Below are 43452 nucleotides of genomic sequence, written 5' to 3' on the forward strand. Positions count from 1 at the left end.
ATCGATCCCGACATAAATCGTTGACTGTTCTTCGGTCATGCCTTTCTCCTCGCATAGCGACGGCTCCTGCCGCCATGCGATCAGATTACAGGCTGATCCTTCATGTGCGGGCCGATAGAAAAAGACATGCGGTCTTACGAACCTACAATATACTCTGGGAAAGCATGCTATATAGCTGCCCAATCGCGCAGATGGCTGGTCGCTGCAGGCCGTATGAACGACTGCTCTCGAAGGATTGCTGCGCCAGCTATGCCGCGCTGCCGTCAGACAGCTTTCCGCCGAGGCTGTGTAAAAACTTCAATTTATGCTATGCTTACGCGGTGTTGGGGGACTTTGCATGGCGGGTTTCATCGATGGTATTAGCCGAGATCAGACGACGCTTTTTCCCGAGCGATTGGATGACTGGATCGGGGAAGATCACCTTGCGCGCGTGGTTGATCTGTTTGTTGACCAACTCGATCTGGGCACACTTGGGTTTCAGCGCTATGCCGCCGCACGCACCGGGCGACCGGGCTATCATCCGGCTGTGCTGCTCAAGCTTTTCATCTACGGTTATCTAAACTGGATCCCCTCCAGTCGCCGTTTGGAATGCGAAGCCGGTCGCAATGTCGAGTTGATGTGGCTGACCGGTCGACTGGTTCCTGATCACAAGACCATTGCGGATTTCCGGCGGCTCAATGGTCTGGCCATCCGCAAGACCTGTGCGAAGTTTGTGGAGCTGTGCCGTTGGATTGGCGTGCTGAGGGGCGAGGTTGTCGCGGTTGATGGCAGCAAATTCAAGGCGGTCAACAATGTCAACAATGTCAACAATAGATACAGGAACTTCACCAAAGGCAAGATCGCCAGTCGCCTCGTGCACTTGGAAGCCGAGGTCGGGCGCTACATCAAGGAGGCCGACCGGATTGACCGTCAGGAAACGGGCGCAGCACGGGCTGAGCGGTCGGCGCATCTAGCCGGCAGATATCACCGCATCAAGCAGGAGATTGAACGCCTGCTGGCAATGGACGAAGAGCTGTCCGATGCGCCGGATGGGCAGATCTCGCTCACAGATCCCGATGCGAGGGCAATGGCGACACGCGCGCAGCACAGCGGGCATGTCGGTTATAACGTTCAAAGTGTTGTCGACGCCGAAACTCATTTTATCGTGACGCACGAGGTCACCAACCAAGAGCATGACAGGGATCTTCTGACCAAGATGGCTGCGCAGGCAAAGGCTGTTCTGCAACGTGAGGATCTGCACATCCTTGCCGACAAGGGTTACTTCAGCGCCCTTGAAATCCTTGCTTGCCACAAGGCGGGTATCACCGCGACCGTGCCGCAGTCGGATACTTCTGGTGCCCTATCAAAGGGGCATTTTGTGAAGGCAGACTTCGCCTATGGCCATGATGTCGATGTCTATCGCTGCCCGGCGGGAAAGGCGCTTACGCATCGGACCACCACCGAGCAGCAAGGCCTCCAAATGCGGCGCTATTGGACAAACGCGTGCAAGGATTGCGCCCTCAAGAGCCGTTGCACCACAGGGCACGAGCTTCGGGTCTCACGATGGGAACACGAACATTGGTCGAAGCCTCGAATGCCCGCCGCCGCAGCCCGGCCGCTCCAATGAGCGTCCGCCGCTCTACAGTCGAGCACCTGTTTGGCACGATCAAATCCTGTATGGGACCCTGCCATTTCTTGACCCGACGGCTTCTGGGGGGCCGCACAGAAATGTCGCTGAATGTGCTGGCCTACAACATCAAGCGAATGATCGCACTGGTCGGCATCAAAAGGTTGAGTACAGCAGTCTCGAGGTGATCCGGGGCAAAACTGCCAGCAATCGACGGTTCGGCGTTAGCTAAGGCTTCTCGCCGGCCCCCGGAGGCGCCCAAAACGAAACGTATGACCAATATGAGCCAAAATCTGCAAACTGGCTGAACTTGCGGCCCAGAGGGTTGGGGCCGTCGAGTTTCCACACAGCCTCCGCCCTTTGCATCGATCTTGTCTATGTGCCCGGCCCACAGTTGCCATTCGCTGCCATCACCCTGCCGTGCTGCAACTTCGTGAGAGCGGTATACCTAGTGGGAAGGTAACTCACACCACTAGCCAAGTAGAGAAGGCAGGTGATCTGCTCGATGACCGAGAGGGGGTTCGACACCCCACCAGACCAGAAGGCGTTCCAGATGTGGTCAATTTTGGCACGGATCCTTCCGGCCAGCGTGGTGTCTCCTTAGGTGGTTAAATCCGGTTGTGGCGGATGAACGGCTCCGACTGAAGAAATGGCTTGTATTTCGGACGTTGCGGGCCAGTTCATTCGGTGTCGGGCTCGTCCTTCGCCTTGCGGCGCATGGCTTTGATGATCTCGCCCTGCGGCTCAGGCGAAAGGCGGCCATAGTCGTCAATGGGGGTCGAAATCTTCTCATGGCCAAGGTTCATCGAGATCGCCTTGATTTGTTCGGGGGTGCTGCAAAATGCGTTGGACATCTGGACCAGAGTGTTGCGGAGCCCATGTGGAGTGAAGGGAGGCAGCCCCGCCGAGGTGAACGCTTCCTTGATGAACTTGCGCAGGCTGTCTTCGCTGGAGTAGGGCGCGCGGGTCAGCCCAATACATTGGAAACCCAACTCCGGCGAAACTTGCATCTCAGCAAAAGGGGCGACATCGGCATCGCGCTGGATCAGCAATTCGCCGTCCACCGAACCTAGACGTGTTTCAGGCGATCCATCGCCCAGCCGACAGTGAAGCCGTGCAGGATGGTTGAGAGCAGGATTACCAACCCGACCAGTGACCAGAGCTGGGTTTCATTTGAGAACTCCATGTGACTGCCCGCATAGCACAGGTAGTAAATCGACCCGATGCCGCGCACGCCATAGATCGAAACCACAGCGCGGTCACGGGGGCCGAGATCGGTCCGCATCAAGGCGATCCAGCCCGACAACGGACGTATCACGAGGATCAGCGTCAGCGCGATCAGGACATGCGCCCAAGACAGGTCGGCAAATAGCACGGGCAAGACGCTTCCCAAAGCAACCAGCAAAACTGCGGTCAGCGCGTGTTCGATTGACTCAGTGAAGTCGTGCAATTGCCGGTGAAATTGATGGTGTTGCTCGATGCGGCGCAGGGTCAGTCCCAGAACCGCGACCGCGATAAAGCCGTATCCTTCGACCAATTCCGTCGAGCCATAGCACAAAACCACGCCAGCAAGGGCGATGACACCAGACGCGGTTTCCGCCAGAATTGAGCCTTTCGGCACCGTAAACAGGATGTACCCCAAAACCCGCCCTCCGGCCCAGCCCATCAGCACGCCGACCACACTGCGGTAGAGAACGTCTCGGGCCAGCCATTCCCATCCCCAGAGCTGCGGGGCCATGCCTTCGGCGGCAACGATCAGGCCCAAGTAGACGAACGGAAACGCCAAGCCATCATTCAGCCCGGCTTCCGTCGTCAGGGTGAAGCGGACCGGATGTTCGTCGCCCTGTTGGGGTGGACCAACTTGAACATCTCCGGCCAGAACCGGATCGGTGGGTGCCAGCACCGCACCCAACAAGATCGCACCGGCAATGGTCAGCCCATCCACCGCAACACCGAGCAGCGCGACAGCGAAAATCGTCAGGGGCATGGCAATGGCCAACATACGCAAAGTTGGTATCCAGCGCTTCATCGGCCGCAGATTGTCAATGCGCATGCCAGCCCCAAACAGCGCGACGATCACGGTCAGTTCGCTGACCAGTTCCCACGGCAAAGGGGTTTGGCGCGGATCCGGCAGGCTGGCCATATTGGGCACAAACAGCCCGGCAACCGCGCCGAACAAAATCATCAGCGGAGCGGCGGCGGGTTCCCGTTTGGAAATCAGGCGTGGAAGCCAGTGCGCAAGCACGACAATCACCCCCACAACGACCAATGCGACGTGATAAGCACTCCATGAGAAAAACGGGTCTTCTTGCACGTCTGGGTTGCTCCGACTCGGAAGACGTCAGCAAGACCTCTTTTCCGAGCTAATGCAAATGCCGCGGAATGAAACTGGGCGGATCGTGGGGCACACTGGCGTTCGACAGCCATGTTTGCCACGGCGCTCATCAACGCTTTGTTCGGTGAGATGGCCGATTAAGATCTAGCGTTCGCATAGAGAGCCGACACGACCCGTCGCAATGACACAGTGCCGGAATGGGCGGGGCGCGACCTTTGCTGGAGCATCACCGTTTTAACAGAAGTGGCGACAGCGAATTTAGAACTCTGCCTCGTACTTCCGGTTTAGCCACGCCTGCCACGCAGCTTGGGCCCCAAGTGATTGCACATAATTGCTGGGCCAAAGAGCGACGCCTTCGGCCCACGCAAGCTTAGATTGTGCAGGAGATCTGTTTAGCCGAGCGGTAGCTCAGCCAGACAAGCCCCAGCCCAGCCGCTGCTAGGAGGCCACCCGCGACGGGAACTGCTGCATAGCCGAGTCCCGCGCTGATTACCGCGCCGCCGACGGCTGCGCCGATGGCATTGCCGAAGTTGAATGCGCCGATGTTGATGGACGACGCCAGCCCAGGCGCATCGGAAGCCGCCTGCATCACGCGCATCTGCACTGGTGGCACGATGGCAAAGGCAGCGCCGCCCCAAAGCAGCAGAATGACTGCTGCACCGACATGACTGCCGATCAAAAACGGCGTCGCCAGCATAATCATCGTCAGCGCTGCCAGAAAGATTGCCGTGGCGCCATCCAGCGACCAGTCTGCCACCCGACCCCCCAGCCAGTTGCCAATGGTAAAGCCCAGCCCGATCAGGGCTAACGCCAGCGTCACGAATCCGCCCGACGCATTGGTAAGCACCTCCAGCATCGGCGCAACGTAGGTAAAGAGGGTAAACATCGCGCTGGCTCCCAGCACCGTGGTCAGCAATGCGATCACCACTTGCGGCCTCATCAGCACCTTCAGTTCACGCCGCACATCGGGCCGCTGGCCGGGTGCCCCTTTGGGCAAGGCCAGCCACAGCGCGGCGATGGTGATCAGACCCAGTACTGCTGTGCCAGCAAAAGCCTCGCGCCAGCCGATCTGCTGACCGATCCACGTCGCCACTGGCACCCCGCCGACATTGGCGATGGTCAAACCCATGAACATCGTGGCCACGGCACTCGCCTGCTTTTCCTTCTTAACAAGGCTTGCCGCCACCACTGAACCTAGACCAAAGAACGCTCCATGATTCAAACTGGTCACCACACGGGCGATAAGAAGCGTCCAATAATCGGGCGAAAGTGCCGACAGAATGTTGCCCAATGTGAAGATCAGCATCAGTGCCATAAGCGCCGTCCGCTTGCCCCAGCGGCTGAACAGCAGCGTCATGACGGGGGCACCAATCATCACACCCATCGCATAGGCGCTGACCAAGAGACCCGCCGAAGGGATGGAGACATCTACCCCCTGGGCAATGACCGGCAACATACCCATCGGGGAAAACTCGGTGACGCCAATGCCAAAAGCCCCAACCGCCAGCGCCAGCAGCGGCCAGTTGAAGCCGCGTTTTTCTAGTGTCGTGTTCATACTCATATCCTCATACGGCTCGGTTTATGCGGCCCAATCGGGGGCCAGCCCTGGAGGGCTGACCAGTCTACCCTCTGGACGAGCAAGACCGCCGATGGCCGCCATTTCTGCTTCGGTCAGGGCAAAATCAAAAATGGCGAAATTCTCGGCCAAGCGGGCGGGCTTCGCGGTTTTCGACAGCACGATGACGCCTTGCTGTACCAACCAGCGCAGTCCAACTTGTGCAGCCGACTTGCCATGGCGTGCGGCAATCTCACCGATCAACGCATCACGCGGCACAGCGCCATCTGCCATACCAAAATAGCCAGTCAGGCGGGTGTCGGTTTCCAGTGCCAGCGCTGCCATGGCAGATTGATCCAGATAGGGATGCATCTCGATCTGGTTGGTGACGATAGGGGCCGTGCTGGCGGCCATAGCGGCGCGAAGCTGCGCGCGGTTGTAGTTGCTGACGCCGATAAAGCGCGTCTTGCCCGCGGCTAGCGCGCTGTTCAGCCATTCGACCTGCTGCGCCACCGGAATTGCGTCGCCCGGCCAATGCGCCAGCAGCAGATCCACTTGCGCGACCCCCAATTTATCGAGGCTTTCATCCACCGATGCGAGGAATCTGTCCGCGCTGTAATTCGCCACCCAGACCTTGGTGGTGAGGAACAGATCGTCACGCTTCGCACCCGCGGCAGCCAGCGCACGCCCAAGCGCGGCCTCGTTCTCATAAATTTGGGCGGTGTCATAATGCCGAAACCCGGCATCAAGTGCCGCTGGCACAACGGCCTCGATCTCTGCCTCTGACATACGGAACACGCCGAACCCAAGCGCTGGGATTTTGGCCCCTTGGGTGGTCACATAATGCATTCTTATCTCCTGGATATTGCGCAGAGGCACATTGACCTGCTTCAAGCCGCAAGAACGCGCGGCGATCCGATCGTGACAAATCAGGTCAGGATGTGGTTTGTTTCATGCAACAGCATATACTGCCGAAGAATACTCTTGATAATTGGCCGTTTCTGCACTTCATCTTAGAATATATTTCATAAGTAGAGTGCATATGGACAATCGAGCAGGAGAGATGCAGGCTTTCCTGCGTGTGGTCGAGACGGGTAGCTTTTCCGAAGCCGCACGCCAAATGCGGATGACGCCATCGACCCTGTCTAAGCTGATCGCGCGGATCGAGACTCGGCTTGGTGCGCGCTTGCTGGAGCGTTCGACACGGCGCTTGTCGTTGACTGCCGAGGGCTGGGTGTATTACGAGCGCAGCCAATCGCTGCTCGCGGGGATCGAGGATCTTGAGCGCGATTTGTCAAAGGGTGCAGCCTGCGTCGGAGGTACGTTGCGGGTCAGCGCCTCAGTCGGATTCGGCATGGTCGCAGTCGAGCCGCTTCTGCCCGCATTTTGGGCCGAATTTCCCAATGTGATTGTTGATCTGTCTTTGTCGGACGAGATGGTCGATCTCTATCTTGATCGCACGGACATAGCCTTTCGTGTCGGAAGCCTGACAAGTTCCAGTTTGACTGCGTTAAAACTTGGGATCGCGCCGCGCAAGATTGTGGCATCGCCAGACTATCTGGCGCACTACGGCACGCCCCAGGCTGCAAGCGATCTGGCGCAGCACCGCTGCCTTGGCTTCAACTTCCGCCGCTCCACCCCTGTCTGGCCACTGCAAGAGCGGGGGCGGATCGTCGATCGCGGCGTGTCAGGGCCGCTGCTGGCCAACAATGGCGAAACAGTGCGGCGCATGGCATTGGCCGGAATGGGCTTGGCGCGAATGGGCGAGTTCCACATCCGGCAAGATCTGCGCACCGGTCGTCTGGTCGAGGTATTGGCCGAGGCCGTCCAAGGCGACACCGAAGATATTCATGCCCTGTTTTTCGGCGGTGAGCGCTTGCCACACCGTGTTCGCGTCTTTTTGGACTTCATGGCGCCGCGGTTGCGGGCCTTCATTGGGGAAAGGCCCTGAATTTTGTAGGCCGAGCGGCCGTTCAAATTGGGACTGATCGGGGTCGTAACAAAAGAGAGTAACACCGGCATCCGCATCGCGGGATAGGCCTCTGCTATCCCGCGATGGCTTCGAAAATCTACGGCCCATCGTGTCACTGTGGTCATCAGCAAAATCCGGACATCGACGCCAGCGTCCGAGCTATTGGCGAACTTTGATGCGGCATCACGGATTGGAAGTTTGAAGCGATGAGTCTTCTTCTGTGAATCACGGGTAACACTCGGAAATCTGAACCCTTGCCGCCTCGGCGTGATCCAAAGGGAATCTGGATTGACTGCAAATGCGAATCTGTATTAAGTAACCATATCGTTACTTATGTGACTTCAAACATGCTTTTTGCTGCGGAGAAATGCACCTGCATTGACGGAAAACAGGCGGATTGGCGGGGACGAAATGAAAATATACGGGGTACAGCACATTGGTTTCACGGTGCCTGACATGGATAAGGCCGTCGCTTTCTTTGAGGCGTTCTTTGGCGCCGTGATCTGCCTTTCGACGGGGAAATTGGACGTTGATGACACCTTTATGGCTCATCGGTTGGGTGTTCCAGGCGATCGCCGGATCGAAGACATCAAGGTTTTGCGGGTAGGTAACGGCGCCAATCTGGAACTGTTTCAGTATTCGGGCGAGCCGCTCATGGACGAACCGCTGAAGCGTAACAGTCAGTCAGGCGGCTACCATATCGCATTTCAGGTGGATGACTGCGACGCGGCAGCAGAGCGCTTGCGCGTTGCTGGCATCGAGGTTCTGGATGGGCCAAACTATGTTGACAGCGGCGTAATGGCGGGCCTGACTTGGTGCTACTTCAAAGCGCCTTGGGGGCAGTTTCTGGAAATTGTCAGTATGGATGGGTCGCTTGGAGCCGAGCGGGCCGGCGGTCATCCACAATGGTCGCCGGTCGTTGGTGCATAGCGAGGTAACATGGCACAAGAAATCGTCATTTCGGCCAAACAAAGCTTCTGCTTTGAATCCTATCAAGACGCCGCTTTAAGGCCCGGCGAAATTCGCGGGCGCACGCTTTGTACCCTTGTCAGCCAAGGCACCGAATTGGGCTGGGCGAATGGCGACAGCTTTCCCATTCGCCCTGGCTATGCGGCGGTCTTCAAGGTGCAGGACGTTGCTGCAGACGTGACCGATGTAAAACGAGGTGATCTGCGGTTTGCGATGGGCCGCCATCGCTCGACCCAGACTCACCCGGCGTGGCAGACCCTACCAGTGCCCCAAGGTCTGGCCCCCGAGATTGCGGTGGTCGCCCGCTTGCTTGGCGTGACGATATCGACGCTGATGACCACACGGGCGCGGCCCGGAGATCGGGTTGTAATCACCGGGGCAGGCCCGGTGGGCTTCCTTGCAGCCCAGCTTTTCCACGCTTTCGGCTATCGCGTGACGGTGATTGATCCCGACCCTGTGCGGCGGGCGCAGGTGGTGGCAAGCGGCATTTCCGATTGTCGCGCGGTGATGCCGTTGGACGATGCTGACCTAGCACGCAAAGTGGCCTTGGTGGTGGATTGCTCGGGCCACGAAGGTGCGGTGCTGGACGGCTGCAAGATTGCGCGGCGCATGGGCGAGGTGGTTCTGGTCGGTGTTCCGTGGCGCAAGCTGACAGATACCACGGCGCATGATGTGATGAATGCGGTGTTCTTCAACCTTATTACTCTGCGTTCGGGTTGGGAATGGCAGTTGCCTATCCAATCGAAGGGCTTTGTTTGGGAAGACCTGCTCGAAGGCTATAACAATGCGCCCCACAGTATCATGGGCGGCTTCGCCCAAGCGCTTGATTGGTTGGCGGAGAATCGCTTTGCGCTGGACGGGATGTTTCACACCGCCATGCCGAACGACCCGGCGGCACTTTACGAAAGCATCGCCCGACGCGAGATTGCCGAGCCGTTTATCGTTTTGGATTGGACCGGCGTTGACCAGACCTGAAAGAAAGTGACGCCAATGATCCATCTGGTTCCGGTTCTTGCCTCTGCCACAGCGATGCAAATGACGCAGGCGGCGATAGCCCATGCTGAAGCGCAAGGCTGGAAGATCGCGGTTGCGATCGTTGATTCTTCAGGCGTGGCGCTGGCGACATGCCGAATGGATGCGGTGACGCCACCGATTTCTGACTATGCGTTGGACAAAGCCTATACAGCGGCCACGATGCGGTGCAGCACTGCGGCGTATTTTGAACGCATGGATGGCTCGCCAAGCCTGCGTCTTGGTTTGGCCAATCGTGACCGGGTTTTGGTCTGGGGCGGCGGTCTGCCAATATTGCACGATGGCATCGTGGTGGGCGGCATCGGCATTTCTGGCGCGCAGGATTTTGAGGACATCGCTTGCTGTCAGGCGGCTTTGCTTGCGGTTGGACTGGCCACGCCACGTTAACAGCTAGGGCGCAACCAGCCGCAGGATGGTGTCGATGTTGAAGCGCAGGCGTTCTTCCAGCGCCTCTTTCGCCATCAAATCGCGCTCGAACACGATGGATCCCGTGAAGCGGTTGGTCATGTAATAATAGCCAATCGCCGCGATAGTGATATTGAGCTGCACCGGATCAATACCGGCGCGAAAGACCCCTGTCGCCACACCGCGCTCCAGAATGTTTTCTACCATCGAAACGAACTTGCGGCTGTAGACCTTCACCACTTCGGATTTTTTCAGGTGCTTGGCGCGATGCAGGTTTTCGCTGTTCACCAGCGTGATGAACTCGGGGTTTTTCAGGTAATAGTCGAAGGTGAAGCGCACCAGCTTTTCCAGCGCTTGTTTCGGCTCGATATGGTCGAGTTTCAGCTTTTGTTCAGCTGTGCGGATGTCGACATAAGCGTTTTCCAGCACGGTCTGGAACAGCCCCTCTTTGCTGCCAAAATAGTGGTAAATCATGCGCTTGTTGGCTTTTGCCTTCTCGGCAATATCGTCGACGCGGCCCCCCCCTAAGCCATTCTTGGCGAACTCTTTCTTGGCGGCATCCAGGATTCTGGCCTTGGTCGCCTCAGCGTCGCGAATGCGCGGCTTGGCGGCGGGTTCCGTGGGCTCGATGTCCGTGGGCAAGGTGTCGTTCTCCAGCGCAAGTGTGGTTGGCTTAACCTCCAGTCTTACACACAGCTGTTGGCCCGCGTCAAAGTTCTTCCTTGCGCGATGTCGCATTTTTGTTGCGGAAAACACTTGACTCATGTTGATCTAAGAAAGTAACCAGATAGTGCGTTAATGGAGCGTGAAGTTCGACCACGCTCGGCGGACCTGCCGGAGAACAGGCGCTGTGATCGTCGCGAAACCGGCCACCAAGCGGTGGCAAAATGTGGAAAAGGGGAGGAACCTATGTCTACTTTCATCAAGGATTTCATCGAACGGGAAACCGTGAATCGTCGCAACTTCTTGCTGGCCGCCGCCGCAGGCATGGGGTCGTTTGCACTTCCGATGGCCTTTGGAAAAGGCGCGGCGTTTGCGGCTGAAAACCCGGCCCTGGCTTGGAGCTACCGCGACCGCGCCAGTGCCTATTGGAACGCAGTTGTCTCGGGTGGCGAGAATTTCGTCGAAAGTCTTGGCAAGACCAAGGCTGATATGACCAGCCTGATCAACGAGGGCTCTTCGGAGAAATCCTTGGCGGATATCAAAGCGTTCTTGGCCAAGAATTCGGGCAACTGCGCCATCGCCTGTGACGCCAATGACAGCCCCAACGCCCGGCCGGTGGTGGAAGCGGTGAAAGCTTCGGGCGGCTATATCTCGACAATCTGGAACAAAACTGACGATCTGCACCCGTGGGATATTGGTGACAATTACGTCAGCCACATGACCTGGTCAGATGAAAAGCCTGCCGAAGATACCGCGCGCCTGCTGTTTGCGGCGATGGGTGGCAAAGGCGGCGTGGTGCATCTGGGCGGTATTCCTGCCAACAACCCGGCGGTCGAGCGTCTGAACGGCTTGCATAACGCGCTGAAAGATTTCCCCGAGATTGAACTGCTGGACGCCCAGCCCGCCGATTGGGACACCACGAAGGCCGCTGAACTGATGGCTTCGTTCATCACCCGCTATGGCGACAAGATCACCGGTGTGCACTGCGCCAATGACAACATCGCGTACGGCGTGTTGGAAGCGCTGAAGGCCGAGGGCATCGAGGGTATGCCGATCGTGGCCTATGACGGCAACCCCGAAGCCGTGCAAATGGTGATGGATGGTAAACTGCTTTGCACCGTATTCACCAACCCCTATTGGGGTGGCGGTGTGTCCTTGGCATTGGCCTATCACGCTGCGATTGGCACGTTCAAACCCTCGGAAGAGCCAAACGACCACCGCGAATTCTATGGCCCGACGGTGATGGTGACCAAAGACGACGCAGCAGAGTTCAAGGCCAAGTATATGGACTCGATCCCGACTTATGACTGGAGCGACTTCTGGGGGCCGTCGAACGGCGGCATCGTTTACAAATAAACAGGCTGGGGCCGTCACGAAGCGGCCCCCGCATTGGCTGCAAGACTTAGGGCGGACTGAGGGGGAGAACGGATTTGACAGGGCGTTTCACGCGCGAAGACGCAATTCGCTGGGCACCGCTGATGGTGCTGATTGCCTTGGTGATTTTGTTCACCGCGATCAATCCTAATTTCTTTGCGCTGCGCAACTTTGCGCGCATCGCGGTGGCTGCAGCACCTGCACTGATGGTGGCAGTCGGCGTCACATTCATCATCCTGATGGGCTCGATTGATTTGTCGATGGAGGGGGTGTTGTCGTTCACGGCGGTGCTATTCTGTTTTGCCTTCGTCAAATTCGGCGGCAGTCTTGCCGCTGGTGGTTGGATGGCCATCCCATTGATTTTGCTGATTGGTGCGGTGGTCGGCATGCTCAACGGCCTGATCCATGTGAAGCTGCGCATTCCGTCTTTCATGGCCAGCCTTGCGATGGGTTTTGTCGCCACCGGGGCGACTGTGCTTCTGACCGGTGGCGGTATCGTCAAAATCGACGACGATGTGTTTCGCGGCCTGCTGACCTATCGTCTGCTGGGCTTTCCGCTGATGGTTTACGTCGCGGGCTTTTGTCTGCTTGTGGCCTCGTTCATCCAGACCCGTACCACACTGGGCCGCAATTTCTACGCGGTAGGTGGGGGTGAGGAGTTGGCCCATGCCTCTGGCCTGAATGTCAAACGGGTGCGGGTGGCGGGCTTTACGCTGGCCGGGGTGTTCTACGCGGGGGCTGCAATTTTGCAGGTAGCCAAACTCGGTCAGGCCGAGTCTGTCACGGGTGCCAATTTCATGTTCATCTCGATCACCTCGGTGGTGGTCGGCGGCGTCGCCTTGTGGGGCGGTGTCGGCGGAGTCTGGAACGCACTGGTGGGTGTGCTGATCGTCAACGTCATCAACAACGGCATGGTTGTGATTGGTCTGCCGGATTACGTCCAGGATGGCATGTTGGGCCTGCTCGTGATCATCGCCGTCGTGCTGTCGACTGACCGCCGCGCCGTCACTGTCGTCAAATAGGGGGCCGGGATGTATCAGCTTGCAAAGGTCGATAAGAAGTTTCCGGGCGTTCATGCGCTGAAGGCGGTGGATTTCCAGATCGGGCGCGGCGAGATCGTCGGGCTGGTTGGCGAGAATGGTGCCGGAAAATCCACGCTGATGAAGGTGATCTACGGCGCTTATCAGCCCGATGGTGGCCAGATCGTGTTGGACGGCAAAACCGTGCGCTTCGCCAACCCTCGCGCTGCGATGGAGCAGGGCATTGGCATGGTGTTTCAGGAACAATCGCTGATCGCCAACCTGACCGTTATGGAAAATATCTTTCTGGGCTATGAGCAACAGTTTGTCCGCTTTGGTGTGATCAATTGGAGGGCCATGGCCGATGCGGCACGCTTCCAACTGGCCAAGGTCAAGCTGGATATTGATCCGGCCACCGTAACCTCGGCGCTGTCGTTTGCGCAGCGGCAGTTGGTGGAACTCGCCAAAGTGTTGACGCTGGAAGAACGCGTGCATGGCAATCTGGTGATCTTGCTGGATGAGCCAACCTCGGTTCTGGCCGAGGATGAGGTGAAGCTGCTGTTCAAACTGGTGCGCGAACTGACCGCGCGGGCCTCATTCATTTTCGTCTCGCACCGGATGGATGAGGTGATGGAGCTTTCCGACCGCATCTATGTGATGAAAGATGGCGCAGTGGTCGATGTGGTCACCCGTGGGGAAAAGTCGGTCGAACAGATCCAGCACAAGATGGTCGGCCGCAACGTTGATAAAGAATACTACCGCGAGCATCGCCAGCAGCCGTTTGATGCGTCGAAAGAGCTGGTTAAGTTGGATGGCGTCTCGCTGCCCGGTCGGATCAATGACATCAGCCTGACACTGCACGCCGGTGAGGTGTTGTGTCTTGTTGGCACCGAGGGATCGGGACGTGAGGCGATCTTGCGCACGATTTACGGGATGCGCACGCCTTTGAGGGGCAAGGTCACGATCAAGGGCAAGCAGATTACGCAGTTTACCCCGCGCACTGCGGTGGCGCAGGGCGTCGGCTATGTCCCGCGTGAACGCAAAGTTGAGGGCATCGTTGCTGGCATGAATGTCTATGAAAACATGACTTTATCGCAGATGGGCCACCACTCCAGCGCGGGCGTTTTGCGCATCGCGGGCGAGCGGGCTTTGGCGCGGGATTGGATCAGCAAGCTGTCGATCAAGGCAAGTTCCGAACTGGCCGATTGCGGCAACCTCTCGGGCGGCAATCAGCAAAAGGTGGTGCTGGCGAAATGGCGCTCGGGTGGCTCGGACATCATGCTGCTGGATCACCCGACGCGCGGCCTAGATATCGGGGCCAAAGAAGATGTCTACGACATGATCCGTGACATGTCGGATGCAGGCGTCGGCATCGTTCTGGTGGCCGACACTCTGGAAGAGGCGATTGGCCTGTCACATTCCATCATCGTGGTCAAAGACGGGGCGATCCAAAAGCGGTTTGACTGCACGCAGGGAGCGAAACCTTCGCTCTTTGACCTTCTCCATTACATGATCTGAGGCACATATGGACTTCCAGCGTTTCAAACCGCATTTGCCCTGGATTACCTTGTTGGTTCTGGTGGCAGCCGTCGGCATCGTCGACGACACCTTCCTGCGCCCCGCCAACCTGCTGTCTCTGGCGGGCGACATCGTGCCGTTGTTCATCATGGCGCTTGGCCTGACCTTTGCGATCTACATCGGCGGAATAGATTTGTCGGCGCAGTCGATGGCCAATCTGGTGACAGTGGTGGCCTCGATCTATCTGGCATCCTTTGGGGCATGGGTGGCTGTGCTTTGCATCCTCGTTGGTTTCGGCTTTGGCATGCTGTCCGGCTATGTCACCACCCGATTGTTAGTGCCGTCGTTCATCTCGACTCTGGCTGTCGGTGGCGTTGCGTTCTCACTGGCGCAGTACTTGTCCGGGCAACGGGCGCTGAACATGGATGCGGCGCAGCGCGATGCGGTATTCGGCTGGATGATCGGCAAAACCGGCCCGATTCCGCACGAGTTGTTCATCGCCGCCGGTCTGCTGGCCTTGACCCTGTTCATCGAGCGGCGCACGACCTTGGGCCGCGCTTTGAAAGCGGTAGGAGCAGGCGAGCCTGCGGCGGCGGCCTCTGGCCTGAACGTCGCGCGCTACAAGATGCTGGCCTTTGCAATCTCGGGTGCCTTGGCCGCAATCGCGGGGCTGTTGTTCGCGGTCAAATTGTCGGGCGGCGCGCCAACGATTGCCAACGGCTTTCTGCTGCCCGCCATTGTCGCGGTGCTGGTCGGTGGCACGCCTCTGACAGGCGGAGTAGGCGGCGTGCTGAACACCGCCATCGGCACGTTGATCGTCGCGGTGATCCGCGCCTCGATGCTGTATTTCGACATTCAGGCGACGCAGCAACAGATGGTCTTCGGATTGGTGCTGATCGGGGCCATCGCGCTGACCATCGACCGCGCCAAGCTGCGCACAGTGAAATAGGGGGCACAGATGAAAGCCGCCGTCCTGATCGCCCCGCAGTGCTTTGAGCTGCGCGATGTATCGATGCCCGTCATTGGCCCCGAGGATGCGCTGATCCGTATCAGCCGTACCGGGATCTGCGGCACTGATGTGCATATCTTCAACGGCCATTATGCCGCCGACCGCCTGCCGTTGATCCCCGGCCACGAGTTCTGTGGCACGATTGCGGCATATGGTGCGAACGTGAAACACCTTTCCGAAGGCCAGCGCGTGGTGGCCGATATCAACATCGGTTGCGGCACATGCTATTGGTGCCGCCGCAATGAAATCCTGAACTGCCCGACGATGACCCAAGTGGGCATTGGCCGCGACGGTGCATTCGCGGAATATGTCGCTATGCCCGCACGATTGGTGATCCCCGCGCCCGTTGGCATCTCGGATGCTGTGTTGGCGCTGACCGAACCTGTGGCCTGCGTGGTGCGCGCCGCCCGCAAAGCTCAGGTCAGTTTTGGCCAATCGGTGGTGGTGCTTGGCGCTGGCCCTATTGGCAACCTGCATGTGCAGATGATGCGGCTGGTCGGTGCCGCGCCGATCATCGTGGCTGACCTGTCGGAAGACCGTTGCCAGATGGCACGCGTTGCCGGGGCAGATGCCACCGTCAGCGACCCTGATCAACTGCATGCACGCGTGATGGCGCTGACCCAAGGTCGAGGTGCCGATGTGGTGATCGAAAGCGTCGGCTCACCCCGGCTTTACGCCACCGCACAAACCCTGATCCGAAAGGGGGGCCACATCGCCTTCTTTGGCCTGACTGGCCCCGATCAAAGCCTGCATGTCGATATCCTGCGCACGATCCTCGAAGAAAACAGCCTGAAAGGCTCTGTCGCGGGCATGGGCGAGGATATGCACGACGCGCTGACCCTGCTGGCCCACGGTCGCTTCAAGACGGATGCCTTCACCGCTGCAAGCTATCCGCTGGATGACATCCAGACCGCGTTCGAGACGCTGGCCGCCCGGCCCACTGATCTGAAAACCCAAATCCTGCTTTAATCCCGAGGTTCCGATGGACACCCTGCGCCCGTTCCCCACTTTGCCCGCCACCCCGCGCGAGTTTGGCTTCTACATTGACGGCCAATGGCAAACTGGCCGCCCGTTGTTCGAGCGTGCCTCGCCCGGCCACGGCGTGCCCGTCACCCGCATCCCGAAATGCACGACAGACGATCTGAACGCCGCCGTCACCGCCGCCCGCACTGCGTTTGAAGGCCGCCGCTGGGCCGGGCTTTCCGGGGCCGCCCGTGCAAGCGTTCTGCTGCGCGCCGCCGAAATCCTCAAGCGCCGCCGCGTGGAAATCGCTTATTGGGAAACGTTGGAGAACGGCAAGCCGATCAGCCAGGCCATGGGCGAAATCGACCATGCCATCGCTTGTTTTGAGATCGGCGCGGGGGCCGCGCGGATGCTGCACGGCGACAGCTATAACAGTCTGGGTGACAACCTGTTCGGCATGGTCTTGCGCGAACCGATCGGCGTTGTCGGTCTCATCACGCCGTGGAACTTCCCCTTCCTGATCCTGTGTGAGCGGGTGCCGTTCATCCTCGCCTCGGGTTGCACATTGGTGGTGAAACCGTCTGAGGTTACTTCCGCCACTACGCTGTTGTTGGCCGAAGTGCTGGAAGAAGCGGGCCTGCCTGCGGGCGTTTACAATGTTGTAACCGGATCAGGGCGCACGATTGGCCAAGCGCTGACCGAACATCCCGATGTCGATATGCTGTCCTTCACCGGATCGACCGCCGTGGGCCGCTCCTGCGTTCATGCGGCAGCCGACAGCAATTTCAAGAAACTCGGGCTGGAACTCGGCGGCAAAAACCCGATCATCGTTTTTGCCGATGCCGATCTGGATGATGCCGCTGATGCCGCCGCCTTTGGCATCAGCTTCAACACCGGACAGTGCTGCGTCTCGTCCAGCCGCCTGATTGTCGAACGCTCAATTGCTGCGAAATTTGAGGCCTTGCTTGCCGCCAAAATGGCAAAAATCCGCGTCGGTGATCCGCTTGACCCAACCACCCAAGTCGGGGCGATCACCACCACAGCGCAGAATGACGTCATCATGGGCTACATCGCCAAGGGCCAGGCGGAGGGCGCAACGCTTGTTACCGGCGGCACCGTCAAAGACCTTGGCCACGGCCAATATATCCAGCCAACGCTGTTTTCCGGCGTCACCCCGGATATGGCCATTGCACGGGATGAAATCTTCGGCCCGGTCCTGTGCTCCATGGCCTTCGACACCGTTGAAGAAGCCATCCAGCTTGCCAATGACACGGTTTATGGCCTTGCCGCCAGCCTCTGGACCAAGAACATCGACAAAGCCCTGACCGTCACCCGCCGCGTCCGGGCGGGGCGCTTCTGGGTCAACTGCATCATGGCGGGCGGGCCTGAAATGCCGCTGGGCGGTTTCAAGCAATCCGGCTGGGGGCGTGAGGCCGGAACCTACGGCGTCGAGGAATACACCCAGATCAAATCCGTGCATATTGAAACCGGCAAACGTAACCATTGGATCGCATGATGGCCCGAGGTTCTGAACAGTTGGGCTTTGACTATGTGATCGTTGGCGGTGGTTCGGCGGGCTGCGTGCTGGCGGCCCGGCTGTCGGAAAACCCCTCCGCCCGCGTTTGCCTGATCGAAGCAGGCGCACGCGATACCAACCCGCTGATCCACATGCCGGTAGGCTTTGCCAAAATGACCACCGGCCCGCTGACCTGGGGCCTGACCACCACGCCGCAGCGCCACGCCAATAATCGCGAAATCCCCTATGCACAGGCCCGCGTGCTGGGCGGGGGATCGTCGATAAATGCCGAGATTTTCACCCGTGGCCATCCCAGCGACTATGACCGCTGGGTGACCGAGGGCGCTGTCGGCTGGGGCGCTGCCGAGGTGCAGAAGTACTTCCTGCGCTCTGAAGGCAATACAATTCTGTCGGGCGCGCTGCACGGCACGGATGGGCCGCTTGGGGTCTCGAACATTCCCGACCCAAGGCCTGTCACCCGTGCCTTCGTGCAAAGCTGTCAAGAACGCGGCATCCCCTATAACCCTGATTTCAATGGCGCTTTGCAGGAGGGGGCGGGGTTCTACCAAACCACGACCAAGAATTATCGCCGCTGCTCTGCTGCGGTGGGCTATTTGCGCCCCGCCTTGTCACGGCCCAACCTGACGGTGGTCACTGGCGCGCTGGTACTGCGTGTGGTGTTCGAGGGCAGCCGTGCCATAGGCGTGGAATATACCGTGGGCAATGCGCCCAAGATCGCGCGGGCCGAAAGCGAAGTCATCGTGACCTCCGGCGCGATTGGCACGCCCAAGTTGATGATGCTGTCCGGCGTGGGGCCTTCTGCGGACCTAACGCGCCACGGTATCAAAGTGGTGCAAGACCTTCCCGGCGTCGGTCAAAATCTGACGGACCATTTTGGCGTTGATATTGTGGCCGAACTCAAAGGTCACGATAGCCTTGATAAATACAACAAACTGCATTGGGCTTTGTGGGCGGGCATTGAATACACGCTGTTCAAGTCCGGTCCCGTGACCTCAAATGTTGTAGAGGGGGGGGCGTTCTGGTATGCCGACCAGGCAGCGCGCTGTCCCGATCTGCAATTCCATTTCCTTGCAGGGGCAGGGGCAGAGGCTGGCGTGCCCTCGGTGCCCAAAGGTGCGTCAGGCATCACGCTGAACAGCTACACCCTGCGCCCGAAATCGCGCGGTTCGGTGAGCTTGCGTTCTGCAGATCCGCGCGCGCTGCCGCTGGTTGATCCCAATTTCCTGGCCGAGCCGGACGATCTACGCATCGCCGCCGAAGGTGTGCGGATCAGCCGCGAGATTTTCAGCCAGCCGTCGCTACAGAAATATATCCGCACCCTGCGCTTCCCCGATGACGCTGTTCGCAGCCAAGCCGATTACGAGGCCTATGCGCGCCAATATGGCCGCACCTCGTATCATCCGGTATCGACCTGCCGGATGGGGCAGGATGACATGGCCGTGGTTGATCCTGCCTTGCGCGTGCGGGGATTGGACGGGTTGCGGATTTGCGACAGCTCGGTGATGCCCAGCCTGATCGGCTCAAACACCAATGCGCCGACCATCATGATCGGCGAAAAAGCCGCCGATCTGATCCGGGGCAATGCCTGATCTTTACCGAAATCTGAGGTGAAAAGGGGCGGCCAGCACGGGTCGCCCCAGTGCCGTCAATCCCATTCGGGTGCAATCGGCACCAGTGCTTTGGTCACCACGCGGTAGCCCACGGATTTCATCGCCTCAATCCGCGCCATATCAACTGATGACAGCGTGAAATCCATCAGATTGAAATTCTCGGCGATATTCGCAGGCTTGGTCGACATCGTGTTGATCGCCACGCCCTTTTGCAAGATCCACCGCAACACCACCTGCGCCGCCGATTTGCCATAACCCGCGCCAATTTCGCCAAACAGCGGATATTTGAACACTTCCCCCCGCGCGACCGAGCAATAGGACGACAGCGGAATCCCGGTTTCAACCGCAGTGGCCAGCAGCAGATCTTGGTTCAACAACGGCTGAAACTCCACCTGATTGGTCACCAGCGGCACGTCCACCACCGCACGCGCCTGCCGCATCATCGCGGCGGTAAAGTTGGAAATTCCGATATGCCGCGTCAGGCCGCGCTCATAAGCCTGCTGCAACAACCGCAGCGATGGTGTGATATCGCCATCCGGGGCAGGCCAGTGCAAAAGCAGCATATCCACCTGATTCAGTTGCAAATCTTTCAGGCTCTGCTCGACTGAGGCCAAGAACCTGTCCGCACCAAAATTCTCTGGCTGCACTTTGGTGGTGATGCATAGCTGATCCCGCGCCACTCCGGTGGCCTTCAGCGCCGCACCGGTATCGGCCTCATTGCCATACATTTGCGCCGTGTCAAACGCCCGATAGCCCACGGCAACCGCCGCCGCAATCGCTTGCGCCAAAACCTCGCCCTTCAGCGGAAACGTCCCGAAGGCGCGCTGGTGGGTCTTCTGAAAACTGATGTTCATCTGCGTCTCCAAACTGTTGGCAATCCCTGAAATTATTCCCTTGATGGGCTTGGCAGGCCGTGGTTATTCTTATAACCAGTTAGTTACTTGATGCAAAGCCCATAAAGGAGAATCGCCATGTCAAAGATCAAAACGGCTGCCGAGGCGGTGCGGTTGATTGGCGACAATGCGATGGTCGCGGTGAACTCGTCTTCGGGCCTGTGCTGCCCCGACGCGGTGCTGAAAGCTTTGGGAGAGCGTTTTGAGGCCGAAGGCCATCCGCGAAACCTGACCTCAATCCACCCGATTGCGGCGGGCGATATGTTCGGCTCCAAAGGGGTGGATCATATCGCCAAGCCGGGGATGCTCAGCAAGATCATCGGCGGCTCATACCCTTCCGGGCCCACCAATGCCGAACCGCCTTTGGTCTGGCAAATGATCCTGTCAGAGCAACTGGCGGCCTATAACGTCCCCTCGGGCATTGTGTTCGACATGCTGCGCGAGGGGGCCGCGAAACGCCCCGGCGTGCTGACCAAAATCGGGCTGGATACCTTTGTGGATCCTTTGCAAGATGGCTGCGCGATGAACGCGACGGCGCGGGCGCAACCTATTGTGAAACATGTCGATTTCGCAGGCGAAGACTGGCTGCATTTCCCGCCCTTGCAGCCTGATGTGGCGATCATCCGCGCCTCGACCTCGGACGAAAACGGCAACCTGACCTTTGAACAGGAAGGCGCCACTTTGGGCGCGATGGAGATGGCCTTGGCCGCTCGCAACTCGGGTGGTCTTGTTATCGCGCAGGTCCGTCGCATCGCGCAAAATGGCTCTCTGCGTCCGCATGATGTGCGCGTGCCGGGCATTCTGGTCGACGTGATCGTCGAAGCCCCGGATCAGTTGCAAACCACCGCCACCGCCTATGATCCTGCGATTTCGGGTGAATTGTTCCGCCCGCTGAACACCTTCCGTCGCGCCGAATTCAATCCAGCCAAGGTGATCGCCCGCCGTGTGGCACAAGAACTGCAAGCCGGTTGGGCGGTGAATATCGGCTTTGGCATATCCGCCAACGTGCCGCGCGTGCTGCTGGAAGAAGGTCATCACGGCAAGGTCACTTGGGTGATCGAGCAGGGCGCGGTGGGCGGCATTCCCTTGCTGGATTTCAAATTCGGCTGCGCCAGCAATGCCGAGGCTTTTGTCGCCTCACCACATCAGTTCAGCTATTTTCAGGCCGGGGGATTTCATTGCTCTCTCCTCTCGTTTCTGGAAATCGACGCCGAGGGGTCGGTCAACGTATCGCGCCTCTCGGCGACGCCCCATCGCACCGCAGGCGCGGGTGGTTTTGTCGATATCACCGCGCGTGCCCGCAAAATCGTGTTCTCTGGCAACTTCAATGCGGGGGCGAAGATGCATTTAGAAGACGGGCGCTTGGTGATCGACAAGGAAGGCAAGGTGGCCAAAATCGTGCCAAAGGTTGATCAGGTGTCGTTTTCAGGCCGCCGCGCTGTGGCTCAGGGGCAGGACATTTCCTACGTCACCGAGCGTTGTGTGATCCGCCTCACGCCGCAAGGATTGCTGCTGACCGAAATCGCACCGGGTTTGGATCTGCAGCGGGATGTTCTTGATCAGGCCAGCACGCCGCTGCATGTCTCGCCGGATTTGAAAGTGATGGAAAGCGCCCTGTTTCTCGAGCCGCCTTTCGGATTGGTGCTATGACTGACATGCGCCTGTCGCTGTCGTTTGATGGCCCTGTGGCGCATCTTGCGATCTGCCGTAGCGAAAAGCTGAACGCTTTGGACGCGGAAATGATCGACACCTTGCTGTCGCTCTGCCGCCATATTGACCGCTCGGACGCGCGCGCAGTGATCTTGACCGGAGAGGGCAAAGCGTTTTGTGCAGGCGGCGACATTGCTGCCTGGAGTGCGCTGTCGCCCGAAGATTTTGGCCGACGCTGGCTGCGTGATGGCCATCAGGCCTTTGACGCGCTGGCCCGGCTGCGCCAGCCGTTGATTGCGGTTCTGAACGGGCATTGTCTCGGCGGTGGCCTTGAACTTGCCGCCTGCGCGGATCTGCGCATCGCCGAAGCGCATGTCAAGCTGGGGCTACCCGAAACCGGCTTGGGTGTGATCCCCGGCTGGTCTGGCACCCAGCGCGCCAGCCGCCGTTTCGGCGCGCAACTGATCCGCCGCATGGCCTTGATGGCCGAGGTTTTCAGTGCCGATCAAGCGCTTGCGCTAGGCTTGGTGGATCAGGTCGTACCATCAGGTCAGGGAATGGACGCCGCCACGGTTGTGGCGCATCGCGTGCTGGCCCGCAGCCCGCGCGCGACCGAGATCACCAAGCAGCTGATCAATGCCGCCGAGGGTGAGGATCGTGAGCGCACGCTTGAAATGCTTGCAGGCGCGCTTGTGGCAGGGTCTGATGATCTGGCTGAGGGCCTGTCTGCTTACCGGGAAAAACGTCAACCCCATTTTGGGGGAAAGGACTAACATGATCCGTCACATCGTCGCTTTGCGGTTTAAAGCCGGCACAACTGAACAGACCAAGGCCGCGCTTTACACCGAATTGGCAGGATTATCGGCCCAAATCGACGGCATTCTCGATTTCCAATCCTCGGCCAATGTCTCGGTAGAACCGCTATCGCGTGGGTTTGACGACGTGTTCTGGTTCGATTTCAGCGACTCCGCCGTGCGCGACGCCTATCTGATTCACCCCGCCCACCAAGCGGTCGGCGCGCGGATTGTCGCTGAAACAGAGGGCGGCGTGGAGGGGATCTTTGTGTTTGATGTTGTCGTCGCATGACGCCCGAAGACCGTCAGTTTCTCATCGGATTGTTCGAGGCCGCTGTTCGGGCGGCTGATCCAGCAGCCGCGCTTCGGAATCATCTGCCCAGCCGTCCAAAAGGTCGTGTGGTGGTCATCGGGGCTGGCAAAGGCGCGGCACAACTGGCGGCGGTGTTTGAGGAACTGTGGGACGGGCCACTGGAGGGCGTCGTGGTGACGCGCTACGGCTATGGCTGCGCGACCAAGCGGATCAGGGTGCTGGAGTCCGCGCATCCGGTGCCGGATCAGGCCGGATTGGCGGCCTCGGCGGCGCTGTTTGAGGCGGTGCGGGGACTTTCGGCGGATGATCTGGTGGTGGCGTTGATCTGCGGCGGTGGCTCGGCTTTGCTGCCCTGCCCGCCGGGGGATTTGACGTTGGAGGATGAGGCGGGGTTGAACCGGGCTTTGCTGGCTTCGGGCGCGCCGATATCGGTGATGAACGCGATCAGGAAGCAAGTTTCAGGCATCAAAGGTGGGCGGTTGGCTGCGGCCTGTTATCCGGCGCGGGTGGTTTCTTTGGTGGTGTCGGACGTGCCGGGGGATGATCCGGCGCAAGTGGCGTCTGGGCCGACGGTGCCGGATGGGGTGACGCGGGAGGCGGCGCGGGCAATGGTGGCGGCTTGGAGGATTGAACTGCCGGAAAGGGTGGCGGCTTGGCTGGCGGGGGAGGACGGGCGTGCGCCTGATCCGGGCGATCCGGTCTTCGCTGGCCATGAGGTGCGGGTGATTGCTTCGGCGCGGATCAGTCTGGAGGCGGCGGCGGCGGCCTCGTCGGTGCCTGCGGTGATCCTGTCGGACGCGATTGAGGGTGAGGCGCGGGATGTCGGGCGGGTTCATGCGGCTATTGCGCGGGAAGTCGCCAGCAGGGGGCGACCGTTCCAGCGGCCCGTCGTGATCTTGTCAGGCGGGGAGACCACGGTGACCTTGCGGGGCAAGGGGCGGGGCGGGCGGAACTCGGAGTTTTTGCTGGCGCTGGCACTGGCTGCGGAGGGGGTCCGTTTCGCGGCCTTGGCGGCGGATACGGACGGGATCGACGGGTCGGAAGATAATGCCGGGGCCTTCGCGGATGGAGGGTCGATGGCGCGGCTGCGGGAGATGGGAGTGGACCCTTCGGCGCTGCTGGCGGGGAATGATGCCTATTCGGCTTTTGAGGCTTTAGAGGATTTGTTCGCGCCGGGGCCGACCGGGACGAATGTGAATGATTTTCGGGCGATCTTGATCAGGTAGCAGACCTTGTCCACGTGTGGACAGGGTCTGCTGGTATGATTATTCAATAGGTTAGAGGGGAGGCATTCAGACAATGTTAACTTTTGGCCGCGTTTGACGCTTTGATTTGCGTCGGAGGATAGACCCGCGCTGCGCGCGCCCTTCGGGTAGATAGGTCCATCCATGGCGGCCACCCCCCGCAAGCGGGGACCCCCGACCGCCAGCGCAGGCGACAGGCGCCTGCTTTGCGCGGCGCTACAGCGCCGCGATGCTGAGAGCCAAAAAGGCGGGGTGCAGGCTGCTTGCGCGCTTGCGGGACAGCGGGGGCGATCAAATCACCTTTCGCAAACGGCCGACGCAGGGCGGCGATCAGGCCGCGTGGCTTTGGGTCAGGTTGGCACGGGAGCATCCTCGCGCAGTAGGCCCTTGGCTTTCAGATCGGCCCAGAACGCGGCCGGGATCGGGTGGCTGAACCATGCAAGGTTTTGCTGCAACTGCTGCACGTTGCGGGTGCCTGCGATGAAGGATGGGATCGCAGGATGGGCTGTGACGAATTGCAGGGCTGCGGCGGCGAGCGGGACATTATGGGTGGCGCAGACGGCTTCGATCTTGGCGACTTTATCCATGATTGCGGCGGGGGCGGGGGCGTAGTTGTATTTGGCACCCGGCTTGGCTCCGGTGGCGAGGATGCCGGAGTTGAAGCCGCCGCCGACCAGAACAGCCGCGCCGCGCGCTACGCAGAGCGGCAGGAAGGCGTCTAGCGCGTCTTGTTCAAGCAGGGTGTAGCGGCCCGCCAAAAGGAAAGCGTCAAAATCGCGTTGTTCCAGGGCGGCATGGCAGACCTGCCATTCGTTCACGCCCACGCCAATGGCTTTCAGCGCACCTTGATCGCGCAGGCTGGCAAGGGCGCGATAGCAGCCGTCCATCGCTTGTTTGAACACCTCGGGCTGCTCGGAACCACGGGTGAACACGTCAATGTCGTGGATAAACATGATGTCGATATGTTCGAGTGCCAAGCGTTGCAGGCTGTCTTCAAACGCCCGCATGGTGCCGTCATAGGAATAGTCAAATTGCAGAGTGAATGGGGCGGCGTTGACCCAAGGCGCGAAGTCGATATCGGCGCGGCGCGCGGGTTTCAATAGGCGGCCAACCTTCGACGCCAGCACGAAATCATCGCGGTTTTTCCAGCGCAGGGCTTGCGCGGTGCGGGCCTCTGACAGGCCGTGGCCATACATTGGGGCGGTGTCAAACATGCGAATGCCTGCGTCCCATGCGGTGTCAAACATCGCGGTGGCGGTGGCTTCATCCATCTCGGCCAGAAAATTGCCCAAGGGGGCGGTGCCGAATCCGAAGGCGGTCACGTCCAGATTGGTGCGGCCGAATTTGCGCTTTTGGGTCGGGAGCATGGGCGTGTTCCTGTTGTTAGTAACTGTTTGGTTATTTATACGGCTGATTTTTTGTGCTGCAAGCCTGTTTAAGGGCTTTACGTGATTTTTCGGTCTTGACCGGGGTGGGGTTGGCTCAATAATGTAACCAGATAGTTACTAATGGGGCGCAAGATGTATCTGACCGAGACTCACCTTCAGGTGCGCGACATGGCGCGGGACTTTGCCGATCAGGTGATCCGCCCAGTGGCCGAAGAACTGGACCGCGAGGAGAAGTTTCCGGCGGAACTGTATGGCGAGATGGCGAAGCTGGGGCTGTTCGGCATCGGCGTGCCGGAGGCTTTGGGCGGGCCGGGGTTTGATACGCTGACCTATGCGTTGGTGATGGAAGAATTGTCGCGCGGCTATGCTTCTGTGGCGGATCAGTGTGGGCTGTTGGAGTTGATCTCGACCTTGCTGGTGCGGCATGGCACGGCGGCGCAGCAGGCGCTGTTGGACGATATACTGGCGATGCGCACCAAGGTTGCTTATTGCATCACCGAACCCGAGGCCGGGACCGATGTGTCGGGTATTCGCACCACGGCCGTGGCGGATGGTGATGGCTGGGTGTTGAACGGCGGCAAAATCTGGATCCATAACGCGCCGGTGGCGGATTTGGGCTTTGTGCTGGCGCGCACGGATAAGGATGCGGGCAATCGCGGCATGTCGATTTTCATCGTCGATCTGCATGCGGCGGGGGTCACGCGCGGGCCGAAAGAGCACAAGATGGGGCAGCGGGCCTCGCAGGTCGGCGGGCTTGATTTCAAGGACGTGCGGCTGGGGGCCGGGGCGCTGCTGGGAGAGGCTGGGCGCGGCTTTCACATGATGATGAGCGTGCTGGACAAGGGTCGGGTGGGAATTGCGTCCTTGGCCGTGGGGATCGGGCAGGCAGGGTTGGAAGCGGCGGTGGATTATGCCGGGCAGCGGCGGCAGTTCGGCAAGACCATCTCGGAGTTTCAGGGCGTGCAGTGGCTGTTGGCGGATATGGCCAAGGACATTGAGGCGGCGCGGCTCTTGGTGCAATCGGCGGCGGTGAAGATCGACCGGGGCGAGGATGCCACCAAGGCGTGCTCGATGGCGAAATGTTTTGCCGGGGATATGGCGGTGGCGCGCACAGCAGATGCGGTGCAGGTGTTTGGCGGCTCGGGCTATATTCGGGGGTTCGAGGTGGAGCGGCTGTATCGCGATGCCAAGATCACCCAGATTTATGAGGGCACGCAGCAGATCCAGCGGATGATTATCGCGCGCGAACTCTTGAAGAAGGGCGCGCGGGCATGAGCGTCTCGGGTATGAGGCCGGTGGCATTGGTCACGGGATCGTCGCGCGGCATTGGTTTGGCTGCAGCGAAGGCGCTGGCTTTGCAGGGTTTCGCGGTGGCGGTGAATGGGCCTGTTGATGACGCGGAGTTGCGGGCAGCTGTGGTGGAGGTTTCCGCGCTGGGGCCCTGCGTGGCGGCGGCGTTTGATGTGACGGATCTTGCCGGGCATGACGCGGCTTTGGTTGCGGTTGAGGCAGCTTTGGGGTCGCTGACGACGCTGGTGAACAATGCGGGCGTGGGGGTGCTGTCGCGCGGCGATTTGCTGGAGGTGTCCGAGGCGAGTTGGGACCGATGTATGGGCGTGAATGCCAAGGCTGCGTTCTTTCTGGCGCAGGCTTTTGCCAAGCGGGTGTTGGGGCGGGCGCGGAATGAAATGGTTTTTCACTCTATCGTCAACGTGACCTCCTCTAATGCTGTGGCGGTGGCGGTGCAGCGCTCGGAATATTGCGCCAGCAAGGCGGCGGCGGCGATGGTGTCCAAGGCGTTGGCGGTGCGGCTGGGGCAGGAGAATATCGCGGTTTACGATGTGCAGCCGGGGCTGATTGCCACCGAGATGACTGCCCCGGTGATCGAGATGTATCGCAAACGCGCCGAAGATGGGCTGACGCTGTTTCCGCGCGTGGGCACGCCTGAGGAAATCGGCGCGATCATCGCTTCGCTTGCCAGTGGCAAGTTGCCCTATACCACCGGACAGGTGATTTCGGCGGATGCCGGGATGCTTGTTCCTCGATTTTGAGGTGCGACGATGAAGATTTCTTTGCCTGACCAGACTGGCCGGATGGTTGATTACGCGTTGACTGGCACGCCGATCGCTGCGGCGACACTGGGGGCCAATCCGGCGCGGGTGGTCTATTCGGCGGCGCATGTGGTGGCTGATCCGTTTACCGGGAATGACCCGTCGGGACGGGCCTCGGTGGATTGGGGTAAGACCATGGAGTTCCGCCGGTATCTCGCGGGCATGGGGCTGGGGATTGCCGAGGCGATGGACACGGCGCAGCGCGGCATGGGGTTGGATTGGCCGGGGGCGTTGGAGTTGATCCGGCGCACGAAGGCGGAGTTGCCGGAGGCTTTGGTCGCCAATGGCTGTGGCACCGATCATTTGCCGCCGGGAGACTATACGCTGGATCAGGTGCGGGCGGCGTATCTAAGCCAAGTCGAGGCCGTTCAGACGCTGGGCGGACGGATCATTCTGATGGCGTCGCGCGCGCTTGTGAAGGCGGCGAAAGGACCAGAAGATTACATCAGGGTCTATTCCGATGTGCTGGCGGCCTGCGATCATCCGGTGGTGTTGCACTGGCTGGGCGAGATGTTTGACCCAAGCTTGGCGGGGTATTGGGGGGCGGTGACGTTCGAGGAGGCCTTGGAAACCGCGTTGGCGGTGATCAATGGCAATATCGCCAAGGTGGATGGCATCAAGATATCGCTGCTAGACAAGGACAAGGAAGTCCAGATGCGCCGCCGCCTGCCTGCGGGGGTGAAGATGTATACTGGCGATGATTTCAACTATCCGGAACTGATTGAGGGCGACGCAGCGGGCTATTCCCACGCGCTGCTGGGGATTTTTGATCCGCTGGCCCCGGCTGCTGCCTATGCGGTGCAACGCTTGGGTGAGGGCGATGCGCAAAGCTTCCGTGCGACTCTGGACCCGACGGTGCCACTGGCGCGGTTGATCTTTCGCGCGCCGACGCAGTTTTACAAAACCGGTGTGGTGTTTCTGGCCTGGCTCAACGGCTTTCAGGACCATTTCATCATGCTGAACGGCGCGCAGGCGATGCGGCCATTGCCCTATTTCACCGAAGTGTTCCGGCTTGCGGATGGCTGCGGCCTGCTGCGCGACCCGGATATGGCGGTAGAGCGGATGAAGAAACTTCTCGGCGTGTATGGCGCATGATGAGGGACTTCACGAATGACCACTCGGCCCTTGCGCTGAATACTGCAAGCTTGGGCCACAACCTTGAAGGCAAGGGGGCCGGGTGGTCGCCAGAACAAGTGATTGACGCCTGTGCCGCGCGCGGTTTTGGCGGAATTGTGTTCTGGCGGCGCGAAATTGGCGGGCGGGCGATTGAAATCGGCAATCAAGCGCGGGCGGCGGGGCTGGAGGTGGTTGGCCTGTGCCGATCGCCGTTTCTGGTCGGGCCGATGGCCCCGAAGGGCCGCGCGGCGGTTATGGATGATTTCTGCGCCTCGATAGACATGGCTGCTGGACTTCAGGCCAAGGTCTTGACGATTGTGGTCGGCGGGGTCGAGCCCGGCAGCAAAGGTGTTGGCGAAAGTCTGAAACTGGTGGCGGATCGGGTGGCCGAGGCCGCCCCCTATGCGGCGGCGCGTGGGGTGAAACTGGCGCTGGAGCCGTTGAACCCGGTCTATGCTGGCAACAGGTCTTGCCTGACGACGACGCGCGATGCCTTAGATATTTGCGATGCGATTGGCGCGCCAAATGTCGGCGTGGCGATTGATGTCTATCACGTCTGGTGGGACACCGATCTTGCCCGCCAGTTGGCCCGCGCAGGGGAACGGATTTACGGCTATCACCTGTGCGATTGGCTGGCCGACACCCAAGACGTTTTACTGGATCGCGGCATGATGGGCGATGGCGTGGCTGACTTGCGCGCGATCCGCGCGCAGATTGAAGCGGCGGGCTATGATGGTGCCTGCGAGGTTGAGCTGTTCAGCGCTGGCAACTGGTGGCAGCGTCGCCCGGACGACGTGTTGGATGTTATGGTGGAACGGTTTCGGTCGATTTGTTGACGACAGGCGGGAGGGACGGAGGTTTTGCCACCATCCTATGGAGGCTTTTTTGTTCAGCGATGCGTTCCGCCGCGAGGTGTTTAGACAACTGCGATATTTCTCGCCAGTTTGTCCGCAGATCAGGCAAACCGGGCGGCAAACTGATCCTGCGGCCCATCACAAATTTCAGGCCATCCGCGCTGAGTTCGCCCGCTGCCATTTCTTGGTTAGAGCGGCGATAGAACAGCACAATGGCAAAGCCCCGCACCACGAGGGCCAGCAGGATGACAGCACCGGGAATCGAAGAGCAAGATGGGGTCTGCGGGGCCGGGTGGTCTGCTTGCGCTTGATACATGTCGCGAACAAAGCTATGGCCTCAAAGCTCTGACTTTGTGCGGAACCTGATCATACCGCATTTTGACCCTGCGGCGCGCTGGGGCGGCCCTTGACGGACAGGGCGGTGTTTCACAATAGTGTGACGCTGTTCGACCAATGGCTACGCAGAAAAAGGAGGCCAGATGAGCAAACTTCGCACCGATCATAGCCAATGGGATGAAAGTGCGCTGCGGAGAGCGGTCGATTCGGCGGGTATCGCTCTGTGGTCCTGGAACGTCGACACCGACGACTTCGATATGGACGAGCGCGGCTTTGCATTATGGTCTGTCGCACCGCATGAAGATCTGACCTTCGAGCATCTCTCAGAAAAAGTGCACCCCGCGGACCGAGACCGTGTGCGCGCTGCCTTTTTGGCGACGCGGGCGATTGTGGGCCCCTACGAGATTGATTTTCGGACACTGATTGGCAAAAAGGTCCGCTGGATCTCTGCGCGCGGCACAGGGAGCGATGAAAATATCGTCAGGCGGGTCGTGATGGGGGTTTTCCTTGATGTGACCGGTCGCAAACAGGCCGAGGAAAGCAGCGAACTTCTGGCGGGCGAAATGAGCCATCGGGTGAAGAACCTTCTGACCATCGCTTCCGGGTTGGCGCGGATCACATCGCGATCTTCGTCGAACGTCACAGATATGGCAGCACAATTGACGCATCGGTTGACGGCTTTGGGCCGGGCACATGATCTCGTGCGACCTTTGCCGGGCAGCCAAGGCGACGCAGCTTTACTGGGCGATATCTTCTCTGTTTTGCTGGCACCCTATGATGACAAAGGGGCCTTCGCTGGCCGTATTCGGATCGCCGTTCCCAGGATGGGGGTGGGCGAGGCCGCTGCTGCCTCACTGGCGTTGGTGGTGCATGAACTTGCGACGAACTCGTTGAAATACGGGGCACTTTCGTCGGATGAAGGTTTGCTGGATGTGTCTGGTTGCGTTGTGGCTGACAAGGTTCGCATCATTTGGACCGAGCATGGTGGCCCAGAGGTTGCACCGCCGTCAGAGGGGCAGGAAGGCTATGGCAGCAAGCTGGTTCGCAATACCGTCCAAGGCGCGCTGGGGGGGTCCATCAACTATGAATGGTCAAAGGCCGGAGCGCTTGTCACCCTGGAAGTAAAAGCGGAACTTCTTGCGGCGTAGGAGAAGAAACCAAGCGGTGTATCGAGGCGCCAACAATTCGGTGACGGTCGTCGGCCCCGCCGGATTGCCTGTCTGAATTTGGCTTGCGGTCGCGGTCGGCCGCTACGGTGCATTCGAATGGTGGTATTCGGGTGGGTCTTGCTGGCGCGGCGCTGCAACCGCACAGGTTGGCGTTCTGACCGAGGCAATAACAAAGCTCTTATCAGCTCAAGCTGAACCAAGCCCTTAATTTTCGGCGGTGAAACCCTTGGGAATGCGGCGGCCCTGGTCAACTGATAGGCCGGCGTCCTGTAACAAGTCATGGGCCATAGCATCCGCATTCGGCCCGGTATCCAAGATCTGTTGCCAGATTTGGCGGACGGCGGGCGCAATTCGCGGCTCTGCTACAGCGCGTGCTGTGTGAAGCCAGATCGTCAAACCATCGCTACTATCATACTCTCTTTTCTTACGCAGGGCTGCGATTTTTGTCTGGGCGGTGCTGACAAATGTTGCGATGGCCGAGGGGGACCAGTCGCACAACTCATGCAGATTTTTCCCGAGGGCAAGATAAGTGGCGGCCCAAAACTGTGCAGCGGCGGCATGGCTGTCCACAATATGCGGTTTCGCCGCTGCTAATCTGTCCGACAGGGCTTGCGCCTCTTCAACAAGGGTGGCTGTGGCTTTTTCTAGCTTCCATGCGTTGAACATTGCGTCCTCCTTTCAAACTTATGAAGGACGCCGCCCCAAAAGGGAAACCACGTTTGGAGTTGGATATACTCACAGGCATTCTCGCGGAGCAGAGGTCTGGCTTCGCTACACGCATTTGCACCTTGGATTGCATTCACGACTTCTGGAACAACACCATGTTTATGAGGCCGTCAGAGTGAGTTCTTCCAGGCGACACCCCGGCTGCTGTGGGTGCATCCTTCATGCAACATCTGCCATTTCTGTCAGCTGGTCATTCTGCGCGTTCTCTTCCGTATTGGTTCTGGTTATTCACAGACCGGCTGATCTGTGCCGATCTGCTGACGGCGTGGTTGCCGACAACATGTGGTTCTGATCCAGTCACGGTTCTGCGGTGGATTGGTCGAGGTGAAGTCATGAACAGAGCGGAACTTGTGGAATCCTGGCCAGAACCGGCAACTGCTGATGCGCGTCAAAGCGTCTTGGGCAGCGATCTTGTGATCGAGGGGGATGTGGTTTCAGTGGGTCCGGTCGAAGTCCAAGGCAAGGTGATCGGTTTGCTGCGCGCGCCGAAAATTGGGGTGACCCAGTCAGGCAGCATAGATGGGACTGTGCAGGCGCTTGACCTCTCGGTCCTGGGCTCTGTTTCCGGGATCATTTCAGCGCGTCAGGTCTCCTTGTCCGCCAGTGCTGTTGTTCATGCCGATGTCAGGCATGAACGGATCGCCATCGAATCCGGGGCGCAGATTGAAGGCAAACTGCAACGCAAGTTGTGATACGTCTCAACGCTTTCTGCCCCTCGGCTGGTTGCAACGAGACTGAGTTTATTGATGATCAGCCAATCGTCTTTCCTTCAGAGATGGGCTGGGATTAAACAAAAAGCTGTGATCACTTTCATGGCGGTTACGCCGCGATAGGCATTGGCCGCAGGCGCAGATCTATGTGTTGCAGCCACTATCGGCCAAGGCGCAGGCCGACGCCCGGATCATTTTGACGACTGGCGACTACAACGAATGGCCACGGTCTTGCTTCGGCACGCATTTCGTCGGGATCGAGATGATGGCGCAGGCCGAACATATCACCAGCATTGGTTACCATATTGCTGGTGATCCGTGGCGATCAGTTCGACCCTGTCGTGGTCAACGCCAAGTGGTTGACGCATCTGGGTGATGCGGGCGATGTCTTTGCGCTGTTGCTGAACCGCTTGCTGAACAAGGCGCGGCAGTTTGGAGCGGGCAATATTCGTCTGTTTTGAAACGCTACCAATGCCTGCAGGTTTGGCAGCGTGGATAGAGCTGTCACACCGCTGTCGCTATCCAGAGCTTACTCTGGCCCCGTCAATAGGTCGCAATCGCGGGGGTAATGCTTGCTCTACCAGGCCCTGTTCCTTTCCGACACCCATCTTGGCACGCGGGGTTGTCAGGCAGAGATGCTGCTGGAGTTCCTGGCAGAGCATGAGGCTGAGTCGATTTATCTGGTGGGCGATATTGTCGATGGCTGGCAGTTGCGGCGCGATTGGCATTGGCCGCAGGCACATAATGATGTGGTGCAGGCCCTGCTTGCCAAGGCGCATGATGGCACACGTATAATTTTCATTCCCGGTAACCATGACGAATGGCTGCGGTCATATTTCGGTACGCACTTCGGCGGCATCGAAGTGATGGCATCGGCTGTGCACATAACTGCGGATGGCCGTCGGTTTCTGGTGACGCATGGCGATCAGTTCGACTCTATCGTGGTGAACGCCAAGTGGTTGGCGCATCTGGGCGACAGGGCATATGTCTTCGCGCTTTGGCTGAATCTTTGGCTGAACAAGACGCGACGCTTGTGGGGCGGGCAGTACTGGTCGCTGTCTAACTGGGCGAAGCAGCAGGTCAAGCAAGCGGTTAGTTTCATCAGCGAATATGAAAAAGTTCTGGTGAACGAGGCGCGGTCTGGCGGTTACGACGGGATCATCTGCGGCCATATACACAGCGCCCATATCTGCAAGATCGGCGGCATCGACTACGTGAACACCGGCGATTGGGTGGAAAGCTGCACCGCCGTCGGCGAGCGGGCGGACGGCTCACTGCATCTGATCGACTGGGCCGCGATCAAACGCCGCCAGAAGTTGTTTCAGGACGCGAGGTCGGGTGATCCCGCCCTCACCAAACTCCGCGAGAAACGCAAGAAGAAAAGAGAGATTGCGTAAGCCATGACCGATACATCGACAATTGAAGACCAGTTGGGCGCGGCAGTTCACCAGAACACGGCGCTAAGCCAGACCGGAATGCTGGAGCGGTTATTCTCGCGGTTGTTTCATGGGCTGGTCTATCCGCAGATCTGGGAAGACCCAGTTGTGGATATGGCGGCGCTGCAGATCCGGCCTTCGGATAATCTCATCTGCATCGCTTCGGGCGGCTGCAATGTGATGTCTTATCTTTCCGCCAGACCCAATTCGATCATAGCGGTCGACCTTTCCCCCGCGCATGTTGCTTTGGGACGGTTGAAACTGGCGGCGGCGCAGCATCTGCCGGATCAGGCGCAGTTCTATGATTTTTTCGGGCGAGCGGATCTTGCAGGAAATATCGCTGCCTATGACCAGTTCATCGCAGGCCATCTTGACCCTGCAACGCGGGAGTTCTGGGAAAGCCGCCGCATGGGGCGACGCCGGATCACCATGTTTCAGCGAGGCTTCTACCGCTTTGGGGTGCTGGGTCGGTTCCTTGGCATGACTCATCTGGTGGCCCGTCTGGGCCGGGTCGATTTCAGCATGTTGCTGAACGCAGCCACCTTGGCTGATCAGCAGCGGTTCTTCGATACGAAGGTTGCGCCTTTGTTCGAAATGCGGCTTGTCAAATATCTCGCAAAGCGGCGCGCATCGCTGTTCGGGCTGGGAATACCGCCCGCGCAGTATGACAAGCTGGCCGCGGATGGCGGAGGTGATGTGATCCCGGTGCTGCGCGAACGTGTGCGCAAACTGATGTGCGATTTCCCCATCACTGAAAACTACTTCGCTTGGCAGGCGTTTAACCGTGGCTACGCGCGGACAGATAACCCCTCAGTCCCACCGTATTTAGAGCCGGCCAATTTCGCAGCGATTCGCAGCCACGCTAGCCGTGTGCGAGTGGTCAATCGGTCACTGACCGATCTGCTGGCGGAAGCCGTGGCCAAGTCCAAGGATTGCTACGTCTTGCTGGATGCACAGGATTGGATGAATGACTCACAGTTGAACGCTCTTTGGCAACAGATCAGCCGCACGGCTGCCCCCGGAGCGCGGGTGATTTTCCGCACTGGCGGTCATGCCGATATTTTGCCGGGCCGGGTGGAACCTACGATCCTTGCTGGATGGAGCTATGACAGCGCAGCCTCGGCCACAGGGTTTGCAAACGATCGATCAGCGATCTACGGCGGGTTTCATGTTTATCGACGCAAAGGCTAGGGTGATGACCGAACAAAGCTTGTCCCACGCCGAATTGATGGATGAAACCTATCGCTATCAGCGCCTGATTTATGATGTGACACGGCGGTTTTTCTTGCTGGGGCGTGATCACCTGATCAACACGCTGAACCCCGGCAAGGACGCGCGCATTCTTGAAGTCGCTTGCGGCACCGGCCGCAATCTTGCGATGATATCGAAACGTTACCCGGATTGTGCGCTCTACGGGCTGGATATTTCCGATGAAATGCTTCGAACAGCCCGCGACAAGTTGGGCTTGCGCGCGACGCTCGTCAAAGCAGATGCCTGCAAGTTTGAAGCTGAGCAGATGTTTGGCACTGTGCAGTTTGACCGAATTATTTTGTCTTACTCGGTGTCGATGATCCCGGACTGGCAAGCGGCCCTGGAGACCGCCGTTCGACATCTGTCCCCTGGTGGGCAGTTGCATGTGGTTGATTTTGGCGATCAGTCAGGATTGCCGTTGTGGTTTCGCAGCATTCTTCTGCGATGGCTTGCAAAGTTCCATGTTGCCCCCCGCGTTGATTTGACTGCAGTTCTGGCAGAGATTGCTACCAAGCAAGGTGGCAAAGTGGTCTGTCACGGCCGCCTGCGCGGATATGTCCAGCATGGTGTGCTGACCAAAGCCATCAAACAGCGCCTGTAGAACCGCAGATTCCAAAGGGGTAGAGCCTAGCCTTTGCCGTCCTGTCGTTACTCTCTATTGGTGTGACCCCACCATACCATTGGATCTGTCGTGGTTTGGGGCCGCTGCTTTGATAGCGTAGTGTTTAGCAGAGGCGATGAGCTAGCTGAAGGCGCCCCCATCGCCTTGTGCCTGCGGATGAAAAAATGGGGGCGACGACCAGCGTGGGCGTCTGATTGAGTGCGCGAAGCATGGGTTGAGCACCGTCACCTATGCCAGAGCAGCCCTTTGCGGTTCCTTATGACGGCAGCCTGACCGTCGCCGAATGGCTGATCGCTGGCCGGGACTACGATGTCGACGGGTTCCGGGAAGTGTTGAAAGACAAGGGGATACGTCCCAGCCATCACTGGCCGGAAGTCTCGTGGAAAGACCGTCCTTTGCGACAAACGGCGCTACAAGCGCGCAACTGGATCGAGATCATGTTCGCCCGCCTGAAGGACTGGCGCCGCATTGCAACACGCGGCGACGTGCGCGCGAAGGTCTTCCTCTCCGCCATCACCCTCGCAGCAGCCGTCATGTTCTGGCTTTGATGAACAATGACTCTGGCGCCTAGAAAGCACGGATGACTTGGGTGAAAGTCGAGGTCATGACCAGGAGCAGCTTTAAGTTGGGATTGAACGGCCCCTCTGAGTAGGACCAGCCGGTAATCAAACGCTTATTTGGGGCACATCATGCACCCGCATTTGTATGGCTCCAGTTCGGAAGCTTTATCCATTGCTCCGTCTACGCAGATTACGCATAGTTACAGGTGTAATTTGCGAGAGCGATAAATGCATTTCTTGCTTGTGGAACAACTAAGACCTTTTTCTGTTCTGGCAGGGTTCATTGTCGTTCTTCTGATTATTGAAATCGCCTTAACCTTGCTAGGTCTATCCAGCAACATTGAGATTGATGGTGCAGATCATGGCCTGGAGTTTGAGCATGATTTTGATCCGCAGCTAGACCTGCAGCCCGGCGGACTTCATGAAGGGCTGATGACGGCGCATGAGCTCGCGACGCTGGACCTTCCGCCCGCCAGAATTCAGTCGCTGCAAAGTGCTGGTCCATCACTTGCAAGCCGGTTGATGCGGTTGGTCGGCATTGGCCGTGGCCCATTGCTTGTTTCGTTGACCTGCATCGCGGCAGGCGTGTCAGCTTGTGGATACTTTCTGCAGTTGGCGTTGCAGGGCTTGGTTGGCGCGATGCTTCCTGCTGGCATTGCCTTTGTAATTGTGGTCATTCCCGGCCTTTTGCTCGGCGGGCGACTGGCAGCTGTTGCGGCGCGGATGATCCCGTCGTTCGAATCCCATGCGATCTCAGGGCAGACATATAATGGTCGCCGCGGCCATATCGTGATTGGCGACGCGCGGCGGGGCGAGCCCGCTCAGGTGCGCTGGTGCGATATGTATGGCACCACTCACAGCCTGATGGCAGAACCATTGCGCGATGACGAAATTATCTCGGCCGGAACAGAAGTTTTGATCGTCAAGACCCGCGAGCGGCAGCCCCGCATCATCTCTGTCAGCCAAGGCTGACGGTTGTTTAGCTGAAAGGAACCACCTGTGGATTATCTTGCTCTTCTGATTCCCGGTGCTGTCATCTTGCTGGCACTGGTGGTGCTGGGTTTTATCATGGTGCGGCTCTATCGCCGCTCCACTCAGGAAATGGCACTGGTGCGAACCGGCGCTGGTGGCCTGAAAGTTGTGATGGGAGGCGGTATCATTGTGCTGCCCGGCCTGCATGATCTGCTGCGCGTCAACATGAAAACCATGACCATAACCGTGGATGGTGGCGACGGGCTGATCACCAAGGACAGCCGCCGCGTTGATGCGGCTGCGCAGTTCTTCATCCGCGTTGCCCCTGAAATTGACGCCATCGCGCGCGCCGCACAATCGCTGGGCCAGAACACCAATGATCTGGGTGCAATCCGCAGCCTGCTGGAAGGCAAGGTGCAGGATACTATGCGTGCTATCACGGCGGGGATGGACCTGATCGAGCTGCATCAGTCGCGCGCCAGCTTCGTGCAAAAGGTGCAGCAGACGCTGAACAACGATCTCAGCCCCAACGGGCTGGAACTGGAAAGCGTCGCACTGACCAAGCTGGATGAAACCCCGATCAGCAAGCTGGATGAGAACAACACCTTCGACGTCACGGGCATGCGCGTGCGCTCGGCCATCGTCTCTGAACAGAAAAAGCAGCGTGTCGTCATCGAAGAAGATGCGGCACTGGAAATCGCACGCACGCAACAATCCAACCGCATCCAGAAGCTCGAGGTCGAGCGGGTTGAGGCTGAAGCAACCCAAACCCAGCGCATTGCCGTATCGGAGTTGGAGGCGCGGGCAGCGCGCGAGCAATCCCGCATCGCCGAAGAAACCGAGCGCCTGCGGGAAGTTGCCCGTATCGAGCGCGAGCGTGGCGTGCGCACGGCGCAGATCGAACAGGATCTTACCCTTCAGATCGCGGGACAGGAATCCAAGGCCAGCGTCGCGCTGCAATCTGAAAAGCAAAGCCGCGCCGAAGCGCAAGCGGCGCTAGCCCGTGCCGAGGCCATCACCGCCGAAGAGGCGATCAACACCGCCAAACTGACTGCGATTGCGGAGCGCGAAAAGAACATCGAGATCATTCAGGCCGAGAAAGAGGCCGAAAAGGAAGCCACTTCTGTCCGCGTCCGTGCGCGGGTCGAGCGTGAGGCGGCGGAAGATCAGGCATTGGCGATCATTGCCCGCGCCAGGGCAGAGGCTGACTCGATCAAGATTGCCGCAGTCGCCGAGCGTGAAAAGGGTGAGGCCGAAGCCTCGACCATCCGCGCCAAGGTCGAGGCCGAGAATTCTCTCTCGCCCGAGGTGATGAACTTCAAGCTGCGCCTGGCCAAGATCGAAGCGCTGCCCGCAATCATCCGCGAAATGGTGGAACCCGCGCGCCATATCCAATCCTTCCGCATCAACCAGATCACTGGCATGTCGGGCAACTCCCCCACATCTGGCGCGGGCGGTGCCGAGGGCGGAGCCGACGGTATCGTTGATCAGGTGATGTCAGGCATGCAGCGCAACGCTGTTGCCATGCCAATCCTTACCGCACTCGGCAAAGAGGTCGGCATTGATTTTACCAAAGGCATGGACGGAATAGCGGCTTCTATAGCTGACGTATCGGAGCAGGTCGAAGAGAGGTAATGTATCTAGGTTCCAGACTCATTAACTTTCACAGCCAGAAGACCACTGTGGCTGCGAGGGCGATGGCGGAGAGGAAGACGATCGGGCATCGGTCGTATCGTGTGGCGACCCGGCACCAGTCATTGAGCCTGGCCAACATGATCTCAATGCGATTGCGTCGTTTGTAGCGGCGGCGGTCGAAGCGGATCTTCTTCTTGCGGCTTTTCCGAGTGGGAATGGCTGTGTTGTGTTGATTTTCACCCAGAACTGAGCCGGTTTTTTCACCGAGAAGTGAGCCACTTCTTATTGTGGATTTCGGGTCATGCTGGGGGCAAGATGTGTGTTGTCTCCTTCTTTTTCTTGGCGGCTGACGCGGTGGCTGAACTGGCGTTGAAGCGGAAGCTGTCGTTTCCGGTCTCAATGATGTGGCAGCGGTGGGTGAACGCCTGCATTCTGGCCTGATTGCCAAAGAGCTGTGCCACCTTGGCATCGACAGGCCGCGTGAATGGATCCACGGCGAGTTGGATTGGTTGGAGCAGATCGGGGCCGTGACCCTGCTGCGCGCAGATGCCGTTGTCATCGCCATGCTGACCGAAAAAGGCGCTCGGCATTTGCGCCGTGCCATTGTCATCAAGGGCGTTGAACGTCCCAGCAGTCCGGGGGAATGATCCATGGCAATCGGGCACAGGCGTGTCTCATCCTTTGAAGCGATGCCAACCGAAGCTGAGGGCATCGTCACTTTGGCGGCAGACTCTGCATCAGACTGAGGGAACTTCCGGGGGCAGGTCACTTGGCGCACCTGAACCGCAACCAACTCTTGTAGTTCCGGCAGCGTAGAAACCAGAAACTTACGTGCGATCTCGACGGGCGAATTCACGGTCATTTGCTGTCCAAGCGCGTTGTGACTTCTTTGTAGAGCGCCTGATAAGCCTTACTGGCCGCACTGTTCGGCGCGCTGGCCATGACAGGAGCGCGGTGCACCCCCATGCGCTCGACATCGGAGGCAAATGGCACTTTTGTCTGCATGAGGCGTTTCTTGTATGCGCTGTTCATTGCGTCCATCGTCTCGACGTGTAGGCTTTTGACACCCTGAACCATGCAATAGAATCCATGCAGTTTCTTCACGGGAAGATCGTTCTGTTTGAAGAAATCGACAAGCTGCTCGAATGTGCGCTGCGAGAGGGTTGTTGGGATCACGGGGACAAGGACTGCGTCCGCTGCGCGGAATACGTTTTCAGACAAAGTCGAGATGTTGGGCGGGCAATCGAGTATGATCAGGTCATAGTCGGCTTGCACTGTATTGAGGGCCTTCTTCAGACGGGAGCGGGTATCTCGCATGCGTGACAGAAAGACATCGAAATCACGGAAACTCATATTTGCGGGCAGGATATCGAGATTGTCATAGTCGCTGCCCCGGATCGCTTTGATAAACTTCTCCACGTCGTCAAAGAAGCTTGCCTCAGTCAATTTTTTCGATGGCTTCACTCTGAAGTAGAATCCAGATGCCCCTTGGGGATCAAGATCACAAAGCAAAGTACGTTTTCCTGCCATTGCCGACGCATAGGCAAGGTTGACAGAAGCAGCCGTTTTGCCGACGCCGCCCTTGTTGGAATAGCAGGCAATGATCTTCATTTTTTGCCCTCACGCGCATGAAAGAGATTTCGGAAGGTCTCTTGCATGGCCGGTTCATTAAATTGTGCAAAGCTCTCGATGACCTTGGCGCGCTGCTCGATCTGCCGATGGTGCAAAACGGCGGTAAGCGCTCCCACGCTTTGAGCCACTGCAAGACTGACGACATTTGGCCAATCGCCTCCTTTGTGCAGAAAATCCTGGAGACTCGCCTGCTGCACAGAGCAGTCATTGAATAGCCCGAGTGCGTCCTGCAACTGTTTCAACGGCTTAATTAGGGATTTGAACTCCGATTTCGGGAAAACCGGACCAAAGAATTCCATGAGGTAGCGCAGCTTCTTGCAGTGTATGCGCAGCGCGTGCACTTCCGCATCATCTGTTTCCGGGCCAAGCTGATCTGCGGTCTTTCGGACTAAGCTGTAGCGCTTCCAGATCAGGGCGCTGGCATAGTCAAGCGCCCTCATATCAGCTTTCGGACCAGGCTTCAGTTTTTCTGGTTTGTTGAATAGTTTCTCAAGGCGTGAAATCTCCTTCTTGTAGCTTTTGCTGTGCAGATGGCGCACCAGTTTGGTGATCTCGGTTACGCGCTGTTCTGCGAACAGCTTGAACATCAAGGCTAAACCGCTGTGCTGGGATTGCGGCAGAAGGTCGTAAAACTTTTGCTTTTCAAGCAGGTAAACGTCCAGATCGCGCAGTCGGCCGGTTGGCTCCATCATCTCTGAGAACTTGGCCTTGAGCTCATCTGTCAACTGCTTGGTGTACACGCCTTTGAAAAGACTTAGAACCGAACGGATTTTGCGCAGAACAACGCGGTAATCGTGAACGAATTCGGTGTCGAGATCCCCGATCATTCCCGCTTCGTTCGCGCGTGCGACGGGAATATAGGTTGAAATAATCTTGTTAGCGGCGTCGAGCGCGGTATCCTGTGGCTCGACAATAATCTCCGGCTTGGCATTGTAAGCGAGGTGTCCGGGGAAGAGTTCCGCATAAAACCCGCCACAGCTCAGTTCAGCACCACCGCAGACCTCGATTTGTCTGCGCAGCGCTGCGACAGACCTGTCGTAGCCCCGTAGCCCCGTAGCCCCGTAGCCCCTGCAACGTGACCAAGACTGTGCCCTCGTTCCCTGTATCGGTCATAAAGCGAAGATGTGCGCGACAGTGAGTCTTCTCATCGTTGTCGAGAAGCACCAATGTTGCCCGACGCAAGGTCCCAGATCCAATGGGCAGCAGGCTACGCAACGGCGATATATCTGCCAGTGCCTGTTTGACCGGGCCATAAGGAAGATCAGCAATGAACCGCGGGTCGCGATTTGCGGATTGGGAGAGCATTTGTCCATCCGCCATGAACAGCTCAAGTGAACCGCCTGTCTCCACAAGTATCCGGCCAGAGCGCTGCAAAGACTGATCGAAGCAATCGAGTATTCTGAATACAGCCGCTCCCGCCTCCAACGTCAGCAAGGGGCTCAGTTTTCCGAAGGATGGCTCCGACAAGCGGTTCGCTGCTTCTGTTGATAAATAATAGCAGGCGCTTTCGGATTGCATGGATTGTTCTTTCGGGGTGCGAGGGTAGCTGTCGCCGTTTGCCAGATTTTTGCAAATTGCCTAAGCTTAGTCTGGCGCCAATGGGAACAGGCGACCTTAGACTGCCTGTCGTGATCGCAGACTGGGAGGCTCAGATCTTGCGGCAAGGTGCGGCATGACCGGTAAAGTTCCGGTAATCTCAGGCGCGAGGAACCAGCAAGTAGTTAGTTTATAGCTGGCAGGCAGGTCGCGGGTCAGCTACCCGACGAAATTACTGTCGTGCCCGGCTCGACTTTTTCTTGGGTTTTTCGGTCTCGACTATCGGCACTTCGACTTGAGGTTCGACGTGTACTTCTGGTTCCAGCGGTGCTGCAGCAACATCGGCAGGCGTGGCGTCATCCAGTACCGCAATCTCGGCGGTTTCCAATCCGATGCCAGAGATAAGCACTTCGCCTTCATGCGCTGCGACCAGTTCACGCATGAATCGACGTATTTCACGTGCTGCGCTGGTATCTAAACGTTCACAAAGCGTGACGAACGCATCGCGTTCACCCTTTTCTAACCGGATGACGAGCTGACTGCTCTTCTTTTTAGTTTTAGCTTCTGTCTTATGTTTTCCCATGATCACAATCTCCAAAGGTATATACCTTGTATATACACGTTTGTTGCCTAGGCAAGCACTGTTGGCCCCGACTAGCCACATTGGCTACGTCAGCTCTGTCGAACCGCTATCGCTATCCACGGCTTACTCTGGCCTCCTGCGAGCTGGGCACGCAGGCCGTCATAGCGTTCGACATTGGCCTTGGGCTCGCGGTGCAGGGCCAGTGCCTGTGGGGTATCCAGCGGCGGCCCGCCGATCACCTTGCCGTCGATCAGGCGGTGCACCAGGTTCAGCACGTGCGTCTTGGTTGGCACGCCCTCGCCCAGCGACAGTTCTACTGCGGTCAGCACGGCTTGTTCATCGTGGTGCAGCACG

General features: G+C 58.8%; 40 protein-coding genes and 4 pseudogenes. 30 read left to right on the forward strand and 14 right to left on the reverse strand.

The window, feature by feature from the left end; all coding sequences use genetic code 11:
• The first annotated feature begins 337 nt into the window (after positions 1-337).
• Positions 338-1794: pseudogene (locus tag U1A24_RS05910) on the forward strand (IS1182 family transposase).
• A 492-nt stretch (positions 1795-2286) separates the two neighbouring features.
• Here the strand turns inward: U1A24_RS05910 and U1A24_RS05915 are convergent.
• The 4 genes from U1A24_RS05915 to U1A24_RS05930 all read right to left on the reverse strand — a co-directional run bounded on the left by U1A24_RS05915 (position 2287) and on the right by U1A24_RS05930 (position 6345).
• Complete coding sequence (locus U1A24_RS05915) at positions 2287-2670, reverse strand: hypothetical protein (protein ID WP_322321051.1); 384 nt, start codon at positions 2668-2670, stop codon at positions 2287-2289.
• A 5-nt stretch (positions 2671-2675) separates the two neighbouring features.
• Entirely contained in the window at positions 2676-3791 is a 1116-nt protein-coding gene (locus U1A24_RS05920; RefSeq protein WP_416173463.1) for a cation:proton antiporter, read from the reverse strand.
• Between the two features lie 520 nt (positions 3792-4311).
• Complete coding sequence (locus U1A24_RS05925; protein ID WP_322321053.1) at positions 4312-5496, reverse strand: MFS transporter; 1185 nt, start codon at positions 5494-5496, stop codon at positions 4312-4314.
• A 24-nt stretch (positions 5497-5520) separates the two neighbouring features.
• A complete protein-coding gene (locus tag U1A24_RS05930; RefSeq protein WP_322321054.1) occupies positions 5521-6345 on the reverse strand; it encodes an aldo/keto reductase in 825 nt (274 codons plus the stop codon).
• A gap of 193 nt (positions 6346-6538) precedes the next feature.
• Between U1A24_RS05930 and U1A24_RS05935 the strand changes: the two genes are divergently transcribed.
• The 4 genes from U1A24_RS05935 (at position 6539) to U1A24_RS05950 (ending at position 9856) form a co-directional block, all read left to right on the forward strand.
• Positions 6539-7447, forward strand: coding sequence for a LysR family transcriptional regulator (locus U1A24_RS05935; protein WP_322321055.1), 909 nt, complete (start codon positions 6539-6541; stop codon positions 7445-7447).
• A 432-nt stretch (positions 7448-7879) separates the two neighbouring features.
• Positions 7880-8398: a VOC family protein gene (locus tag U1A24_RS05940; RefSeq protein ID WP_322321056.1), complete on the forward strand. Its 519-nt coding sequence runs from the start codon at positions 7880-7882 to the stop codon at positions 8396-8398.
• A 9-nt stretch (positions 8399-8407) separates the two neighbouring features.
• On the forward strand, positions 8408-9412 hold the full coding sequence (locus U1A24_RS05945) for a zinc-binding dehydrogenase (RefSeq protein ID WP_322321057.1): 1005 nt from the start codon (positions 8408-8410) through the stop codon (positions 9410-9412).
• 15 nt (positions 9413-9427) lie between these two features.
• Positions 9428-9856 carry a heme-binding protein gene (locus U1A24_RS05950; RefSeq protein ID WP_322321058.1) on the forward strand — a complete coding sequence of 143 codons (429 nt, stop codon included), beginning with the start codon at positions 9428-9430 and terminating at the stop codon, positions 9854-9856.
• Positions 9857-9859: 3 nt separating this feature from the next.
• Here U1A24_RS05950 and U1A24_RS05955 read toward each other — a convergent pair whose 3' ends face one another.
• Positions 9860-10516 (reverse strand): TetR/AcrR family transcriptional regulator, encoded by a 657-nt coding sequence (locus U1A24_RS05955; RefSeq protein WP_322321059.1) that lies wholly within the window; start codon positions 10514-10516, stop codon positions 9860-9862.
• A gap of 267 nt (positions 10517-10783) precedes the next feature.
• On the opposite strand from U1A24_RS05955, the gene U1A24_RS05960 reads away from it, so the two are divergent.
• The 7 genes from U1A24_RS05960 to U1A24_RS05990 all read left to right on the forward strand — a co-directional run bounded on the left by U1A24_RS05960 (position 10784) and on the right by U1A24_RS05990 (position 19546).
• A complete protein-coding gene (locus U1A24_RS05960; protein ID WP_322321060.1) occupies positions 10784-11893 on the forward strand; it encodes a sugar ABC transporter substrate-binding protein in 1110 nt (369 codons plus the stop codon).
• A 74-nt stretch (positions 11894-11967) separates the two neighbouring features.
• Positions 11968-12933 (forward strand): ABC transporter permease, encoded by a 966-nt coding sequence (locus U1A24_RS05965; RefSeq protein ID WP_322321061.1) that lies wholly within the window; start codon positions 11968-11970, stop codon positions 12931-12933.
• Between the two features lie 9 nt (positions 12934-12942).
• Positions 12943-14448 carry a sugar ABC transporter ATP-binding protein gene (locus U1A24_RS05970; RefSeq protein WP_322321062.1) on the forward strand — a complete coding sequence of 502 codons (1506 nt, stop codon included), beginning with the start codon at positions 12943-12945 and terminating at the stop codon, positions 14446-14448.
• A 7-nt stretch (positions 14449-14455) separates the two neighbouring features.
• Positions 14456-15397 carry an ABC transporter permease gene (locus U1A24_RS05975; protein WP_322321063.1) on the forward strand — a complete coding sequence of 314 codons (942 nt, stop codon included), beginning with the start codon at positions 14456-14458 and terminating at the stop codon, positions 15395-15397.
• 9 nt (positions 15398-15406) lie between these two features.
• On the forward strand, positions 15407-16426 hold the full coding sequence (locus tag U1A24_RS05980; RefSeq protein WP_322321064.1) for a zinc-dependent alcohol dehydrogenase: 1020 nt from the start codon (positions 15407-15409) through the stop codon (positions 16424-16426).
• A gap of 13 nt (positions 16427-16439) precedes the next feature.
• Entirely contained in the window at positions 16440-17936 is a 1497-nt protein-coding gene (locus U1A24_RS05985; RefSeq protein WP_322321065.1) for an aldehyde dehydrogenase family protein, read from the forward strand.
• The gene (locus tag U1A24_RS05990; RefSeq protein WP_322321066.1) at positions 17936-19546 is read left to right on the forward strand and encodes a GMC family oxidoreductase; all 1611 of its coding nucleotides are present in this window, start codon (positions 17936-17938) and stop codon (positions 19544-19546) included. The genes U1A24_RS05985 and U1A24_RS05990 overlap by 1 nt, the downstream gene beginning before the upstream one ends.
• A gap of 56 nt (positions 19547-19602) precedes the next feature.
• Here U1A24_RS05990 and U1A24_RS05995 read toward each other — a convergent pair whose 3' ends face one another.
• A complete protein-coding gene (locus U1A24_RS05995) occupies positions 19603-20421 on the reverse strand; it encodes an aldo/keto reductase (RefSeq protein WP_322321067.1) in 819 nt (272 codons plus the stop codon).
• A 117-nt stretch (positions 20422-20538) separates the two neighbouring features.
• Between U1A24_RS05995 and U1A24_RS06000 the strand changes: the two genes are divergently transcribed.
• Genes U1A24_RS06000 through U1A24_RS06015 form a run of 4 tightly spaced genes read left to right on the forward strand, consistent with a single transcriptional unit; the run spans position 20539 to position 24443 of the window.
• Positions 20539-22110 (forward strand): acyl CoA:acetate/3-ketoacid CoA transferase, encoded by a 1572-nt coding sequence (locus U1A24_RS06000; RefSeq protein WP_322321068.1) that lies wholly within the window; start codon positions 20539-20541, stop codon positions 22108-22110.
• Positions 22107-22883, forward strand: coding sequence for an enoyl-CoA hydratase/isomerase family protein (locus tag U1A24_RS06005; protein WP_322321069.1), 777 nt, complete (start codon positions 22107-22109; stop codon positions 22881-22883). The genes U1A24_RS06000 and U1A24_RS06005 overlap by 4 nt, the downstream gene beginning before the upstream one ends.
• 1 nt (position 22884) lies before the next feature.
• A complete protein-coding gene (locus tag U1A24_RS06010; protein ID WP_322321070.1) occupies positions 22885-23196 on the forward strand; it encodes a Dabb family protein in 312 nt (103 codons plus the stop codon).
• Positions 23193-24443 carry a glycerate kinase gene (locus U1A24_RS06015; RefSeq protein WP_322321071.1) on the forward strand — a complete coding sequence of 417 codons (1251 nt, stop codon included), beginning with the start codon at positions 23193-23195 and terminating at the stop codon, positions 24441-24443. Before U1A24_RS06010 ends, U1A24_RS06015 begins: the two co-directional genes overlap by 4 nt.
• A 368-nt stretch (positions 24444-24811) precedes the next feature.
• Here U1A24_RS06015 and U1A24_RS06020 read toward each other — a convergent pair whose 3' ends face one another.
• The gene (locus tag U1A24_RS06020) at positions 24812-25828 is read right to left on the reverse strand and encodes an aldo/keto reductase (protein WP_322321072.1); all 1017 of its coding nucleotides are present in this window, start codon (positions 25826-25828) and stop codon (positions 24812-24814) included.
• A 153-nt stretch (positions 25829-25981) separates the two neighbouring features.
• Here U1A24_RS06020 and U1A24_RS06025 point away from each other — a divergent pair, with 153 nt between their 5' ends.
• From U1A24_RS06025 to U1A24_RS06040, 4 genes are read left to right on the forward strand one after another with little or no spacing between them, the layout of a single operon-like run.
• Positions 25982-27124, forward strand: a complete 1143-nt coding sequence (locus U1A24_RS06025) for an acyl-CoA dehydrogenase family protein (protein ID WP_322321073.1) — start codon at positions 25982-25984, stop codon at positions 27122-27124.
• Entirely contained in the window at positions 27121-27900 is a 780-nt protein-coding gene (locus U1A24_RS06030; RefSeq protein ID WP_322321074.1) for a 3-ketoacyl-ACP reductase, read from the forward strand. Before U1A24_RS06025 ends, U1A24_RS06030 begins: the two co-directional genes overlap by 4 nt.
• 9 nt (positions 27901-27909) lie before the next feature.
• A complete protein-coding gene (locus U1A24_RS06035; RefSeq protein WP_322321075.1) occupies positions 27910-29055 on the forward strand; it encodes a dihydrodipicolinate synthase family protein in 1146 nt (381 codons plus the stop codon).
• On the forward strand, positions 29055-29912 hold the full coding sequence (locus U1A24_RS06040) for a sugar phosphate isomerase/epimerase family protein (protein WP_322321076.1): 858 nt from the start codon (positions 29055-29057) through the stop codon (positions 29910-29912). The genes U1A24_RS06035 and U1A24_RS06040 overlap by 1 nt, the downstream gene beginning before the upstream one ends.
• Here the strand turns inward: U1A24_RS06040 and U1A24_RS06045 are convergent.
• On the reverse strand, positions 29881-30246 hold the full coding sequence (locus U1A24_RS06045) for a hypothetical protein (protein WP_322321077.1): 366 nt from the start codon (positions 30244-30246) through the stop codon (positions 29881-29883). The two genes, U1A24_RS06040 and U1A24_RS06045, sit on opposite strands and share 32 nt — an antisense overlap.
• A gap of 163 nt (positions 30247-30409) precedes the next feature.
• On the opposite strand from U1A24_RS06045, the gene U1A24_RS06050 reads away from it, so the two are divergent.
• Positions 30410-31414: a sensor histidine kinase gene (locus U1A24_RS06050; RefSeq protein WP_322321078.1), complete on the forward strand. Its 1005-nt coding sequence runs from the start codon at positions 30410-30412 to the stop codon at positions 31412-31414.
• 225 nt (positions 31415-31639) lie between these two features.
• Here U1A24_RS06050 and U1A24_RS06055 read toward each other — a convergent pair whose 3' ends face one another.
• Positions 31640-32101, reverse strand: a complete 462-nt coding sequence (locus tag U1A24_RS06055; RefSeq protein ID WP_322321079.1) for a hypothetical protein — start codon at positions 32099-32101, stop codon at positions 31640-31642.
• Positions 32102-32322: 221 nt separating this feature from the next.
• Here U1A24_RS06055 and U1A24_RS06060 point away from each other — a divergent pair, with 221 nt between their 5' ends.
• The 8 genes and pseudogenes from U1A24_RS06060 (at position 32323) to U1A24_RS06095 (ending at position 39347) form a co-directional block, all read left to right on the forward strand.
• Entirely contained in the window at positions 32323-32853 is a 531-nt protein-coding gene (locus U1A24_RS06060; RefSeq protein WP_322321080.1) for a polymer-forming cytoskeletal protein, read from the forward strand.
• A 311-nt stretch (positions 32854-33164) separates the two neighbouring features.
• Positions 33165-33332, forward strand: a complete 168-nt coding sequence (locus tag U1A24_RS06065) for a hypothetical protein (protein WP_322321081.1) — start codon at positions 33165-33167, stop codon at positions 33330-33332.
• A 111-nt stretch (positions 33333-33443) separates the two neighbouring features.
• Positions 33444-34268: a UDP-2,3-diacylglucosamine diphosphatase gene (locus U1A24_RS06070; RefSeq protein WP_322321082.1), complete on the forward strand. Its 825-nt coding sequence runs from the start codon at positions 33444-33446 to the stop codon at positions 34266-34268.
• A gap of 3 nt (positions 34269-34271) precedes the next feature.
• Positions 34272-35498, forward strand: a complete 1227-nt coding sequence (locus U1A24_RS06075; RefSeq protein WP_322321083.1) for a DUF3419 family protein — start codon at positions 34272-34274, stop codon at positions 35496-35498.
• 4 nt (positions 35499-35502) lie between these two features.
• Positions 35503-36159: a class I SAM-dependent methyltransferase gene (locus U1A24_RS06080; RefSeq protein WP_322321084.1), complete on the forward strand. Its 657-nt coding sequence runs from the start codon at positions 35503-35505 to the stop codon at positions 36157-36159.
• A 287-nt stretch (positions 36160-36446) separates the two neighbouring features.
• Positions 36447-36728 (forward strand): annotated as a pseudogene (locus U1A24_RS06085) (transposase); the annotation flags it as partial.
• 240 nt (positions 36729-36968) lie between these two features.
• The gene (locus tag U1A24_RS06090) at positions 36969-37712 is read left to right on the forward strand and encodes an OB-fold-containig protein (protein WP_322321085.1); all 744 of its coding nucleotides are present in this window, start codon (positions 36969-36971) and stop codon (positions 37710-37712) included.
• Between the two features lie 27 nt (positions 37713-37739).
• Positions 37740-39347 (forward strand): flotillin family protein, encoded by a 1608-nt coding sequence (locus U1A24_RS06095; protein WP_322321086.1) that lies wholly within the window; start codon positions 37740-37742, stop codon positions 39345-39347.
• 28 nt (positions 39348-39375) lie between these two features.
• Here the strand turns inward: U1A24_RS06095 and U1A24_RS06100 are convergent.
• A pseudogene (locus tag U1A24_RS06100) lies at positions 39376-39564 on the reverse strand (IS5/IS1182 family transposase); the annotation flags it as partial.
• Between the two features lie 187 nt (positions 39565-39751).
• Between U1A24_RS06100 and U1A24_RS06110 the strand changes: the two are divergent.
• Positions 39752-39994, forward strand: a complete 243-nt coding sequence (locus tag U1A24_RS06110; RefSeq protein ID WP_322321090.1) for a hypothetical protein — start codon at positions 39752-39754, stop codon at positions 39992-39994.
• A 211-nt stretch (positions 39995-40205) separates the two neighbouring features.
• Here U1A24_RS06110 and U1A24_RS06115 read toward each other — a convergent pair whose 3' ends face one another.
• The 4 genes and pseudogenes from U1A24_RS06115 to U1A24_RS06130 form a co-directional block, all read right to left on the reverse strand.
• Positions 40206-40958 (reverse strand): ParA family protein, encoded by a 753-nt coding sequence (locus tag U1A24_RS06115; protein WP_322321087.1) that lies wholly within the window; start codon positions 40956-40958, stop codon positions 40206-40208.
• On the reverse strand, positions 40955-41806 hold the full coding sequence (locus U1A24_RS06120) for a CHAD domain-containing protein (RefSeq protein ID WP_416173464.1): 852 nt from the start codon (positions 41804-41806) through the stop codon (positions 40955-40957). The genes U1A24_RS06115 and U1A24_RS06120 overlap by 4 nt, the downstream gene beginning before the upstream one ends.
• 941 nt (positions 41807-42747) lie before the next feature.
• Positions 42748-43113, reverse strand: coding sequence for a hypothetical protein (locus tag U1A24_RS06125; protein WP_322321088.1), 366 nt, complete (start codon positions 43111-43113; stop codon positions 42748-42750).
• Between the two features lie 74 nt (positions 43114-43187).
• Positions 43188-43452: pseudogene (locus tag U1A24_RS06130) on the reverse strand (IS21 family transposase); the annotation flags it as partial.

Origin of the sequence: Cypionkella sp. (genome assembly GCF_034376685.1) — a bacterium.
Taxonomy (GTDB): Bacteria; Pseudomonadota; Alphaproteobacteria; order Rhodobacterales; family Rhodobacteraceae; genus Cypionkella.

Excerpts from the sequence above, each read along its gene's own strand:
- U1A24_RS06025 (WP_322321073.1), top strand. The coding sequence starts at position 25,982 with ATGTATCTGACCGAGACTCACCTTCAGGTGCGCGACATGGCGCGGGAC.
- U1A24_RS06090 (WP_322321085.1), top strand. The coding sequence starts at position 36,969 with ATGCATTTCTTGCTTGTGGAACAACTAAGACCTTTTTCTGTTCTGGCA.
- U1A24_RS06035 (WP_322321075.1), top strand. The coding sequence starts at position 27,910 with ATGAAGATTTCTTTGCCTGACCAGACTGGCCGGATGGTTGATTACGCG.
- U1A24_RS05935 (WP_322321055.1), top strand. The coding sequence starts at position 6,539 with ATGGACAATCGAGCAGGAGAGATGCAGGCTTTCCTGCGTGTGGTCGAG.
- U1A24_RS06055 (WP_322321079.1), bottom strand. The coding sequence starts at position 32,101 with ATGTTCAACGCATGGAAGCTAGAAAAAGCCACAGCCACCCTTGTTGAA.
- U1A24_RS06075 (WP_322321083.1), top strand. The coding sequence starts at position 34,272 with ATGACCGATACATCGACAATTGAAGACCAGTTGGGCGCGGCAGTTCAC.
- U1A24_RS05950 (WP_322321058.1), top strand. The coding sequence starts at position 9,428 with ATGATCCATCTGGTTCCGGTTCTTGCCTCTGCCACAGCGATGCAAATG.
- U1A24_RS05985 (WP_322321065.1), top strand. The coding sequence starts at position 16,440 with ATGGACACCCTGCGCCCGTTCCCCACTTTGCCCGCCACCCCGCGCGAG.
- U1A24_RS05990 (WP_322321066.1), top strand. The coding sequence starts at position 17,936 with ATGGCCCGAGGTTCTGAACAGTTGGGCTTTGACTATGTGATCGTTGGC.
- U1A24_RS06015 (WP_322321071.1), top strand. The coding sequence starts at position 23,193 with ATGACGCCCGAAGACCGTCAGTTTCTCATCGGATTGTTCGAGGCCGCT.
- U1A24_RS06080 (WP_322321084.1), top strand. The coding sequence starts at position 35,503 with ATGACCGAACAAAGCTTGTCCCACGCCGAATTGATGGATGAAACCTAT.
- U1A24_RS06045 (WP_322321077.1), bottom strand. The coding sequence starts at position 30,246 with ATGTATCAAGCGCAAGCAGACCACCCGGCCCCGCAGACCCCATCTTGC.
- U1A24_RS06010 (WP_322321070.1), top strand. The coding sequence starts at position 22,885 with ATGATCCGTCACATCGTCGCTTTGCGGTTTAAAGCCGGCACAACTGAA.
- U1A24_RS05945 (WP_322321057.1), top strand. The coding sequence starts at position 8,408 with ATGGCACAAGAAATCGTCATTTCGGCCAAACAAAGCTTCTGCTTTGAA.
- U1A24_RS06115 (WP_322321087.1), bottom strand. The coding sequence starts at position 40,958 with ATGAAGATCATTGCCTGCTATTCCAACAAGGGCGGCGTCGGCAAAACG.
- U1A24_RS06060 (WP_322321080.1), top strand. The coding sequence starts at position 32,323 with ATGCAACATCTGCCATTTCTGTCAGCTGGTCATTCTGCGCGTTCTCTT.
- U1A24_RS05995 (WP_322321067.1), bottom strand. The coding sequence starts at position 20,421 with ATGAACATCAGTTTTCAGAAGACCCACCAGCGCGCCTTCGGGACGTTT.
- U1A24_RS05930 (WP_322321054.1), bottom strand. The coding sequence starts at position 6,345 with ATGCATTATGTGACCACCCAAGGGGCCAAAATCCCAGCGCTTGGGTTC.
- U1A24_RS05940 (WP_322321056.1), top strand. The coding sequence starts at position 7,880 with ATGAAAATATACGGGGTACAGCACATTGGTTTCACGGTGCCTGACATG.
- U1A24_RS06020 (WP_322321072.1), bottom strand. The coding sequence starts at position 25,828 with ATGCTCCCGACCCAAAAGCGCAAATTCGGCCGCACCAATCTGGACGTG.
- U1A24_RS06005 (WP_322321069.1), top strand. The coding sequence starts at position 22,107 with ATGACTGACATGCGCCTGTCGCTGTCGTTTGATGGCCCTGTGGCGCAT.
- U1A24_RS05920 (WP_416173463.1), bottom strand. The coding sequence starts at position 3,791 with ATGATTTTGTTCGGCGCGGTTGCCGGGCTGTTTGTGCCCAATATGGCC.
- U1A24_RS05980 (WP_322321064.1), top strand. The coding sequence starts at position 15,407 with ATGAAAGCCGCCGTCCTGATCGCCCCGCAGTGCTTTGAGCTGCGCGAT.
- U1A24_RS06050 (WP_322321078.1), top strand. The coding sequence starts at position 30,410 with ATGAGCAAACTTCGCACCGATCATAGCCAATGGGATGAAAGTGCGCTG.
- U1A24_RS06030 (WP_322321074.1), top strand. The coding sequence starts at position 27,121 with ATGAGCGTCTCGGGTATGAGGCCGGTGGCATTGGTCACGGGATCGTCG.
- U1A24_RS05975 (WP_322321063.1), top strand. The coding sequence starts at position 14,456 with ATGGACTTCCAGCGTTTCAAACCGCATTTGCCCTGGATTACCTTGTTG.
- U1A24_RS05960 (WP_322321060.1), top strand. The coding sequence starts at position 10,784 with ATGTCTACTTTCATCAAGGATTTCATCGAACGGGAAACCGTGAATCGT.
- U1A24_RS05925 (WP_322321053.1), bottom strand. The coding sequence starts at position 5,496 with ATGAACACGACACTAGAAAAACGCGGCTTCAACTGGCCGCTGCTGGCG.
- U1A24_RS06000 (WP_322321068.1), top strand. The coding sequence starts at position 20,539 with ATGTCAAAGATCAAAACGGCTGCCGAGGCGGTGCGGTTGATTGGCGAC.
- U1A24_RS05970 (WP_322321062.1), top strand. The coding sequence starts at position 12,943 with ATGTATCAGCTTGCAAAGGTCGATAAGAAGTTTCCGGGCGTTCATGCG.
- U1A24_RS06120 (WP_416173464.1), bottom strand. The coding sequence starts at position 41,806 with ATGATCGGGGATCTCGACACCGAATTCGTTCACGATTACCGCGTTGTT.
- U1A24_RS06040 (WP_322321076.1), top strand. The coding sequence starts at position 29,055 with ATGAGGGACTTCACGAATGACCACTCGGCCCTTGCGCTGAATACTGCA.